This is a genomic window from uncultured Aquabacterium sp. (assembly GCF_913773725.1).
Classification (GTDB): Bacteria; Pseudomonadota; Gammaproteobacteria; order Burkholderiales; family Burkholderiaceae_C; genus Aquabacterium.
Genome location: NZ_CAJYGK010000094.1, coordinates 1 through 50,255, shown reverse-complemented (window position 1 = coordinate 50,255; position 50,255 = coordinate 1). Strand labels below are relative to the sequence as shown.

At 68.1% G+C, this 50,255-nt stretch carries 45 protein-coding genes, 1 tRNA gene and 1 riboswitch; of the genes, 23 read left to right on the top strand and 23 right to left on the bottom strand.

What is annotated here, in order from left to right:
- On the top strand, positions 1–1,643 hold a 1,643-nt coding region (acnA, locus tag QZ709_RS10900), incomplete at its 5' end, for an aconitate hydratase AcnA (RefSeq protein ID WP_294637318.1).
- Positions 1,644–1,648: 5 nt separating this feature from the next.
- Here the strand turns inward: acnA and QZ709_RS10895 are convergent.
- The 3 genes from QZ709_RS10895 to QZ709_RS10885 form a co-directional block, all read right to left on the bottom strand.
- Positions 1,649–2,008, bottom strand: a complete 360-nt coding sequence (locus QZ709_RS10895) for an ArsC family reductase (RefSeq protein WP_294637316.1) — start codon at positions 2,006–2,008, stop codon at positions 1,649–1,651.
- 77 nt (positions 2,009–2,085) lie between these two features.
- Positions 2,086–2,481 (bottom strand): DUF779 domain-containing protein, encoded by a 396-nt coding sequence (locus QZ709_RS10890; RefSeq protein ID WP_294637315.1) that lies wholly within the window; start codon positions 2,479–2,481, stop codon positions 2,086–2,088.
- Positions 2,482–2,607: 126 nt separating this feature from the next.
- Complete coding sequence (locus QZ709_RS10885) at positions 2,608–4,131, bottom strand: aldehyde dehydrogenase family protein (RefSeq protein ID WP_294637314.1); 1,524 nt, start codon at positions 4,129–4,131, stop codon at positions 2,608–2,610.
- A gap of 431 nt (positions 4,132–4,562) precedes the next feature.
- Between QZ709_RS10885 and QZ709_RS10880 the strand changes: the two genes are divergently transcribed.
- The 3 genes from QZ709_RS10880 to gph are packed head-to-tail and all read left to right on the top strand — an operon-like array spanning position 4,563 to position 8,061.
- A complete protein-coding gene (locus QZ709_RS10880; protein WP_294637313.1) occupies positions 4,563–6,599 on the top strand; it encodes a sigma-54-dependent Fis family transcriptional regulator in 2,037 nt (678 codons plus the stop codon).
- A gap of 44 nt (positions 6,600–6,643) precedes the next feature.
- Entirely contained in the window at positions 6,644–7,354 is a 711-nt protein-coding gene (ubiG, locus tag QZ709_RS10875) for a bifunctional 2-polyprenyl-6-hydroxyphenol methylase/3-demethylubiquinol 3-O-methyltransferase UbiG (protein ID WP_294637312.1), read from the top strand.
- A 5-nt stretch (positions 7,355–7,359) separates the two neighbouring features.
- Positions 7,360–8,061: a phosphoglycolate phosphatase gene (gph, locus tag QZ709_RS10870; protein ID WP_294637311.1), complete on the top strand. Its 702-nt coding sequence runs from the start codon at positions 7,360–7,362 to the stop codon at positions 8,059–8,061.
- Between the two features lie 156 nt (positions 8,062–8,217).
- Here gph and QZ709_RS10865 read toward each other — a convergent pair whose 3' ends face one another.
- Genes QZ709_RS10865 through QZ709_RS10850 form a run of 4 tightly spaced genes read right to left on the bottom strand, consistent with a single transcriptional unit; the run spans position 8,218 to position 13,480 of the window.
- The gene (locus QZ709_RS10865; RefSeq protein WP_294637310.1) at positions 8,218–9,675 is read right to left on the bottom strand and encodes a mannose-1-phosphate guanylyltransferase/mannose-6-phosphate isomerase; all 1,458 of its coding nucleotides are present in this window, start codon (positions 9,673–9,675) and stop codon (positions 8,218–8,220) included.
- 59 nt (positions 9,676–9,734) lie between these two features.
- Positions 9,735–10,769, bottom strand: a complete 1,035-nt coding sequence (gene galE, locus QZ709_RS10860) for a UDP-glucose 4-epimerase GalE (protein ID WP_294637309.1) — start codon at positions 10,767–10,769, stop codon at positions 9,735–9,737.
- Positions 10,770–10,784: 15 nt separating this feature from the next.
- Complete coding sequence (locus QZ709_RS10855) at positions 10,785–12,041, bottom strand: hypothetical protein (RefSeq protein WP_294637308.1); 1,257 nt, start codon at positions 12,039–12,041, stop codon at positions 10,785–10,787.
- A gap of 44 nt (positions 12,042–12,085) precedes the next feature.
- Positions 12,086–13,480: an undecaprenyl-phosphate glucose phosphotransferase gene (locus QZ709_RS10850; RefSeq protein WP_294637307.1), complete on the bottom strand. Its 1,395-nt coding sequence runs from the start codon at positions 13,478–13,480 to the stop codon at positions 12,086–12,088.
- Between the two features lie 204 nt (positions 13,481–13,684).
- Between QZ709_RS10850 and QZ709_RS10845 the strand changes: the two genes are divergently transcribed.
- From QZ709_RS10845 to QZ709_RS10775, 15 genes are all read left to right on the top strand, one after another.
- Complete coding sequence (locus QZ709_RS10845) at positions 13,685–14,224, top strand: hypothetical protein (RefSeq protein ID WP_294637306.1); 540 nt, start codon at positions 13,685–13,687, stop codon at positions 14,222–14,224.
- Between the two features lie 14 nt (positions 14,225–14,238).
- Complete coding sequence (gene ubiB, locus QZ709_RS10840) at positions 14,239–15,801, top strand: ubiquinone biosynthesis regulatory protein kinase UbiB (RefSeq protein WP_294637305.1); 1,563 nt, start codon at positions 14,239–14,241, stop codon at positions 15,799–15,801.
- A 160-nt stretch (positions 15,802–15,961) separates the two neighbouring features.
- A complete protein-coding gene (locus tag QZ709_RS10835; protein WP_294637304.1) occupies positions 15,962–17,410 on the top strand; it encodes a sodium:solute symporter family protein in 1,449 nt (482 codons plus the stop codon).
- Positions 17,411–17,491: 81 nt separating this feature from the next.
- Entirely contained in the window at positions 17,492–17,812 is a 321-nt protein-coding gene (locus QZ709_RS10830) for an FmdB family zinc ribbon protein (RefSeq protein WP_294637303.1), read from the top strand.
- Between the two features lie 78 nt (positions 17,813–17,890).
- Positions 17,891–18,601 carry a DUF502 domain-containing protein gene (locus QZ709_RS10825; RefSeq protein WP_294637302.1) on the top strand — a complete coding sequence of 237 codons (711 nt, stop codon included), beginning with the start codon at positions 17,891–17,893 and terminating at the stop codon, positions 18,599–18,601.
- A gap of 73 nt (positions 18,602–18,674) precedes the next feature.
- Positions 18,675–20,480, top strand: a complete 1,806-nt coding sequence (aspS, locus tag QZ709_RS10820) for an aspartate--tRNA ligase (protein WP_294637301.1) — start codon at positions 18,675–18,677, stop codon at positions 20,478–20,480.
- A gap of 216 nt (positions 20,481–20,696) precedes the next feature.
- Complete coding sequence (locus QZ709_RS10815) at positions 20,697–21,074, top strand: hypothetical protein (RefSeq protein ID WP_294637300.1); 378 nt, start codon at positions 20,697–20,699, stop codon at positions 21,072–21,074.
- Positions 21,075–21,199: 125 nt separating this feature from the next.
- The gene (locus QZ709_RS10810) at positions 21,200–22,549 is read left to right on the top strand and encodes a TolC family protein (protein WP_294637299.1); all 1,350 of its coding nucleotides are present in this window, start codon (positions 21,200–21,202) and stop codon (positions 22,547–22,549) included.
- Between the two features lie 12 nt (positions 22,550–22,561).
- A complete protein-coding gene (locus QZ709_RS10805; RefSeq protein ID WP_294637298.1) occupies positions 22,562–23,743 on the top strand; it encodes an efflux RND transporter periplasmic adaptor subunit in 1,182 nt (393 codons plus the stop codon).
- Positions 23,744–23,747: 4 nt separating this feature from the next.
- Positions 23,748–26,837, top strand: a complete 3,090-nt coding sequence (locus QZ709_RS10800; RefSeq protein WP_294637297.1) for a CusA/CzcA family heavy metal efflux RND transporter — start codon at positions 23,748–23,750, stop codon at positions 26,835–26,837.
- A gap of 13 nt (positions 26,838–26,850) precedes the next feature.
- Positions 26,851–27,177, top strand: coding sequence for a P-II family nitrogen regulator (locus QZ709_RS10795; protein WP_294637296.1), 327 nt, complete (start codon positions 26,851–26,853; stop codon positions 27,175–27,177).
- 12 nt (positions 27,178–27,189) lie between these two features.
- Positions 27,190–27,669 (top strand): dihydroneopterin triphosphate diphosphatase, encoded by a 480-nt coding sequence (nudB, locus tag QZ709_RS10790; protein ID WP_294637295.1) that lies wholly within the window; start codon positions 27,190–27,192, stop codon positions 27,667–27,669.
- Positions 27,670–27,690: 21 nt separating this feature from the next.
- Positions 27,691–28,500: an endonuclease/exonuclease/phosphatase family protein gene (locus tag QZ709_RS10785; RefSeq protein WP_294637320.1), complete on the top strand. Its 810-nt coding sequence runs from the start codon at positions 27,691–27,693 to the stop codon at positions 28,498–28,500.
- A 6-nt stretch (positions 28,501–28,506) separates the two neighbouring features.
- On the top strand, positions 28,507–29,811 hold the full coding sequence (clsB, locus tag QZ709_RS10780) for a cardiolipin synthase ClsB (RefSeq protein ID WP_294637294.1): 1,305 nt from the start codon (positions 28,507–28,509) through the stop codon (positions 29,809–29,811).
- A gap of 7 nt (positions 29,812–29,818) precedes the next feature.
- The gene (locus QZ709_RS10775; RefSeq protein WP_294637293.1) at positions 29,819–30,874 is read left to right on the top strand and encodes a ligase-associated DNA damage response exonuclease; all 1,056 of its coding nucleotides are present in this window, start codon (positions 29,819–29,821) and stop codon (positions 30,872–30,874) included.
- On the opposite strand, the gene QZ709_RS10770 is transcribed toward QZ709_RS10775, so the two are convergent.
- The 13 genes from QZ709_RS10770 to QZ709_RS10710 are packed head-to-tail and all read right to left on the bottom strand — an operon-like array spanning position 30,823 to position 44,079.
- Complete coding sequence (locus tag QZ709_RS10770; protein WP_294637292.1) at positions 30,823–31,452, bottom strand: histidine phosphatase family protein; 630 nt, start codon at positions 31,450–31,452, stop codon at positions 30,823–30,825. The genes QZ709_RS10775 and QZ709_RS10770 overlap by 52 nt on opposite strands.
- Positions 31,449–32,318: an adenosylcobinamide-GDP ribazoletransferase gene (locus tag QZ709_RS10765; RefSeq protein WP_294637291.1), complete on the bottom strand. Its 870-nt coding sequence runs from the start codon at positions 32,316–32,318 to the stop codon at positions 31,449–31,451. The genes QZ709_RS10770 and QZ709_RS10765 overlap by 4 nt, the downstream gene beginning before the upstream one ends.
- 45 nt (positions 32,319–32,363) lie before the next feature.
- Entirely contained in the window at positions 32,364–33,419 is a 1,056-nt protein-coding gene (gene cobT / locus QZ709_RS10760) for a nicotinate-nucleotide--dimethylbenzimidazole phosphoribosyltransferase (protein ID WP_294637290.1), read from the bottom strand.
- Between the two features lie 6 nt (positions 33,420–33,425).
- Positions 33,426–34,913, bottom strand: coding sequence for a cobyric acid synthase (locus QZ709_RS10755; protein WP_294637289.1), 1,488 nt, complete (start codon positions 34,911–34,913; stop codon positions 33,426–33,428).
- The gene (locus tag QZ709_RS10750; protein WP_294637288.1) at positions 34,910–36,067 is read right to left on the bottom strand and encodes an aminotransferase class I/II-fold pyridoxal phosphate-dependent enzyme; all 1,158 of its coding nucleotides are present in this window, start codon (positions 36,065–36,067) and stop codon (positions 34,910–34,912) included. Before QZ709_RS10750 ends, QZ709_RS10755 begins: the two co-directional genes overlap by 4 nt.
- Positions 36,060–37,034 carry an adenosylcobinamide-phosphate synthase CbiB gene (gene cbiB, locus QZ709_RS10745; protein WP_294637287.1) on the bottom strand — a complete coding sequence of 325 codons (975 nt, stop codon included), beginning with the start codon at positions 37,032–37,034 and terminating at the stop codon, positions 36,060–36,062. The genes QZ709_RS10750 and cbiB overlap by 8 nt, the downstream gene beginning before the upstream one ends.
- 7 nt (positions 37,035–37,041) lie before the next feature.
- Positions 37,042–37,611 (bottom strand): cob(I)yrinic acid a,c-diamide adenosyltransferase, encoded by a 570-nt coding sequence (gene cobO, locus QZ709_RS10740; protein WP_294637286.1) that lies wholly within the window; start codon positions 37,609–37,611, stop codon positions 37,042–37,044.
- A gap of 15 nt (positions 37,612–37,626) precedes the next feature.
- A complete protein-coding gene (locus QZ709_RS10735; protein WP_294637285.1) occupies positions 37,627–38,943 on the bottom strand; it encodes a cobyrinate a,c-diamide synthase in 1,317 nt (438 codons plus the stop codon).
- 1 nt (position 38,944) lies between these two features.
- Positions 38,945–39,727 carry an ABC transporter ATP-binding protein gene (locus tag QZ709_RS10730; protein ID WP_294637284.1) on the bottom strand — a complete coding sequence of 261 codons (783 nt, stop codon included), beginning with the start codon at positions 39,725–39,727 and terminating at the stop codon, positions 38,945–38,947.
- Positions 39,724–40,707 (bottom strand): iron ABC transporter permease, encoded by a 984-nt coding sequence (locus tag QZ709_RS10725; RefSeq protein ID WP_294637283.1) that lies wholly within the window; start codon positions 40,705–40,707, stop codon positions 39,724–39,726. Before QZ709_RS10725 ends, QZ709_RS10730 begins: the two co-directional genes overlap by 4 nt.
- Complete coding sequence (locus QZ709_RS10720; protein WP_294637319.1) at positions 40,704–41,633, bottom strand: ABC transporter substrate-binding protein; 930 nt, start codon at positions 41,631–41,633, stop codon at positions 40,704–40,706. Before QZ709_RS10720 ends, QZ709_RS10725 begins: the two co-directional genes overlap by 4 nt.
- Before the next feature lie 2 nt (positions 41,634–41,635).
- Entirely contained in the window at positions 41,636–42,199 is a 564-nt protein-coding gene (gene cobU, locus QZ709_RS10715) for a bifunctional adenosylcobinamide kinase/adenosylcobinamide-phosphate guanylyltransferase (protein WP_294637282.1), read from the bottom strand.
- 14 nt (positions 42,200–42,213) lie between these two features.
- Positions 42,214–44,079, bottom strand: a complete 1,866-nt coding sequence (locus QZ709_RS10710) for a TonB-dependent receptor (protein ID WP_294637281.1) — start codon at positions 44,077–44,079, stop codon at positions 42,214–42,216.
- Between the two features lie 77 nt (positions 44,080–44,156).
- A riboswitch (cobalamin riboswitch) is annotated at positions 44,157–44,402 on the bottom strand.
- A 66-nt stretch (positions 44,403–44,468) separates the two neighbouring features.
- On the opposite strand from QZ709_RS10710, the gene QZ709_RS10705 reads away from it, so the two are divergent.
- Together QZ709_RS10705 and QZ709_RS10700 are read left to right on the top strand one after the other, a co-directional pair.
- Entirely contained in the window at positions 44,469–44,687 is a 219-nt protein-coding gene (locus tag QZ709_RS10705) for a DUF904 domain-containing protein (RefSeq protein WP_294637280.1), read from the top strand.
- On the top strand, positions 44,684–45,019 hold the full coding sequence (locus QZ709_RS10700; protein WP_294637278.1) for a cell division protein ZapA: 336 nt from the start codon (positions 44,684–44,686) through the stop codon (positions 45,017–45,019). The genes QZ709_RS10705 and QZ709_RS10700 overlap by 4 nt, the downstream gene beginning before the upstream one ends.
- A 335-nt stretch (positions 45,020–45,354) precedes the next feature.
- Here QZ709_RS10700 and QZ709_RS10695 read toward each other — a convergent pair whose 3' ends face one another.
- Complete coding sequence (locus QZ709_RS10695) at positions 45,355–46,347, bottom strand: sensor domain-containing diguanylate cyclase (protein WP_294637277.1); 993 nt, start codon at positions 46,345–46,347, stop codon at positions 45,355–45,357.
- A gap of 268 nt (positions 46,348–46,615) precedes the next feature.
- Here QZ709_RS10695 and QZ709_RS10690 point away from each other — a divergent pair, with 268 nt between their 5' ends.
- Together QZ709_RS10690 and QZ709_RS10685 are read left to right on the top strand one after the other, a co-directional pair.
- On the top strand, positions 46,616–47,503 hold the full coding sequence (locus tag QZ709_RS10690) for an NAD(P)-dependent oxidoreductase (RefSeq protein WP_294637275.1): 888 nt from the start codon (positions 46,616–46,618) through the stop codon (positions 47,501–47,503).
- 39 nt (positions 47,504–47,542) lie between these two features.
- A tRNA-Ala gene (locus QZ709_RS10685) sits at positions 47,543–47,618 on the top strand.
- A 70-nt stretch (positions 47,619–47,688) separates the two neighbouring features.
- Here QZ709_RS10685 and QZ709_RS10680 read toward each other — a convergent pair.
- Both QZ709_RS10680 and QZ709_RS10675 read right to left on the bottom strand, forming a co-directional pair.
- Positions 47,689–48,189, bottom strand: a complete 501-nt coding sequence (locus QZ709_RS10680; RefSeq protein ID WP_294637273.1) for a hypothetical protein — start codon at positions 48,187–48,189, stop codon at positions 47,689–47,691.
- Between the two features lie 23 nt (positions 48,190–48,212).
- A partial coding sequence (locus QZ709_RS10675; protein ID WP_294637271.1) for an efflux RND transporter permease subunit occupies positions 48,213–50,255 on the bottom strand: 2,043 nt, incomplete at its 5' end.

Genomic DNA, 50,255 nt, shown 5'->3' with positions numbered 1-50,255 from the left:
TGAACTACTCGAGCGTGGTGCGGCTGGACCTCGGCACCGTGGTGCCCTCCCTGGCAGGCCCCAAGCGGCCGCAGGACCGCATCGACCTCGATCGACTGTCCACCACCTTCACCGACCTGTTTTCCCGTCCCACGGCCGAGAACGGCTTCAACCAGCCCGCAGCCCGGTTGAACGAGACCTACCCGACCCCGTCCGGCCTCAACCTTCGCCATGGCGATGTGCTGATCGCTGCCATCACCTCATGCACCAACACGTCCAACCCCGGCGTGCTGCTGGCGGCCGGTCTGCTGGCCAAGAAGGCGGTCGAGGCGGGCCTGCGGGTGTCGCCCCACATCAAGACCTCGCTGGCTCCCGGCTCCCGCATCGTCACCGAGTACCTGACAAAGGCCGGCCTCCTGCCTTACCTCGAGCAGCTCGGCTTCCACGTGGCGGCCTACGGGTGCACGACCTGCATCGGCAACGCCGGCGACCTGGCGCCCGAAATCAACGAGGCCATCATCGAACAGGACCTGGTTTGCGCGGCCGTGCTGTCCGGCAACCGCAACTTCGAAGCACGCATCCACCCCAACATCCGCGCCAATTTCCTCGCCAGTCCGCCGCTCGTGGTGGCCTATGCGATCGCCGGCAACGTGACACGCGATCTCATGAACGAGCCTGTCGGCCAGACCCCTGATGGCCGAGACGTCCACCTGCGCGACATCTGGCCTGCGGTTCACGAGGTGCAGGCCCTGATGCACCACGCCATGAACGGCGAGGCCTTCCGCGCCAACTACGCGCAAGTGCGCGACAACCCCGGCGCCCTGTGGGCCGAGGCCCGCGGCGTCAGCGGTCAGGTCTACACCTGGCCCGAGAGCACCTACATCGCCCGCCCGCCCTTCTTCGACCACTTCGAGCAGGCGCCCCCCGCCAGCGTGCCGCCGATCCGCGGCGCACGCGTCATGGCCTTGTTCGGCGACTCCATCACCACCGACCACATCTCGCCAGCCGGCACGATCAAGTCCTCCTCGCCGGCAGGACAGTACCTGCAGGCCCACGGCGTGAAGCAGGTCGACTTCAACAGCTACGGCTCACGCCGTGGCAACCACGAGGTCATGGTGCGCGGCACCTTTGCGAATGTGCGGATCAAGAACCTCATGCTTCCCCCTCGGGAAGATGGCAGCCGCGAGGAAGGGGGCTGGACGCTGCACCAGCCAAGTGGCGAACGCATGACCATCTACGACGCAGCCATGCGCTACGTCGCCGACGGCGTGCCGACCGTCATCTTCGGCGGCGAGGAATACGGCACCGGCTCCAGCCGCGACTGGGCTGCCAAAGGCACCCAGCTGCTCGGCATCCAGGCCGTGGTGGCGCGCAGTTTCGAGCGCATCCACCGCGCCAACCTCGTCGGCATGGGCGTGCTGCCCCTGCAGTTCCTGGGCAAGGATTCCTGGCAGACCCTGGAACTGACCGGCACCGAGGTGATCGACGTCGAGCTCGGCGAGGAGATCGAACCGCAGGCCGAGGTGCACCTGTGCATCACCCGCGCCAGCGGGCAAGTCGACCGGGTGGCCGTGCGCCTGCGCATCGACACCCCGATCGAGGTGAGCTACTACCAGCACGGGGGCATCCTGCCCTTTGTGCTCAGGCAGTTGCTGGCGCCCTGACCCCGTCAGACGCGGCTGGCAACCGCTGCTTCCGCCGCGGCGTCGAAGCCCACGGCCACCAGCTGGCCGTCCAGTTCGATGACCGGGCGCTTGATCACGCTCGCGTTTGCCACCATCAGGGCCTTCGCGCTGGCCGCGTCGACCACACCGGCCTTCGTCGCGTCGTCCAGCTTGCGCCACGTCGTGCCCTGGCGGTTCACCAGCTTCTCCCAGCCCGCCGCGGTCATCCACCCGTCCAGGCGCTCGGCCGGCACGCCCTGCTTCTTGTAGTCATGGAAGGTGTAGGACACGCCGCGGGATTCCAGCCAGGCACGGGCCTTCTTCACGGTGCTGCAGTTCGGGATGCCGTAGACGGTCAAGCTCATGATGAATTCAAAAAAGTCGATACACGCCTGCTCGGTGCGCAGCCCCGAACTGTCGCACACCTGACGGTGGCTGGTGATCAGCCCGCCGTGCCGACGGGACCGGGCGGCAACAGCCCTCGCGCCTCCTGCGCTTCCAGCGCTTGCCACTCCTCGTCGGTCCACAGCCGGGTGCGGCTCACGAAGTGAACCCCCTCCCCCTCCTCCAGCGAGAACGTGCCCCGGCTGCCCGGCGCCACATCCAGCGTCAACTGCGAGCCCACGAGGCGATCACCCTGCGCGCAGCTCACGTGAAAGGGCACACCGGCCATCACCTCGCCCAGACACACATCGTCCGGCAGCAGGGCCATGTCGCCCTCGGCGTAACACATCGGTGCGCCACCGTCTCCGCCGGCCCCGGCCTGGTAGAAAAAGACCGCGCCATGTCGGTCCTTGAGACGCTGCACAAGGGCCAGCGCCGCCTCGGTTGCGGTCACGCGGTGGATCATCGGCTTGCTGGAAACGCGAGAGAAAAAGGCCCGAAGGAAAGCCTGAACGAAAAAAGGGGCGACCGAAGCCGCCCCCAAACGCTGTCACTGAACGAACTCAAAAAACCCCTGGGATCAGAAGAAGCCCAGCTTGTTGGGGTTGTAGGACACCAGCAGGTTCTTGGTCTGCTGATAGTGGTCCAGCATCATCTTGTGGGTTTCACGGCCGATACCCGACTCCTTGTAGCCGCCGAAGGCAGCGTGCGCGGGGTAGGCGTGGTAGCAGTTGGTCCACACGCGGCCAGCCTGGATGGCGCGGCCCATGCGGAAGGCACGGTTGCCGTCGCGGCTCCACACGCCAGCGCCCAGACCGTAAACGGTGTCGTTGGCGATCTGCAGGGCTTCTTCTTCCGTCTTGAAGGTCGTCACGGCCAGCACCGGGCCGAAGATTTCTTCACGGAAGATGCGCATGTTGTTGTGGCCCTTGAACAGGGTCGGCTTCACGTAGTAGCCGTCGGCCAGGTCGCCGCCCAGCTGAGCGCGCTCGCCACCGATCAGCACTTCGGCGCCTTCCTGCTTGCCCACTTCCAGGTACGACAGGATCTTGTCCATCTGCATCTGCGAAGCCTGGGCACCCATCATGGTCTCGGTGTCCAGCGGGCTGCCCTGCTTGATGGCGGCCACGCGCTTGATGGCGCGCTCGATGAAGCGGTCGTAGATCGATTCCTGGATCAGGGCGCGCGACGGGCAGGTGCAGACCTCACCCTGGTTGAAGGCGAACAGCACCAGACCTTCGATGGCCTTGTCCAGGAAGGCATCGTCTTCGGCCATCACGTCTTCGAAGAACACGTTCGGGCTCTTGCCGCCGAGTTCCAGCGTGGCGGGGATCAGGTTGCCGGCAGCAGCCTGGGCAATGACCTTGCCGGTGGCGGTCGAACCGGTGAAGGCGATCTTGGCGATGCGCTTGCTCGAGGCCAGCGGCATGCCGGCTTCGCGGCCGAAACCGTTGACGATGTTCAGCACGCCCGGGGGCAGCAGGTCGGCGATCAGCTCGGCGAACACGAGGATCGAGATCGGGGTCGACTCGGCGGGCTTCAGGACCACGCAGTTGCCAGCGCCCAGGGCCGGGGCCAGCTTCCAGGCGGCCATCAGCAGCGGGAAGTTCCAGGGGATGATCTGGCCGACGACGCCCAGGGGCTCGTGGAAGTGGTAAGCAACGGTGTTGCCGTCGATTTCGGAGATGGCACCTTCCTGGGCGCGCAGGCAGCCAGCGAAGTAGCGGAAGTGGTCAGCCGACAGCGGGATGTCCGCGTTCAGCGTTTCGCGCATGGGCTTGCCGTTGTCGACGGTTTCGGCGTAGGCCAGCTTTTCCAGGTTCTGCTCGATGCGATCGGCGATCTTCAGCAGGATGTTCGAACGCTCGGTGGGCGAGGTGGCGGCCCACTTGTCCTTGGCGGCGTGGGCAGCGTCCAGCGCCAATTCCACATCGGCTTCGGTCGAGCGCGCAGCCTGGGTGTAGACCTTGCCGCTGATCGGGGTGATCACGTCGAAGTACTGGCCACCGACCGGGGCAACGAACTTGCCGTTGATGAAGTTGTCGTAACGGGGCTTGAACGCGACGGGTGCGCCAGCGGCGCCAGGTGCAGCGTAAACGGTCATGGGAGTCTCCTTCAGAGGTCTGCCGGGTATGTCAGCGGTTGAGCTTGTGAGTCGCCTCGGCCTGCGGGTGTCACAGGTATCGGCTTCCGGGGGGCTATAGGGCATGGCCCGTGCCAACGCGGGTTTTCACGGAGATTCAGGCCGGTTCACCAGCCGCTTTCCGAGCACTGCAAATCGCTGCAAATCCCTTTGTCTGCTGGGAAAAAGCCCGGTTTGCCCACTTGCCTTCCACCCTGCCCGCGGCGAAGCCCCTTGCCCCCCATCTGCTCCACGTCTTGCGTCCGTTTGGCACGATGTCCTCCGTTGACACAGGGGGAACCCGCATGTGACAGTCGCGAACAGGGACCATACTGCGCCCCGATCCCCGAAAATCGGCCAGGCCCCTTTCCTGCAGAGGAAAGCCCATCCGAATTCCCGTCACAGAGGCGCCCATGCAACTGACCCCGCAGGCCACAGCCGACCAATTGCGTCAGGCCCGTCGTTGCCTGCTCGAGACCGGGGAAGTGCCAGAAGGCGTTGTCAGCCTTCAGGTGTCGCTGTCCTGGCAACGCAGTCAGATGGCCGGTCTGTCGCCTGCCGAACCACCGGTCGCGCCGCCCATCAGCTCGGCGGCCGACCTGCGCCGCGCGCTGGCTTGCGAGTACGATCTGCTGGCTCACGCCCGCCCGGTGATGGAGTTTCTGTACGACCAGATGCGCGACAGCGGCAGCCTCGTCGTGCTGGCCGACTCCCAGGGCCTGCTGCTGCACAGCCTGGGTGACCCCGACTTCATCACGCGGGCCGAGCGCGTCTCGCTGGCGCCCGGCGCCCTGTGGCGAGAAGAGCACCGTGGTACGAATGCCATCGGCACCGCGATCGCCAACGGCTGCCCCACCGTCATCCATGGCGCCGAGCACTACCTCGAGCGCAACAGCTTCCTGACGTGCGCCGCTTCCCCCGTCATGGCGCCCGATGGCCGCCTGCGCGGCGTGCTCGACATCTCCGTCGACCAGAGCGGCTACCACCCGCACACCTTCGCGCTGGTGCGCTCGGCCGCCCGCATGATCGAAGACCGGCTCTTTCACGCTCGCCACATCAACGACCCCCTGCTGCGCCTGCATCCGCATGTCGAGGGCCTCGGTTCGGTGGGGGAAGGCTTGCTCGCCGTGTCGGAAGACGGCTGGATCATGGGCGCGAATGCCATTGCCCAGCAGTGGCTCAACCTGAGTGCCAGCCAGATCGGCGCGATCACGCTGGATCGGGTCTTCGGCCCCCAGGCCATGCGCCTGCAGTCGCTGCCGGCCACCGGCCAGCCTACGCGCGTCACCACCATGCAGGGTCATAACCTGTTCGTGCGCGACGAACCCGACCGCCGCCGCCGGGTGTGGGCAGCCACCCCGGTCAGCCCCAACCGGGCGCGCGCCGCGTCGGCGGCCAGTTCCGCAGCCGCTGCGGCGGCGCTGGCGGCCGCACGAGGCCGCCCGCCCCAGGCCCAGGATCGCCGCGACGACCGTCGCATGGCCCAGGCGCTCACGCGCGCGTTGCGCGTCCAGGCGCAGGGCATCCCCGTGCTGCTGCAGGGTGAAACGGGCACAGGCAAAGAAGTCTTTGCCCGCACCTTGCATGCCGAAGGCGACCGTGCCAGCAAGCCCTTTGTCACGGTGAACTGCGCCTCCCTGCCGGAAACGCTGCTTGAAGCCGAGCTGTTCGGCTATGCCGGGGGCGCCTTCCCGGGCGCCCGCCCGGAAGGATCGCCCGGCCGCATCCGCCAGGCCGATGGCGGCACCCTGTTCCTTGACGAGGTCGGCGAACTGCCGCTGACCCTGCAGGCCCGCCTGCTGCGAGTGATGCAGGACAAGCAGGTCGTCGCGGTCGGCGCCTGCCACGCCGAGCCGGTGGACTTCGTGCTGGCCTGCGCCACGCACCATCCTCTGCGGGATGCCGTGACGGCCGGCCGGTTCCGGGAGGACCTGTACTGGCGCATCAACGGCCTGACTGTCCAGATTCCGGCGCTGCGCGAACGCGGCGACACAGCGGATCTCATCGACGACATGCTGGCCTCGATCGCCCTGGACATGAAGCGTCCGGAGCCGCCCCGCATCACCACCGAGGTCGTCGAAGCCCTGTTGCAGCACCCCTGGCCCGGCAACCTGCGCCAACTGCACGCCGTGTTGCGGACCGCCTGCGCCCTGCTCGGCCCGCACGAAGATGAGCTCCACTGGGAGCACTTCAGCGAGGACCTCTGGTACGACGTGTTCTCGCGCCCCTATCGCGACGATCCCCCCGTGGCCCCGCGCATCGACCCGCACCTGCCGCCGCCGCCCAACGCCTCCCCGGAAGAGGCTGGCGAGGTCAACCTGCGACGGCTCTCGCACACCGCGATCGAACGCGCCATTCAGGCCTCGAACGGCAACATGTCCGAGGCCGCCCGCAAGCTCGGCATCAGCCGCAACACCCTGTACCGGCGTCTGAAACAGGTCAGCGAATGAGGGTTCGGGCCGGCGCGCTGCCGGCTCGGGTTAGCATCTCGTCCATGACGAATGCCGACCCCCAAGAACTCGCCAAATTCAGCGACCTGGCCCACAAGTGGTGGGACCCTGAGAGCGAATTCCGGCCGCTGCACCAGATCAACCCTCTGCGCCTGGACTGGATCGACCAGCTCGCGTCCATCAAGGGCAAGAAGGTGGTGGACGTGGGTTGTGGCGGCGGCATCCTGGCCGAATCCATGGCGCGCCGCGGCGCCGATGTACTCGGCATCGACCTGGCCGACCGGCCGCTGAAGGTCGCCATGCTGCACGCCATGGAAGCCAGCGTGGCCAACATCGAGTACCGGGCCGTGGCCGCCGAGGCCCTGGCCGCGGAACAGGCCGGCCAGTTCGACGTCGTCACCTGCATGGAAATGCTCGAACATGTGCCCGACCCGGCCTCGGTGGTGCGCGCCTGCGCCGACATGGCCAAGCCCGGCGGCTGGGTGTTTTTCTCGACGCTGAACCGCAACCCCAAGTCCTATCTGTTCGCCATCCTGGGCGCCGAGTACATCCTCAAGCTGCTGCCCAAGGGCACCCACGAGTTCTCTCGCTTCATCCGCCCGGCCGAGCTGGCCCGCTGGATCCGCGAAGCCGGTCTGTCGCACCATGCGTTCAAAGGCATGTCCTACAACCCGCTGACGCGCATCTACAGCCTGAACCAGGACACCAGCGTGAACTACCTCGTGGCCTGCCGCAAGCCGGCCATCAGCGCCTGATCGCGATGTCTGCCCTGCACCAGGCCCACCCGCCCAGCCGCATCCGCTGGTCTGCACCACCCCAGGCCGTGCTGTTCGACCTGGACGGCACGCTGGCCGACACGGCGGGCGACCTGGCCGGCGCACTGAACCACCTCCGTGTCCAGCGCGGTCTGCCGCCGCTGCCGCTGAACGAGCTGCGGCCGTATGCCTCGGCCGGTGCGCGCGGGCTCATCGGCGTGGGCCTCGACATTCACCCGGGACACGAGGAATTCGAGCCGCTGCGGCTGGCCTTCCTGGCGGCCTACGCCCGGTGCCTGAGCGACACCACTGCGCTGTTCGACGGCATGGCGTCCCTGCTCGACCAGCTCGAGGCGCGTGGCCTGAAATGGGGCGTGGTGACCAACAAGCCTCACCGGTTCACCGTACCGGTGATGGAGGGCCTGGGCCTGATGCAACGTGCCGGCACCGTCATCAGCGGCGACAGCACCGCCCACGCCAAACCCCACCCGCTGCCGCTGCTGACGGCGTGCGAGCAACTCGGCGTGCCGCCGGCCCTGGCGCTGTACGTTGGCGACGACCTGCGTGACATCCAGGCGGCCCAGGCGGCCGGCATGCCGAGCGCCGCGGCACGCTGGGGTTACATCGGCCACAACGGCGACATCGCCGACTGGGGCGCGGACGTCATTGCCAGCAGCCCGCTGGATCTGCTGCACTTCCTCGACTGAGCGTGGTGCACGGTGCCCGGCCGGGTCACGCGCCCGGCCGCCCGGCGGACGCAGCCATCGGACTGCTTTCACCCCCGCATGAAAAAAGCCACCTGACGCGGTGGCTTTTTCGTGAGCGGCGTGTGGGTCACGACGCTCGGGGTGCCCCCTCGCGCGTCAGGCCGGCGTGCGACCGTAGTTGTCCTGGAAGCGCACGATGTCGTCTTCGCCCAGGTAGCTGCCCGACTGCACCTCGATGATCTCCAGCGGGATCGCGCCGGGGTTGACCAGACGGTGCACCGTGCCCAGCGGGATGTAGGTCGACTGGTTCTCGCTCAGCAGCAGCACCTGCTCCCCATTGGTCACCTCGGCCGTGCCGCTCACCACGATCCAGTGCTCGGCGCGGTGGTGGTGCATCTGCAGGCTCAAGCTGGCCTTGGGCTTGACCATGATGCGCTTGACCTGGAAGCGCGGCCCCATGTCGATCGAGTCGTACCAGCCCCACGGGCGGTGCACACGGCGGTGCAGCGTGCCTTCGGTGCGCGACTGCTGCTCCAGCGTCGCGACGATCTTCTTGACGTCCTGGCTGCGGCTGCGGTCGGCCACCAGCACGGCGTCCGGCGTCTCGACCACCACGATGTTGTCCACGCCCACGGCGGCCACCAGGCGGCTGGTGGCGTGCACCAGCGTGTTGGTGCTGCCCTGGAAGATCGCATCGCCCTGCGCGGCATTGCCCTGCGCGTCGTGCTCACTGACCTGCCACACGGCATCCCAGGCACCCAGGTCAGACCAGCCCGCATCCAGCGGCACCATGCGCACCTTGAAGCCGGCTTGCGGCTGGCTCGGGCACTGCTCCATCACGGCGTAGTCCACCGACTCGGACGGCACGGCCGCGAACTCGGCCTTGCCCGGGCGCACGAACTGCGCGTCGGTGGTGCGCACGGCAAACGAGGCCTTGGTGGCTTCGAGGATGTCGGGGCGGAAATGGCCCAGCGCCGCCAGCCAGCGCGAGGCGCGCATCACGAACATGCCGCTGTTCCAGAAGTAGCCGCCATCGGCCACATAGGCCTTGGCCTTTTCCAGATCGGGCTTCTCGACGAAGGCTGCAACGCTGCGTACGCCCACCGCATCGGCGTCACCGGTGCGGATGTAGCCGAAGCCCGTCTCGGGGCGATCGGGCGTGATACCCAGGATGACGATGTCGCCCTCGGCCGCAGCACGCACGGCGGTCTGCACCGCGCGGGTGAAGGCGGCCTCGTTGGTGACGGTCTGATCGGCGGGGGTGACCACCAGAATCGGGTCCTGGCCGTCGGCCGTGGCCTGCAGCGCCGCCAGCGTCACGGCCGGTGCGGTGTTGCGGCCGGCCGGCTCGAGCAGCAGCGACGACGGCTCACCCTTCAGCTCGCGGAGCTGGTCGAGCACCAGAAACCGATGCTCTTCGTTACCAACGATACACGGCTTGCCCACCGTGATGTCTTCTGCAGCCAACGATTGCAGCCGCAGGTGGGCCTGCTGGAACAGGCTCTGTGTGCCCTGCAGCACGAGGAATTGCTTCGGATACAGCGCGCGCGACAGCGGCCACAGGCGGGTGCCGGAGCCGCCGGCCATGATGACGGGGAGCAGTGCGTGGGTCATGTTCGGAGGATAAGAGGAAGCGTTGGAGCACGATACCCGCAACGCGAGGGGTTCAAGATTCAGCCTTCAAAACCCAGGGGGTTCAACGACTGCCATCGCCAGGAATCGGCGCACATGTCAGCCAGGGTGCGGGTGGCCCGCCAGCCCATGGTCTGCTCGGCCGTGCTCGGGTCGGCATAACAGGCATCGACATCGCCCGGGCGGCGGGGAGCAAACACCACCGGGATCTCGCGGCCTGCGGCATCGCCATAAGCCCTGGCCAGTTCGAGCACGCTGTAGCCGCGCCCCGTCCCCAGGTTGACCGTCAGCGAGCGCTGCGCCTGCGCCAGATAGCGCAAGGCAGCCACATGCCCTTCGGCGAGGTCACAGACGTGGATGTAGTCGCGCACGCCAGTGCCATCGGGGGTGTCGTAGTCGTTGCCGAACACATTGAGGTGCGCGCGCTTGCCAACCGCCACTTGCGCCACGTATGGCATCAGGTTGTTGGGCACGCCGCGCGGGTCTTCGCCGATCAGGCCGCTCGGATGGGCTCCGACAGGGTTGAAATACCGCAGGTAGGCGATGTGCCAGGCGGCATCGCAGCGCTCGAGTTCCCGCAGCAGCTCTTCGCCCATCAGCTTGGTCTGCCCGTAGGGGTTGGTGGCGCGCAGCGGCGCATCCTCCCGGATGGGCAGCGCTTCCGGCTTGCCATAGACGGTGGCCGACGAGCTGAAGACCAGGTCGTGCACACCATGTCGCTTCATGGCCTGGCACACGGACAGCAAGCCGCCGAGGTTGTTCTCGAAATAGTCCAGCGGCTTCTCGGTGGACTCGCCGACGGCCTTGAGCGCCGCAAAGTGCACCACCGCCGAAATGCCACCGAACCGCTCCCGCCCCACTTCGAAGCAGCGGTCCAGCGCCGCCGCGTCGCGCACGTCGCCCTGCACGAAGACGGGCTCACAGCCCGACAACTGCTGCAATCGGGGCAGGACCCTCGCCGAGCTGTTGACCAGGTTGTCGATGCCGACCACATCGAAGCCCGCCTCTTGCAGCGCGAGCCAGGTGTGGGAGGCGATGTAGCCGGTGGCACCGGTGAGCAGGACAGCAGGCATCATCTGGGTCGGAGGGGTTCAGTCGAGCGTGAAATTGGCGCTGCAGCCATAGGAATGGCCTGAGAACGCGCGGCGGAGGTAATTGGCGGTCTGATCGTATCGGGCCACGTTGCAACCGACCTTCAGGGAGCGCAACACCTCGTAATCGGCGCCGAGCGACAACTGCGAGAAATGGCTGTTGGTGCGTCGGCTGCCTTCGTCGACCACCACGCCATCGTCGAAGCGGGACGTGGCTGCGCGGTTGACCTCGTAACGGGCGTAGGAGTAGGCCGTGGTCACACCGATCTTGGCGGTGGGCTGGTAGCGCGCCGAGAGGTTCAGGCTTGTCGTGATGGTGTTGTAGTCGTAGTTTGCATCGAAGAAGACCAACCCCAGCAGGGACTGCCGCTGCGAGAAGCGGTCGCTGCCCGTGGAACGCGACAGACCCACGTTGTAGCGGATCAGGCCACGGGGCGTGAACTCCCAGTTCAGCGCGCCGACCCAGCTGTTCAGGCGGCGGCCGCTCAGGGCATAGCGGCTGCTGCGCCGGCTCAAGGTCGCGTCCAGGCTGCTCAAGCCGGTGGCCTGCCAGCCCACCTGCAGGTCGATGTTGTTGTCCGTCACCTGCTCGCCATTGCGATTGGGGTAGTCGGTCTCGACGCGTCGCACCCCCACGCCCCACTGGAAGGTGTCGGTCAGGTTGTAGAGGATGCGCGCGCCGCGGCTGTCCTGGTCGATGTCGCGCGGCTTGTACTCGTCCACCGAAAAGCGCTGGCGGTTGGTGTCCACCGAGCCCACGAGGCTGAAGCGGCCACCCAGGCCGTACTGCAGGGAGGCCGCCTGTCCTTGCAGCGTGCGGATGTTGCGCACCACCGTGAGGCCGCCGGCGGTGTTGTTCTGGATCGGGTTGAGGCCCTGGTCGTAATTGCCCGACAGGGTGAGCCGGAAGTTGCGCCCGAACTCGGAGGTGAAGGCGCCGTTGACCGTCTTGCTGTCGTTCTTCAGGTATTCGAAGTTCCGGTAGCGCGAGGCGCCCAGCGTGCCGGAAAGACGGTAGGTCTGGCGGCCATAGGCCTTGTTCAGCCCCCCCCCGACAGACGTGACACTGACGGTGTCGGAGCGCGCCTGCTCGGTGCGGGAGAAGTTGGAGTCGTGGCGGACGGACTGACTCAGGGTCAGAAACAGCGGCAGTTCCTCGTCGGCATCGGCATGGGCAGCGGCGCAGGCCCCGAACGCGGCAACGACCAGGGCCGTGGTGCGGATCAGGGGGAAGGTCGGGCGGAACCGATCAGACATGGTCACCTCTGTGATGTGTTGTGTGGTGCGGTTGCGCTTACCGGTCAGTAAGCGTTGCGGTCGAACACCATCAGCCGGATGGTCCGGATGATGATCTGCAGGTCGAGGGCAAGCGACCAGTTGCGCAGGTATTCCAGGTCGTACTCGACACGGGCCTGCATCTTGTCGATGGTTTCGGTTTCGCCACGCAGGCCGTGCACCTGGGCCCATCCAGTGATGCCGGGCTTGACCTTGTGGCGCACCATGTAGGCCTTGATCAGCCGGCGGTACTCCTCGTTGTGGGCCACCGCGTGGGGGCGCGGGCCGACGATGCTCATGCGTCCTTGCAGCACATTGATGAACTGCGGCAGTTCATCGAGCGAGGTACGGCGAATGAAGGCCCCGAACGGGGTTATCCGCGGGTCGCCCTTGGTCGCCTGCTTCACCACGGCACCGTTGTCCTGGGTGCGCATCGAGCGGAACTTGTAGACGATGATTTCCTCGCCATCCAGCCCGTTGCGGCGCTGCTTGAAGATGACCGGCCCCGGCGAACTCAGTTTGACCCCGATGGCCAGCGCCGCGAGGATGGGGGAGATCAGCACGAGGATGATGCCGGCCAGGATGATGTCGGAGACGCGCTTGACGAGTTCGTTCGTGCCCGTGAAGGGAGTCTCGCAGATGCCGACGACAGGCACGCCATTCATGTCCTGCAGTCGCCCCTGGATGATGCTGATGCCGAAGACATCCGGCACGAAGTACAGAGAGGCCGTCGTACCCTGAACGGCCTCGAGCAGTTCCACGATGCGGGGCTGCGAGCCCAGCGGCAAGGTGATGTAGACCTCATGGATGCCGTGGGCGTACACGTAGTTGGCGACATCCCGCAGGCCACCCAGGCGCATGCTCACGGCCTCGGGCAGGACGCGGGTGTCGGTGCGGTCATCGAAGTAGCCGACGAACTCGGTACCCTGGTCGGGATGGCTCTGCAGTGCGCGCGCCACCTTGCCGCCCAGCGGGCCCGCGCCCACCACGATGGCACGCCGACGGGCGTGCGGTTGAGCGGCGCGGTGCTTGATGATGGCCTTGCCGATGAGGACGGCCACCCACTGCAGCACCGGCGTCACCACGGCCCAGGTCACCATGACCCTGAAATCGAAGAACATCAGGCTGTTGGTGGCGTACCCGCACAGCCAGAGGATGGCCAGCATCGCCACCCAGGACCCCACGATGTCGATGCCGGCCTCGAGGCGGGAATCGATGAATCGATTTCGTCCTGGGAAGGTCAAAGCGAAGACCAGCAGGCACAAGGCCATGGCGGCCCGCTGAACCGGCTCGTCGAACCACGCCATGGCTGCCAGCAGCGAGGCCACCGTGATCGAAGGCTCCAGAAACGCCGCCACAAAGGAAGTGACCGATTGCGGGGCGTTGAAGAAGGTGCGGTTGTAGTTGCGGTTGTTGAACATGTACGCCGGGGGACCAACACCGAGGTCGCACCAACTGAATCAAACCCGGCTGCCCCTTGCAGCAGAAACGCCGCGCAGGCCAGCCAGCTGGGTTGCGCCGGGGTCCAGGGCATTGTGGCGCAAATCCCCCGGACCGCCCGGTGCGACCACCTGACGTGGGGGCGAGTTCCGCGGGACTGTCGCCCCCCCCCTACAATCGGGGATATGTCTGCTCACCCCCTTTCGTGGATCGGCCCAGTGGCGCTGCCGCGCCTGGTCCTGCTGCTCAATCACATCGTGTCCAGCGAGCCGCAGGCGGTCGCCCGACTGCAGCCGCACGCCGGGCGCAGCCTTGAAATCGGCTGGCGAGCCGCGGCCGGGGTCGATGCGCCGGCCCTGCTGAGTCGCCTGATCCCGGCTGCCGAGGGCTGGCTGCCGCCTGCCGTGCGCCTGCTGATCACGCCCGCCGGCCTGTTCGAACTGCAGGAACAACCGGATCAGCCTGCCGGCCTGGTTCTGACCGTGTCCCTGCCGGATCCCTTCACCCTGGCACGCAAGGCCATCCGGGGCGAGCGCCCCGACGTGAGCATCGAGGGCGATGCGGCGCTGGCCGAGGCTGCATCGTGGCTGATGAACCACCTGCGCTGGGACGTCCAGGACGACGTGGCGCGCTGGATGGGCACGGTGCCGGCCGAAATGCTGCGCACCCTCGGTGAGTCGGTGCGCCAGGGCCTGGCCCGCTGGCGTCCGGGCGCGCCTCGCTGAGTCGGCCTGCGTCCATGCGCGCCCTGTTTCGCCCGATCTTCATCGGCCTGATCGTCCTGCGCTACGGCCTGGACGGGCTGATGCTCGACAGCCTGCGTCGCCCGGGGCTCAGCCTGCTGGGCCGCATCCTGGCGACCGGCCGGCGACTGGATGCACCGCGCGGTCAGCGCCTGCGCGAGGCGCTCGAACGCCTCGGCCCGATCTTCGTGAAGTTCGGGCAGATGCTGTCGACCCGCCGCGATCTGATCCCGGCCGACGTGGCCGACGAGCTGGCGCGCCTGCAGGATCGCGTGCCTCCATTTCCTGGCGAAGAGTCCGTCCGCCTGATCGAAAAGGCGCTGGGCCGCCCGATCTCGGCGGTGTTCCGGGATTTCGAGGTCACCCCGGTGGCGAGCGCCTCGATCGCCCAGGTGCACTTCGGTGTGCTGCACGATGGCCGCGAGGTGGCGGTGAAGGTGCTGCGTCCCGGCATGCTGGCCGTGATCGACGACGACCTGGCCCTGATGCGCACGTTGGCCGGCTGGGTCGAGAGGCTCTGGGCCGATGGCAAGCGCCTGAAGCCCCGCGAAGTGGTGGCCGAGTTCGACAAGTACCTGCACGACGAGCTGGATCTGGTGCGCGAGGCCGCCAACGCCGCGCAGTTGCGGCGCAACATGCAGGGGCTCGACCTGGTGCTGGTGCCCGAGATGATCTGGGATCTGTGCACCCCGACCGTGATGGTCATGGAACGCATGAAAGGCGTGCCCATCAGCCAGATGGCCCGCCTGCGCGAAGCCGGCGTCGACATCAAGAAGCTGGCCCGGGACGGCGTGACGATCTTCTTCACGCAGGTCTTTCGTGACGGTTTCTTCCACGCCGACATGCATCCGGGCAACATCCAGGTCAGCCTGGCGCCCGAGACCTTCGGCCGCTACATCGCCCTCGACTTTGGCATCATCGGCACGCTGACCGAGGTCGACAAGGACTACCTGGCCCAGAACTTCATCGCGTTCTTCCACCGTGACTACAAGCGTGTGGCCGAGCTGCACATCGAGAGCGGCTGGGTGCCGGCCGCCACCCGAGTGGACGAACTCGAAGCCGCGGTGCGCACCGTGTGCGAGCCCTATTTCGACCGTCCGCTCAAGGAAATCTCCCTGGGCCAGGTGCTGATGCGCCTGTTCCAGATCTCCCGGCGCTTCAACGTCGAGATCCAGCCCCAGCTGGTGCTGCTGCAGAAGACCTTGCTCAATGTGGAAGGCCTGGGTCGCGACCTGGACCCGGATCTGGACCTGTGGAGCACCGCCAAGCCCTTCCTGGAGCGCTGGATGCATGAACAGGTGGGCTGGCGCGGGTTGCTGCACCGCCTGAAACGCGAAGCACCGCGTTATGCCAAGCTGCTCCCGGAGCTGCCGCGACTGGTGCACCGCAATCTGGAACGCGCCGACGGGGCCATCCACCGCGACCTGCTGGCCATTCTCGCCGAGCAGCGCCGGACCAACCGCATCCTCTCGGCCGTCGTGTGGATGGGACTGGGCTTCCTGCTGGGCCTGTTCGTGGCGCGGCTCTTGCTGCAACTGCACGAATCCGGTGCGCTCTGAGCGTCCGGCTCGGGCGGGCAAACGCCCCCCGGTCCGAGGGCTGCCGCTCGGCACCCCATCCCAAGCCCCTCGGTGGCACTACACTGCGCCCCCAACGAATTCACCCGGCCGCGTGGCCGCCCTTGTTCTTCGGCCTGTCAGTTGAAAGGTTCTGCCGAACATGAACACCACCTTGCTCGCCTTCGTGATCCTCTATCTCGTGGGCACGATGGCCATCGGGATGTACGCGGGCACGCGCATCAAGAGCACAGCCGACTTCGCCGTCGCCGGGCACAGCCTGCCGCTGGCGATGGTGATCACCACCACCTTCGCCACCTGGTTCGGTGCGGAAACGGTGATGGGCATCCCGGCCAAGTTCGTCGAGGGCGGCCTCAACGCGGTGATCGAAGACCCGTTCGGCGCATCGATGTGTCTGGTGCTGGTGGGTGCGTTCTTCGCCAGCCGGCTCTACAAGATGAGCCTGCTGACCATCGGTGACTTCTATCGGCAGCGCTATGGCAAGGGCGTGGAGATCTTCTGCTCGGTGGCCATCATCCTGAGCTACCTGGGCTGGGTGGCGGCCCAGATCACGGCCCTCGGTCTGGTCTTTGCGGTGCTGTCTGGCGGAGCAATCGCACCCGCCACGGGCATGGTGATCGGCACGGCCCTGGTGCTGGCCTATGTGATGGTGGGCGGCATGCTTGCCGTGGCCTGGACCGACTTCGTGCAGATGATCGTGCTGGTGGTCGGGCTGTCCTTCATCGCCAACCTGGCGGCGGACCAGGCCGGCGGCGTCGACAAGGTGCTGGCCCTGGCGGACGCCAAGGACTGGTTCCGCATCCTGCCCGAGGCCACGCCCTATGGCTGGACATGGTTCGTGGCGGCGGCCATCACGATGATGTTCGGCTCCATTCCGCAGCAGGACGTGTTCCAGCGCGTGATGTCGGCCAAAGACAGCGATACGGCTCGCACCGGGGCCATCATCGGCGGGCTCAGCTATCTGGCCTTCGCCTTCGTACCCATGTTCATCGTGGCGTCGGCCCTGATCATCATGCCGGCGGAAACCCAGGACCTGCTGGCGAACGACCCGCAGAAGGTCTTGCCCACCCTCATTCTCAGCAAGATGCCACTGGTGGCCCAGATCTTCTTCTTCGGTGCGCTGGTGTCCGCGATCAAGTCCACTTCGTCGGCCACGCTCCTCGCTCCCTCGACGAGCTTCGTCGAGAACATCCTCAAGAACATCCGCCCGGGCATGAGCGACCGACAACTGCTGCTGGCCATGCGGATCACGCTGCTGGTCTTCACGGCCCTGGTGCTCACCTACGCCATCGTCATGGAGGGGACCGCCATCTACGACCTGGTCTCGGCGGCCTACCAGATTCCGCTGGTCGGGGCGTTCATCCCGCTGACGTGTGGGCTCTACTGGCGGCGCGCCACCACGCAGGGTGCGATCCTGTCCATCGTGCTGGGCATCGGCACACTGACCCTGTTCACGCTGCACGCCGGATTGGGCGAGGCCTTCCCGGGCCAGCTGGCCGGGCTGCTCATGGCGGCGCTGGGCATGCTCGTGGGCTCGCTTGCGCCCCAGTTCATTGCAGACCACCGCACACGTATGGCCTACCAGACCTGAGCGGCATCGCGGCCCTTGAAAGCGTCGGGCGATGTCCCCATTTAAAATGGTGTTTTCACGGGTGAGCCCGAGGTAGTTGACATGCCCATTTACGCTTATCGATGCGAGTCCTGCGGCCACGCCAAGGACGTCCTGCAGAAAATGTCCGATCCGGTCCTGACCACCTGCCCGTCGTGCGGGGCCGAAACGTTCCAGAAGCAGCTGACCGCGGCCGGTTTCCAGCTCAAGGGGTCGGGCTGGTACGTGACGGATTTCCGAGGTGGCTCGGGCGGCACCAGTGCCCCCGCCACGGCCGCTGCGACGGGCAGCAGCACAGCCGCCCCCGCGGCCGAGACCAGCTCAGCCGCCAGCAGCGACACGCCCGCTGCAGGCGGATGCGGCAGCGCCTGCGCCTGCCACTGACGCAGTCCGCTCTCGGTCAGCCTCTGATTCGGGCCGCCGCTGGCGGCCCGTGCCCGTTGACGCCCTGGTTTGTGGGGCATGATGCGGGACCCCCTCCACCTCACCGTCCTTCACGTGAAGAAATACATCCTCACCGGCCTGCTGGTCTGGTTGCCGCTGGCCATCACCGTCTGGGTGCTGATGAATGTCATCGGCACCCTGGACGGCATCTTCGCGTGGCTGGTGGTGGCCGCCCAGACGGTGCTGCCATCCAGCGTCAGCCCCTTTCTGCAGGAGCTGCGCGAGATCCCGGGGCTGAGCGTCATCATCGTGGTCGCGGCCTTGCTGCTGACCAGCATGGCGGTGTCGAACATGGCCGGACAGTGGCTGCTGAACCAGTCCAACCGGCTGTTCTCCAACATCCCGATCGTCAAGAGCATCTACACCTCGGTCAAGCAGGTTTCGGACACGCTGTTTTCCAGCAGCGGACAGGCCTTCCGCGAGGCCGTGCTGGTGCAGTACCCCCGCGCGGGCTCCTGGACCATCGCCTTCGTCACGGGCAAGCCGTCCGGGGAAGTAGCCAGCCAGCTGCCAGACGACATGCTGACGCTGTACGTCCCGACAACGCCCAACCCGACATCGGGCTTCATGCTGCTCGTTCCCCGGGCCGATGTGCGTGAGCTCGGCATGTCGGTGGACGAAGCCCTGAAATACATCATTTCGATGGGCGTTGTGGCACCGCCGACGGCGGGCACGCGACCCGTGGCCCCTGTCGCCACATCGGCCAGTGCGCCGACAGCCCAATCCTGAACGACAATCGAGGGTTCGGAGCGCGGCGACCACGCTGCGCCCACCTGATTCACCTCCGAAAGAGAACACGACAATGCGCACCACTTACTGTGGTCTGGTCAGCGAAGCGCTGATGGGCCAGACCGTGACGCTGATGGGCTGGGCCCACCGTCGCCGCGACCACGGCGGCGTGATCTTCATCGACCTGCGTGACCGCGAAGGCTTGGTGCAGGTGGTGTTCGACCCGGACCGCGCCGAGTCGTTCAAGACCGCCGAAGGCGTGCGCAACGAGTTCTGCCTGAAGGTGACTGGCGTCGTGCGCGCCCGCCCCGCAGGCACCGAAAACGCCGGCCTCACCAGCGGCAAGATCGAGGTGCTGGGCCACACGCTGGAAGTGCTGAACCCGTCGGTGACGCCCCCGTTCCAGCTGGACGACGAGAACCTGTCGGAAACCACCCGCCTGACGCACCGCGTGCTGGACCTGCGCCGCCCCTACATGCAGCGCAACCTGATGCTGCGCTACCGCGTGGCCATGGAAGCCCGCAAGTTCCTGGACGAGCACGGCTTTGTCGACATCGAGACCCCGATGCTGACCAAGTCGACACCGGAAGGCGCCCGGGACTACCTGGTGCCCTCGCGCGTGCACGACGGCCAGTTCTTCGCGCTGCCCCAGTCGCCCCAGCTGTTCAAGCAGCTGCTGATGGTGGCCGGCTTCGACCGCTACTACCAGATCACCAAGTGCTTCCGCGACGAAGACCTGCGCGCCGATCGCCAGCCCGAGTTCACCCAGATCGACATTGAAACGAGCTTCCTGACCGAGCAGGAAATCCGTGACATGTTCGAAGGCATGATCCGCCACGTCTTCATGAAGGCGCTGAACGTGGACCTGGGCGCCTACCCGGTCATGAAGTACGCCGACGCCATGCACCTGTATGGCTCGGACAAGCCCGACCTGCGCGTCAAGCTGCAGTTCACCGAGCTGACCGACGTCATGAAGGACGTGGACTTCAAGGTGTTCTCGACGCCGGCCACCACCAAGGGTGGCCGCGTGGTGGCCCTGCGCGTGCCGGGCGGCGGCGCCATGTCGCGCGGTGAAATCGACGCCTACACCGAGTTCGTGAAGATCTACGGTGCCAAGGGCCTCGCGTGGATCAAGGTCAACGACGTGGCCGCCGGCCGTGACGGCCTGCAGTCGCCCATCGTCAAGAACCTGCACGACGCGGCGCTGACCGAGATCCTGAAGCGCACGGAAGCCCAGAACGGCGACCTGATCTTCTTCGGCGCAGACAAGGCCAAGATCGTCAACGACGCCATCGGCGCACTGCGCCTCAAGGTGGGCCATTCGGAGTTCGGCAAGAAGGCCGGCCTGTTCGAGGACCGCTGGGCCCCGCTGTGGGTGGTCGACTTCCCGATGTTCGAGTACGACGAGGACGAGGACCGCTGGAACGCCGTGCACCACCCGTTCACGGCACCGAAGGACGGTCACGAAGACCTCATGGACACCGATCCGGGCGCCTGCGTGGCCAAGGCCTACGACATGGTGCTCAATGGCTGGGAACTGGGCGGCGGCTCGATCCGTATCCACCGCGCCGAGGTGCAGTCCAAGGTCTTCAGCGCCTTGAAGATCACGCCGGAAGACGCCCAGGTCAAGTTCGGCTTCCTGCTGGATGCCCTGCAGTACGGCGCACCGCCCCATGGCGGCCTGGCCTTCGGTCTGGATCGCCTGGTCACGCTGATGACCAAGGCGGACTCCATCCGCGACGTGATCGCCTTCCCCAAGACGCAACGCGCGCAGTGCCTGCTGACCGGCGCCCCGTCGCTGGTCGACGAGAAGCAGCTGCGTGAACTGCACATCCGCCTGCGCAACCCGCAGGCCGGCCAGCCGCCGGCGGCCACCTGATCGCCCTGGTTCCAGAACACGAAATCAAGCCACCCTCGGGTGGCTTTTTTCATGGCACGGGGCCCCGACACCCCAGGATTTGGTTGCGCAACGTAAAGCTGAGGGGCCGAAACACACCAAGACCCTGCAGGGATGTCCAAAATCGGCTACAACATCGTTTCCACCTTGTATCGGTGAAAGCGCAAGGGCGTTTTCCCTTAGCCTCCCCTCCCCTCGATGCAACCGGCGTACTCCTGGCTGAAACTTCTGCTGCTCGCAGGCCTGGCGGTCTGTGCGGTGCTGATGCACGCCCAGGCTCACGCGGTCATGGACAGCAACGAGGTCGAGGCCGTGGTGGAAGAGGTTCTGGTCGAGGAGGTGATCTCCGACATCGTCGAGGGCGACGCGGTCACCGAAGACCCCGATCTGGAGGCCCTGCCTCCCCGGGCCACAGCCCCGGTCTGGGAAGACCAATGGGACGAGCAGCACCCCCTGCCCCCTGCTGGCAGCCGCTGCGTCATCGCCCGCTCCATCCTGCCTGCCAGCACGTGTCACGCGGCCATCGGGCCCTGGCTGACGCTGCCCCTGCGACCGCCACAACCGCAGCGCGCCTGAACGCCCGCCCCTGAGGGTGCGGGCGAGGTGTGTCGTCCGGTTGATGCCGCCGTCGTCCGGCGCACGCTCCGCTTGCCAGTCAAGCTCCCAGCCACGCCACGGTCCGTTCCCGTGGTCCCCCGTTCATGCCCCGTTTTTCCCTGTCTTCCCTGACCGCAGCCGTGTCCGGGCTGTGTCTGGCGGTGTCCGCCACCGCCCCGCAGGCCCAGCCCGCAGCCTCCTCTTCAACCCCGACGAACGGCACGCCGAGCGCGACGCCAGCGTCTGCGGAACGGCCAGAGGCCGACAAGCCACAGGCCCTGTCGGTGGACGCCCTGCTCGACATCGTCCTCACCCACAATCCGGAGCTGATTGCCGCGCAGCAAGGCCGCATCGGCGCCTTGGCCGGCGTGCAGACAGCGAGCGCCTACGCCAACCCGCGCGTCGAGTGGCAAACGGGCCGCAACCAGGCGCGCATGCCCGGAACGCCCGCCGGCAGCGTTCAGGGTTGGGGGATTTCCCAGCTCATCGAAAACCCGGCCGCGCGCAGCGCCCGCATCGACGCGGCGCAGGCCTATGCACGTGGTTCAGGCCATGCCGTGGCACTGACACGCAACAGCGTGGCCAGCGAAACCCGCCTGCTGGCCAAGCAATACCTGTTGCGCCGGGCGGAAGCGACGGTCAGCGAGGAAAACCTCGCGCTGCTTGAGCAGGTCCGTGAGCGAGTGCAGCTGCGTGTGCGCAGCGGCGAAGCCGCCCGCTACGAGCTGATCAAGGCCGACGCCGAGATCGTGCATGCGCGTGAGCGCCTGCAGACGGCGCGCCTGCAGGCGGAGCAGGTGCTGGTGGCGCTCAATCGGCTGGCCGCGGGCAAACTGCCGGCCCGCTGGACCCTGAGTGGCGCACTGGATGACGCCCTGCCCCTGCCCGCCCTGACCGACTTGCAGCAGCTTGCCGAAACCGACAACCCCGAGCTGCGCGCACTGCAGACGGAGGTGGAACGCGCCGAGGCCCAGCTCCGAGGCGCGCGCGCGAGCCGGCTGCCTGGCGTGGAAGTGCGGGTGGGGCAGACGAACGAACCCGAAGTCAGGCAGTCGACGGTGGGGTTCAATGTCCAGATCCCCCTCTTCGACCAGCGCGAGGGGGCCATCGGTGAAGCCAGCGCCGATCTGGAGCGCTTGCGTGGCCGCCTGGCCGGGCGGCGCGCCGAGATGAGAGAACAGGTCCGACTGGCGTGGCAGGCACTCGAGATCGCGAGCCTGCGCGTGCAGGCCTTGCGCGAAGGCGTGGTCAAGGACGCCGAGGCGGCATTGAGGGTGGCGCAGGCCGCCTATCAGTTCGGAGAGCGCGGAATCCTGGATGTGCTGGACGCTCAGCGCGTGCTGCGCTCGGCGCGCGCCGATCTGCTGCAGGCCCGGTTCCAGGTGCAGGCTGCCCGCATCGAACTCGACACCCTGGCTGGCCGCCATGCCGTGCAGCCCGCCACCCAACCCTGATTCTTCCCCATCATGAAAACAACTCCTGCATTTCCCCTGACCTGGATCGCGGCCCTGGCGTCCGTGCTGGCCCTGGCTGGCTGTGGCGACAAGCCTGCCGACAAGGCCCCGGCTGCCGCCGCGTCTGCCGCATCCGACGCCGCAGCGACGACCGACCCGATGGAGGTGGTGATCCAGGCGGCGATGGCCGACCGCTTCAAGATCGACAAGGTGGCCCGCCATGCCGTGGCATCGACCCTGGAGGTCAGCGGCCGCATCGAAGCCAACGAACGCCAGGTGACGCGCATCGGTGCCGGCGTCACGGGCCGTGTGACGTCCGTGCTGGCCGAGGTGGGCGACCGGGTTCGCCCGGGCCAGGTGCTGGCTCACGTCGCGAGCCCCGAGCTGACCACCGCCCAGCTGACCTACCTGCGTGCCAATGCGTCGACCCAGCTGGCCGAGCGGGCGGTCGAGCGGGCTCGTCAGTTGATCCAGGCCGATGTGATCGGCTCGGCCGAACTGCAACGCCGTGAATCGGAGCTGGCCATCGCCCGCGCAGAACTGCGGGCAGCGGGCGATCAGCTGGCCCTGGTCGGCATGCCGCGCGAGGCGATTGCCAAGCTGCGGGATTCCGGCAGCCTGTACCCGCACACTGCCGTGGTGGCGACGCAGTCGGGCATCGTGATCGAGCGCAAGGTGAGCCAGGGCCAGGTCGCTCAGCCGGGTGACCCGCTCTTCACGGTAGCCGACCTGAGCAATGTCTGGGTGGTGGGTTCGCTTCCCGAACAGACCGCCCGCAACGCCAAGGCGGGCCAGTCGGTCGAGATCACGGTCCCGGCCATCGGCAAGGTCCTGTCCGGCCGCGTGATCCATGTAGCCGACACCGTGACACCGGAGACGCGCACGGTGCTGATCCGCACGCAGGTGGAAAACGTGGACCTCGCACTCAAACCACAGATGCTGGCCACGATGAGCATCGCCGGCTCGACCGTGGACACGCTGGCCGTGCCCGCCGTCGCGGTGGTGCGCGACAACGACCGCGACCACGTCTTCGTGCAGCGAGCCGCCAACCGCTTCCGCCTGACGCCGGTGGAACTGGGCCCGGCCAGCGATGGCATGCGCCCGGTGCTCAGCGGGCTGAATGAGGGCACGCCCATCGTCGTGGAAGGGGCTTTCCACCTGAACAACGAGCGCAAGCGCGCCGAACTGGAGTAAGCCCATGATTGCATCCATGATCCGGGCCGCGCTCAGTCAGCGGCTGGTGGTGGTCGTCCTGTCGCTGATCGTGTGCGGCTTCGGCCTGCGCGCAGCGATGAAGCTGTCGGTGGACGCCTTCCCCGATGTGACCAACGTGCAGGTGCAGATTGCGACCGAAGCCCCGGGCCGTTCGCCCGAGGAAATCGAGCGCTTTGTGACCGTGCCGCTCGAAATCGCGATGACCGGCCTGCCAGGGCTGGAGGAGATGCGTTCGCTCAACAAAAGCGGCCTGTCCATCATCACCCTGGTGTTCACCGACGCGACCGACGTGTACTTCGCGCGCCAGCTCGTGACCGAGCGGCTGATCGAGGTGGCGACCCGCATGCCCGAAGGCATCGTGCCGGTGCTGGGTCCGGTGTCCACCGGCCTGGGTGAGGTCTACCAGTACACGCTGGAAAAGGCCGACGATGGCCAGCGCGCTCTGACCCCGCAGGAGCTCGCCGATCGCCGTGCTGTGCAGGACTGGGTGGTGCGCCCCCTGCTGCGCTCAATCCCGGGCGTGGCGGAAATCAACTCGCAGGGCGGCTACGTCAAGCAGTACCAGGCGCTGGTGGACCCGAGCCGTCTGCGCCACTACGGGCTGTCGGTACAGCAGGTCGTGCAGGCGATCGCATCGAACAACGCCAACACCAGCGGAGGCATCCTGCCTCAGGTCACCGAGCAGTACCTGATCCGCGGCGTGGGCCTGATCCGCACCCTGGAAGACATCGGCAACATCGTGCTCAAGGAAGAAGGCGGTGTGCCGGTCTACGTCAAGGACGTGGCCGAGGTGAAGATCGGCAGCGAGGTGCGCCAGGGCGCCATCATCAAGGGTGGCTACACGGAAGGTGTGTCGGGCATCGTGCTGATGATGCGCGGCGGCAATGCCAAGGAAATCGTCGGCCGCGTGAAGGCGCGCGTCGAGGAGATCAACACCAAGGGGATGCTGCCAGACGGGCTGAAGATCGTGCCCTACTACGACCGCACCGACCTGGTGGACGCCGCCCTGTGGACCGTCGGCAAGGTGCTGATCGAGGGCATTTTCCTGGTGGTCGTGATCCTGTTCGTCTTCTTGGGCGACGTGCGTTCCAGCCTGATCGTGGTGGCCACGCTGATCATTGCGCCGCTGACCACCTTCATCCTGATGAACCGCTACGGCATCTCGGCCAACCTGATGTCGCTGGGGGGCCTGGCGATCGCCATCGGCCTGATGGTGGACGCGACCGTGGTGGTGGTGGAGAACGTGTACCACAAGCTCGGTCAGGCCGGCGACAGCATGGGCGCCCGTGTGCGCACCGTGCTGCAGGCCACGACCGAGGTGGCCACGCCGACCATCTTCGGCATCGCCATCATCATCCTGGTGTTCCTGCCACTGATGACGCTGCAGGGCATCGAAGGCAAGATGTTTGCGCCGCTGGCCTTGACGATTGCCATGGCGCTGGCGGTGTCGCTGGCGGTGTCGCTCTTCCTGTCGCCGGTGCTGTGCTCCTACTTCCTCAAGGGCGGCGCCGATCACGACACGCGGCTGATCGGCTTCCTGAAGCGCCACTACCTCGCGCTGCTGGACAACGCCACGCGCAAACATCGCGTGACGATGACGGCTGCAGTGGGACTGCTGCTGGGATCGCTCGCGCTGTTCCCGCTGCTGGGCAAGTCCTTCATGCCGACCATGAAGGAAGGCGCACTGACGCCGCAGATCAACCGGGTGCCGAGCATCTCGCTCGATGAGTCGATCCGCATGGAGATGGCGGCGATGAAGACCATCTCGGAGGTCCCGGGCGTGCGCATGGTGGTGTCCAAGCTGGGTCGCGGTGAATCGCCCGCCGACCCGGCCGGCCCGAACGAGTCCGATCCCATCGTCCTGCTCGACCCGAAGTCCGAGCGCACGCAGGACGAGATCGACGAGGACATCCGCCAGCGCCTCTCGACCATCCCGGGTGTGCAGATCGTGCTGTCGCAGCCGATCTCGGAACGGGTTGACGAGATGGTGACCGGCGTGCGTTCGCAGCTGGCGGTCAAGGTGTTCGGTGACGAGCTGGGCGAGCTGCGCCGGGTGTCGGAAGACGTGGCCCGCCTGCTCAAGAGCGTGGACGGCAGCCGCGACATCCGCATCGAGCGGCTTTCCGGCCAGCAGGCCCTGACCGTCGACATCGACCGCAAGGCCATCGCGCGCCACGGTATCAACGTGGCCGACGTGCAGTCGCTGATCGAGACCGCCATCGGTGGCAAGGACGTGACCACGCTGTACGAGGGCGAGCGGCGCTACAGCGTCGTGGTGCGCTTCCCCGAATCGGCGCGGGGCTCCCCCGGGTCCATCGGCCGCACGCTGCTGACGGCGCAGGACGGCGCCCTGGTGCCGTTGTCCTCGGTCGCATCCATCAAGCTGGTGGATGGCCCCGCGCAGATCAGCCGCGAAGGCGGCAAGCGCCGCGTGGTGGTGGGCGCCAACGTGGAAGGCCGCGACCTGGCCGGCTTCGTGGCCGAGGTGCAGCAGCGCATCAACCAGGACATCAAGCTGCCCGAGGGCTACTACTTCGAGTACGGCGGCCAGTTCGAGAACATGGAACGCGCAATGGCCACGCTGTCGGTCATCGTGCCGTTGACGATCGCGGCCATCTTCTTCCTGCTGTTCCTGCTGTTCAACTCCGTGAAGCTCGCCAGCCTGATCATCCTGGTGCTGCCGTTCGCTTCAGTGGGCGGCATCATCGGGTTGTTCCTGACGGGCGAGTACCTGAGCGTGCCGGCATCGGTGGGCTTCATCGCGCTGTGGGGCATCGCGGTGCTCAACGGCGTGGTGCTGGTGACGTGCATCCGTCGCCTGCGGGAGGACGGCATGGGCGTGATGGAGGCCGTGCGGGAAGGCTGCGTGCAGCGATTCCGCCCGGTGATGATGACCGCGACGGTGGCGCTGCTGGGCCTGGTGCCCTTCCTGTTCGCCACGGGCCCCGGCTCGGAGGTGCAACGCCCCCTGGCCATCGTGGTGATTGGTGGCCTGATTTCGTCGACCTTGCTCACACTGGTGGTGCTGCCCACGCTGTACCGCTGGTTCGACGAGAAGCCGGCCGAAGCCTGACAGGAGACATGACATGAAGGAAATCCGCGCCATCGTGCGCACCACCCGACTCGACCGTCTGCAGGAAGCGCTGCGGGCCATCCCCAACTTCCCGGGCGTGACGATCTTCAAGGCCGAGGGCTTCACGGCCCCGGCGGCGATCGACAAGCGCACGGTGAAAGAGGAGCTGACGGACTTCACGCCCAAGCTGATGGTCTGCGTGCTGGCGAGCGACGACATGGTCGAGCCCATCCGCAACGCCATCATGGACGCCTGCGGCACGGGAAGCATCGGCGACGGGCTGGTGTGGACGGTCGACATCGGCACCATCCACCGCATCCGGGACCGCTCGGAGCTGTGACAAACTAGGCGGATGCCCGTCTCCGCCGTCACCCCGAAGATCCCCCAGTCGGTGCTCGTGGTGATCCACGCACCGAACCTGGATGTGCTGCTCATCGAACGTGCCAAGCAGCCGGGCTTCTGGCAGAGCGTGACGGGCTCGCTCGACCGCCTGGACGAGCCCTGGCATGACACCGCGATCCGCGAGGTGCAGGAAGAAACCGGCATCGTCGTGGGCTCGCCCGAGGTGCCGCCATCGGCCCTGACCGACTGGGGCATCGAGAACATCTACGAGATCTACCCGGTGTGGCGCCACCGCTATGCGCCGGGTGTCACGCACAACACCGAACGCGTGTTCGGGCTGTGCGTGCCACGTGACATCGCCGTCACGCTGGCGCCGAGCGAACACACGGCCCACGTGTGGCTGCCCTGGCGCGAAGCGGCCGACCGCTGCTTTTCCCCCTCCAACGCCGAAGCCATCCTGCAATTGCCGCAGCGCATGGCCTCGCGCTGATCCGGCCGGAGACCGACCGTGCTGAATCCGCTGAATTCGACCTATCTGCCGCCGTCCAGCCTGGGTGAAGGCGGCCTGCGTGTCGCCACCTACAACATCCACAAGGGCGTGCGCGGCATGGGACCGGGCAAGCGCCTGGAAATCCACAACCTGACGCTGGCCGTCGAGGCCCTGGACGCCGACATCGTCTGCCTGCAAGAGGTGCGGCGTTTCAACCATGCCGAGGCGCGGCGGTTCTCGCACACGCGCTTCGGCCCGGGGGCCTGGCCGGAGCAGCCGCAGGCCGAGTACCTGGCGCCCGATGGCTACGAGGTGGCCTACCGCACCAATGCCATCACCCGGCAGGGTGAGCATGGCAACGCGCTGCTGGCGCGCTGGCCGATCGGCGACATCGGCCATCACGACGTGTCGGACCACCGCTTCGAGCAGCGCGGCCTGCTGCACGTGCCGGTGCAGTGGCAGGGCATCGAGGTGCACGTGGTGGTGGTGCACCTGGGGCTGATCCACGCGAGCCGGGTGCGCCAGGCCGAGCGCCTGGCGGCGCTGGTGGCCACGGAACTGCCCCCCGGGGCGCCGGTCATCGTCGCGGGCGACTTCAATGACTGGAACGAAAAGCTCGACCTGATTCTGGCGGGCGCCGGGCTGTCGCGAGCCGGCCGGGATGGGGAGCCCCGGGTGGCGACCTACCCCTCGATGGTGCCCGTGCTGGCGCTCGACCGGGTCTACACCCGGGGCCTGCGCTGTCTGTCGGTGATGGTGCCGCGGGGCCAGACCTGGGCCCGGCTGTCGGATCATCTGCCGCTGGTGGCCGAGTTCGAGCTGGCCACCTGACGCCCCATGCAGCACGTCGACGACCCCGACGCGCTGGAGCGGCTGTCCTGGTACGCGCAGCGCCGGCCGGTGTTCACCGGCGGCAATGCTGTGGCCCTGATGCGGGGCGGCGAGACGCTGTTCCCCGCCCTGCGCGAAGCCATCGACGCCGCACGTCACCAGGTGTGGGTGGCATGCTACCTAGTGTCCCCCCTGGGCCAGAGCGGGCAGGTGCTGGCCGCTCTGATGCGCGCCGCACGCAGAGGGGTGGCCGTGCACATGGTGGTCGATGCGGTGGGCTCCAACCTGGCGCCCACCAGCCTGTGGCAGGACATGAAGGCCGCGGGCGTGCAGATGGCTCACTTTCGGCCCCTGCACAAGGTGTGGGGCCTGACCGACCCCGGCGCCTGGCGGCGCATGCACATGAAGCTGTTCGTGGTCGACGACGCCCAGGCCTTCGTCGGCGGCATCAACCTGATCGACGACCGCTACGACGGCCACCATGGCTGGCAGAACGCGCCCCGGCTGGACTACGCACTGGCGGTGCAGGGGCCGGCGGTGATTCCGATGCAGCACACAGCCATGGCCATGTGGACGCGCGCGCGCTTCGGACGGGATTGGCGCGACGAACTGCTGCAGTGGGCACAGGGGCCGGGCCGTGTGGCGCGGCTGCGCCAGCTCTGGCAGGACGCGCGCCTGCGGCTGCGCCCGAGTGAGCAGGGGCGCCTGGCGCGCGCCGCACTGCGGCAGGAACCCGTGCGCTGCGCCTTCGTGATGCGGGACAACCTCCGCCAGCGCCGCACCATCGAACGGGCGGCCTTGCAGGCCATCCACCACGCCCGCGAGCGCGTCGACCTCGTCACGCCCTACTTCTACCCCCGCCGCGCCTTCCGGCTGGCCTTGCGCCAGGCTGCGGCCCGCGGCGTGCGGGTGCGGCTGCTGCTGCAGGGCCGCCCCGATTTCCGCATCGCGGCCGTCGCCGCGCAGGCCCTGTACGCCGAGTTGCAGGCGCACGGCGTGCACATCCATGAGTACCAGGCGGCCTTTCTGCATGCCAAGGTGCTGAGCGTGGACGACAGCTGGGCCACGATCGGCTCGTCCAACCTCGACCCGCTGTCCCTGGTGCTCAACCTCGAAGCCAACCTGATCGTGCGCGACCGGGCCTTCGTCAGCGAGCTCAACGCCTCGCTGGCCGAGGACTTTGCGCTCAGCAACGAGGTGCCCCCCTGGCCGGACCACGACCCCGGCTGGCGCGGCCGGCTGCGGCGGCGGGCGGTGGCCTGGCTCGCGCAGGCCTATCTGCGCCTGTCAGGTGTCACGGGGCGATACTGAGCGCGCCATGCCGACCCTGCCCGAGCCCTCCTCCGCCTCCGCGCAGGCCGATCTGGTCGTCCGCCGCCCGGAAGGGTTGTACTGCCCGCCCGGCGACTTCTACATCGACCCCTGGCGGCCCGTGCACCGCGCGATCATCACGCACGCCCACGCCGACCACGCCCGCGGCGGCCATGGCGCCTACCTGTGCGCGGCACCGGGCGAAGGGGTGCTGCGCGCGCGCCTGGGCGACATCGCGCTGCAGACGCTGGCCTATGGTCAGACGCTTCAGGTTCAGGGGGTGACGGTGTCGCTGCACCCTGCTGGCCACGTGCTGGGCTCGGCCCAGGTCAGGCTGGCCTGGCGCGGGCAGGTGTGGGTGGTCTCCGGCGACTACAAGACCGAGCCCGACCGCACCTGTGCCCCCTTCGAACCCGTGCGGTGTCACTGCTTCATCACCGAATCCACGTTCGGGTTGCCGATCTACCGCTGGCGCCCCTCGGCCGAGGTCTTCGCCGAGATCAACGCGTGGTGGCAAGGCAATGCCGCGGCAGGCCGACCGTCGCTGCTGCTGGGCTACAGCTTCGGCAAGGCCCAGCGGCTGCTGGCCGGCGTGGATCCGGCCATCGGCCCCATCGTCGTGCACAGCGCCGTCGAGCCCTTGAATGCGGCCTACCGTGCCGAAGGCGTGCCCCTGCCATCCACCCTGCGCTTCAGCGAGGTCAGGGACAAGACGCTGTGGCGACAGGCCCTGGTGCTGGCCCCGCCCAGCGCGGCACGCGGGCCGCTGGCCCGCACGCTGGCCGGCGCATCAGACGCCATGGCGTCGGGCTGGATGCAGCTGCGCGGTGCGCGTCGCCGAGCCGGGCTGGACCGCGGCTTCGTGCTGTCAGACCACGCCGACTGGCCCGGGCTGGTGGGCGCCATTGCGGCGACGGGGGCAGAGCGGGTGATCGTGACCCACGGGCAGGAAGCCGTGCTGGTGCGCTGGCTGCAGGAGCAGGGACTGGAAGCCGGTTCGATGGACACCGATTACGGCGACGAGGCCGCCAACGACGGGCCGAGCGACCAGCAGGTGCCGTAAGCCGGGGGTCGGGGCCAGTCGGCCGCCCGGGCCGGCAAGCCCGGGTGCGTCAGCAGCCAGCGGCGCGCGAGCATCCAGCCCGCGTGCGCCACCACCAGCCGGGGCGGAGCCGGCAACCCGGTGGGCGATGCCTCCGCCTCTGGCCACGCGGCCACCCGCGCCATCACGTCACGCAGGCACTCGCCACCACCGGGTGCGTGGCCTGCGAAATCGGCGCACCAGGCATCGACTTCGCCCCAGGGGATCTGCGCCCACGGCCGTCCGTCCCAGGCGCCGAAGCTGGCTTCGATCAAGTCGTCGTCCACGACATGCCGCCAGCCCCAGCGCCGCAGCTGCCGCCCGACAAGCGCACAGCGCTGCAGCGAGGAGGTGTGAACGACGCGGGGCCAGCCGTGCCGCCGGGCAGCCTGGCGGATGCGGTGCGCCAGACGGCGGGCCTTACGGCGGTCCACAGGCAGATCGGTCCGGCCGATGCAACGGCCTGCGGCGCCCATGGGCTGGGGATGCCGCCACGCCATGACCCAGGCGCTCAGGCCCTGAGCGAGAGACCGCGCCGACGGTTCGAACACTGGCGTCATGACACGGGGTGCACCACCGTGAGCCAGGCCAGCAGGCCGGCCACTTCGGCGAGCTGCTGGCTGGCCCCCAAGGTGTCGCCGGTGTAGCCGCCCAGGCGGCGCCGGAACCAGTGCCAGCACAGGCCCAGGGCCAATGCCATGGCCAGTGCGCTGCGGCCCAGCGCCACCTGCAGCGTGCCCGTCGGCCAGGCAGCCTGCCAGAAATGCAGCCACAGCATCAAGGCCACCACGGCGGTGGTCAGCACGGCGGACACCAGCGTGATGCGATCGACCCGCATGGCCAGCGGCTTGGCCTTGGCGTGGTCGATGTCACCGGCATACCGCAGCAGGCCGGTCAACAGAACAGGGACCAGGCGCGAGGCCGCGTGGCACCACACCAGCGCCATCATGGTCCACGCCAGCAACACCGCCCGAATGTGGCTGGCTTCGGCGCTCGCCTGCTCGTTGTGCAAGGGGGTGAGCAGGGCCGTCAGCACCGTGGCCTTCAGGCCCAGCATGCCAATCAGCCCGAGTGCACCGTAGCTGCCCAGGCGCGAGTCCTTCATGATGAGCAGGGCCTTGGCGCGGTCGACGGCACCACCCAGGCCGTCACAGGTGTCGGCCCAGCCATCTTCGTGAAAGCCGCCTGTCAGCCACACTGTGAAGGCCATGCTCAGCACGACGGCCACGGCGGGTGGCCACCACGCTGCCGCCGTGGCCAGCACCAGCGCCCCACTCAGGCCGATCAGCGCCCCCACGAGGGGAAAGTAGCGCAGACAGGTCTGCAGCCAGCCGGGCTCGAACCCCACCCACGCCGGCGTCGGCACGCGGGTCAGGAACTGCAGCGCCACGAAGAACAGGCGCAACTGGTGGAGCAAGGCGTTCATCGGATCTGGCAAACGGAACAATACGCCGTCATCATGCCTTGCCCATCATGCACCGGACGCATCCGCATCGCGCTGGCTGACGCCGGCCGACTCGAAGCTGGCCATCTCGCGCAGGATGCGGCAGGCCGATTCGAGCAGGGGCCAGGCCAGCGCTGCGCCCGAACCCTCGCCCAAGCGCAGGCCCAACTGCAGCAAGCCGCGCACACCCATGTGGGCCAGCATGCGCGCGTGGCCACTTTCGTCGGACTGGTGCGCGAAGATGCAGCGCTGCAGCACACGGGGTTGCAGCGCCTGCGCCACCAGCACGGCACTGCTGGCGATGAAGCCATCGACGACGATCACGCGGTTCTGCGCGGCCGCCTCCAGTACGGCGCCGCACATCATCGCCATCTCGAAACCGCCGAAGGCCGCCAGCACCGCCAGGGGCTCGCGGACCTCGGCGTGCCGGTGCAAGGCGGCGTCCAACACCGCCAGCTTGCGGGCGACACCAGCCTGATCCAGCCCCGTGCCTCGGCCCACGCACTGCACCAGCGGTATGCTGGTCAGGCGGCTCATGATGAGCGCGGCACTCGACGTGTTGCCGATGCCCATCTCGCCTATCAGCAAGGCGTTGCCGGGCAGCCCGCTCACCACCTCGGCCCCCGCCTGCAAGGCGGCCTCGCACTGAGCCCGCGTCATGGCCGGGGCCTGCGTGCAATCCACGGTGCCGGGGGCCACCTTGCGGATCTGGAGGCCGTCGCGCGGGGCGATGTCGCGGGCCACGCCGGCATCGACCACCGTCAAGGCCAGACCATGCTGTCGCGCCAGCACACTGACCGCGGCACCACCAGACAGGAAGTTCTCGACCATCTGCCAGGTCACGTCACTCGGGAACGCCGAAACGCCCCGTGCGGCCAGACCATGATCGCCCGCGAACACCACCATCTGGGGCTGCTGCAGCCGAGGTTCATCGGTCTGCAGGATCAAGCCGATCTGCAAGGCCAGCGTCTCCAGCTCACCCAATGAGCCTTGTGGCTTGGTCTTCTGATCCAGTCGGTGTTGCAGTCGGGCGGCCAGATCGGGCCGAGCAAGATCGGAGATGCGGTCGAGTGAGGTCATCATGCGGGGTCAACGGGACTCAAGAAGGCGTTGCAGCACGCCCGGGTTCATGTGGCGATCGACGAAGTCGGCCAGGCCGTCCATCACCTGATCCAGGACAGGCGCACGCTGCCCGAACAGGGCGCGCATGGCCGCTGCGTCTTCGAACAGGCCATGGAGGTAGACACCCAGCACCGGCCCTTGCGCCCAGCCAAGCGCCTGGCCAGCCGCGTTGTGCAGCACGGCCGCGGTGCGCGAACCGGCGCCCGCCAAGGCGGTGCGGCCATGGTGGATTTCATAGCCCTGGACCGAAACGCCGGCCAGCGCGGACCACGGTGTGGCCAGTTCACCTGGGCCACCGAACGAGGCCGAAGTGGTGCGCAATTGCTTGCGCCGATCGAAGGTCGTTGTCACATCGAGCAGGCCGAGTCCGGCCTCGGCCTGGGCTGGAGCCCCTTCGATGCCGTCCGGATCGCACACGGCCTTGCCCAGCATCTGCAGGCCGCCACACACGCCCAGCACGCCCCGCCCGGCCCGGGCATGGGCCACCACAGCATCAGCCAGCCCCTGCGTGCGTAACCAGCGCAGGTCGGCCCGCGTGTGCTTGGAGCCAGGCAGGATCACCCAGTCCGCGCCGTCCAGATCGCGAGGGTGACGCGCCCAGGTCAGGCGCACACCCGGCGCCGTGCGCAAAGGCTGGAACTCGTCCAGGTTGCTCAATCGCGGGTAGGCCACCACGGCCACGCGCAGCAGCCCGGGCTCTGTTCCTCGGCTCGGGGCGTCATCGAACACCCCATCTTCCTCGGGCAACCCATGCCCCCGCCACATGGGCAGCACGCCCACCGTGGGCACACCGGTCAACGCCGAAAGCTGGTCAGGCCCCGGCGCCAGCAGCGCGGCGTCGCCACGAAACCGGTTCAGCACGAAGCCGCGGATCAGGGCCCGCTCTTCAGCCGGGAGCAGCTGATGCGTCCCGTACAGGTGGGCAAACGCGCCCCCCCGATCGATGTCGGTCACCAGCAGGCAGGCTGCCGCTGCGTGGCGCGCCGTGCGCATGTTGACGAAGTCATTGCGATGCAGGTTGATCTCGGCCGGCGAGCCGGCCCCTTCGATCACGACCACATCGTGGCGGGCCTGCAGCTCATCGAGCGCCTGCCGGGCGTGCGGCCACAGCGCCTCGCTGCGCTCACGCCAGGGGATGGCGCGCAGGTCGTCCCGCACCTCGCCCATCACGATGACCTGGCTTCCCGTGTCATGCTCCGGCTTGAGCAGCACCGGGTTCATGCGCACGTCCGGCACCGTGCGCGCAGCGAGGGCCTGGAAGTACTGGGCGCTGCCGATCTCGCCCGGCACACCCCGCAAGCCGGGCACCACCCGGGCGTTGTTGCTCATGTTCTGCGCCTTGAACGGTGCCACCTTGAGCCCCTGGCGCGCATACCAGCGGCACAACGCCGTGGCCAGCCAGCTCTTGCCGGCACCGCTGGTGGTACCCAGCACCATGACGGCCTTGCCCTTCATGTGGAACGCTCCTGATCGTGATGGGGGAGGCCCTCCTGCGGGCCCGGGCGCCAGTGGCCGAGCGCATCCAGCAGCACACGCTGGGCCACGGGGGCCTGCGCGCTGAGCCGGAACACACCGGGCAGCCCGAAGCTCGTCGCCTCGCGCAGTCGGATGCCGCGCGCCCGCAGCCTGACATCGAGTTGCAAGGACCGATCGAGTCCGGTGGGCTCCGGGCCTCGGTGATGCAACCACGGCGGCGTAGCCATGAAGAACGGCGTATCGGACGGCGCACAGTGCCAGCCTCGCGCGGTCAGCATGGCCCGCTGCATGGCGGCCCATTCGGCCAGCGTCAGGCGCGCATCGGCAAGCCAGTTCTGGACCGGCTCGGTGTGCCAGGCCTGCAGCAGGGCCACGCCTTCGGCGGACAGCACCCAGCTGGGCGCCAGCAAGCCCACCGAGCGCGCGACCTCGGCGTGCCACGAGGCCGTCACCAGCCCCGCCGGCAGGCTGGGTGCCTGCATGGCCCCGGCCCGCACGCCCGTCACACCGAGTGCCTTGTTTGGCGACCACAGCTGCCAGAACCGAACGGCGCACCGCGAGACAACCGGGTCTTCGCCGCGCAGGCGCAGGGGCGAGTAGGCCCGATCCAGCGCCACGGTCAGCCTGGCGCCAGCGTCCAATGCGGCCACCAGGGCCTGCACGGTGTCAGTCGAGAGGCTGTCGCCGGTGGGGTTGTTCGGATCACACAGCCAGCACAGCACCGGTTCCGTGAGACTGCCATGCCGCTCCAGTGCCGCTCGCAGTTCGGCCTCTGTGCGCCATCCCCGGACGGTCATGCCCAGGGCCTCGGCCGCCGCCCGATAGTCGCCATAACCGGGCTCGGGCACCCACACCTGGTGCACGCCCTGCAACCGCGCCGCCAGCGTGAGCCGCCGGATGGCTTCTGCGCTGCCCGCCGTGACATGCACATCACCCGCGCGACATCCCCACCTGCCCGCGAGCTGCTCACGCAAGGCCGCATACCCGGGGTCGGGGTAGCGGCGCCGGTCTGCCGCATTGAGCGCCTGCACGAGTGCATCGGGCAACGGCAGCGGATTGGCATTGGTCGAAAAGTCCCAGTGGATGGCCGCTCCGCCATCTGGTCCGCCGTGCTGCACCATCCGGTCAGACATGCGCGAGGCCCTCGTACACGCCCTGTCCTGCCACCAGCAGGGCCGCAGACAACAACACCGCCCTGCCCGCCCACCGACAGGCTTGCCGGACATCCTCGCTGGACGGAGCTCGTCCCGCAGCATGAAGCGTGTACACGCCCGGCTTGCCGAGCCGCACGCCCAACAGCAGCGCCATGGTGCCCATGGGCCAACCCCCGTTGGGGGATGGGGTGTGTGCGGCCTCTGCACGCATGGCGCGCCAGTCAGGCCGGCGGCCGGCGGCCAGCCACAGCATCAGGGCGGTCGCACGGGCAGGCAGCCATGACAGCAGGTCATCGACCCGTGCCGCCCATTGCCCCATCCACAGGCGATGGTCACGGTAGCCCCACATCGCATCCGCCGTGTTGGCAAAGCGGTACAAGGCAGCGCCTGGCAAGCCCGCCACCAGAAACCAGCACAGCGGCGCGACCACGGAATCGTTGAGGTTCTCGGCCAGAGACTCGATGGCGCTCTCGCGCACCTGGGCTTCATCGAGCGCTGCCGTATCCCGGCTCACCAGCCAGCCCAACCGGCATCGCCCGGCATCCAGAGAGTGGCTCAGTGCCTGATCCACTGCCTCTACCTCATCGCACAACATGCGCCATGACAACAAGGGTTTGAGCAGCACGCCGAGCAGGACGCCGCGCAGCATCGACGGCATCGGCGCCACCTCAGTCGCGGCGGTCACTGCCGTCACCCCGATGTCGAGCACGAGCGCGGCTGCCAACACCAGCACGGCCCCCAAGTACCATGCGAGTGCGCCACCCAGGCGCGCTGTGACCGCGGGCAGACGCCACAAGCGCGGCCCGAACCAGTCCAGGTAACGCCCCATCGCCACCACCGGGTGAGCCCATGCCGGCGGCTCGCCGAACAGGCGGTCGATCACCAGGGCCACGCACACGGCAGTGGCCAGCGTCACAGTTGCCGGCAAGGTGGCAAGCCCCTCCATGTGCGGATCAGTCCTCGATGCCGCGCTGCGCGGGCACGCCGGCGTTGTAGTGGTGCTTGATCAGCTTCATCTCCGTCACGGTGTCGGCCACGTCCACCAGTTCCTGCGGGGCGCCGCGCCCCGTCAGCACGACGTTGACGTGCGAAGGGCGGCTCGTGAGCACGTCGATCACCGCCTGCAGATCCAGCCAGCCATAGCGGATCGGATAGGTGATCTCGTCGAGCACCACCATGAAGTGCTCGCCGCCCTGGATGGTGGCCGCCGCACGGGCCCACCCATCTCGCGCCAGCTGCGCCGAGTGCTCGAGGTCCTTGCTCTTCCAGCTGAAACCATCGCCCAGCCCTTCGATGGGCACGCCGAGCTGCTCGAACATGCGGTGTTCACCGAAGCGAGCCGACGGCACCTTCATGAACTGGTAGATCTTGACCGCCTTGCCACGGCCGTGGGCTCGCAGTGCCAGGCCGAACGCCGCGGTGCTCTTGCCCTTGCCGTCGCCGGTGTGGATCAGAACCAGACCGCGCCGCTCACCTTCGGGCTTCTCGACCTGCCGGTCGACCGGGGGTTTTTCAATCTGCATGAGGGACCTCGAGGATCAGGGTTGAAACAGGGCCGCGATGGCCTTCGGGTTGGAGGGGAAATAGAGGTGAAGAAAGGACGCGAACAGGCGCCCTTGCCGGTACACCGACTCCGGTCGCCCATGGTGGCGCTGTGCCGTGGTGTGCAGCGCGGCGGGCCCGTCGCCCGAGACCGCTGCATGGTGAAAGGTGTGCCCGCGCACCGTGCCTTCGGGCAACGCCACCGCATGCAGGCCCAGATTGACCAGGCGGGCCTGCATGGCGCCCTCGCCACGCAGCAGGCCCCACATGGGCGCGCGCTGCCCGCTGGCATCACACAGGCCATCGAGCAATGCGAGCATCCCACCGCATTCGGCCACGATGGGACGACCCTCGGCATGGTGACGTCCGATGGCCATGCGCATGGCCGTGTGGCTGGCCAGGCGGCTCAGATGCAGCTCAGGGTAGCCTCCAGGCAGATAGAGGGCGTCCACCGAGGGCAGGGCTTCGTCGTGCAGCGGCGAAAACACCACCAGCTCGGCACCCAGCGCCCGCAGCGTGGCCAGATTGGCCGGATAGAGGAAAGCGAAGGCTTCGTCCTGCGCCACACCGATACGCACGCCCAGCAAGGGGCGGTCCGCCGGCAAGCGCGCCTCGGGCGGCGCCTCTGGGGGCGGCGCGAACGTGACCGGTGCCGGCATCTCGGGCTCGAGCGCTCCGAGGGCCTGCGCGGCGCGGTCCAGCCGCGCCTCCAGATCGGCCACCTCATCGGCCTGCACCAGCCCCAGGTGGCGGGACGGCAGCCCGATCGCCTCGTCCCGCGGCAGTCCCCCGAACCACCGCATGCCCTCCGGCAGGCTCTCGCGCAGCATCTGCGCATGGCCGGCGCTCGCCACGCGGTTGGCCAGCACCCCAGCCATCCGCAGGCCCGGGCGATACGTGGCCAAGCCGAGGGCCAGTGCACCAAAGGTCTGCGCCATGGCCCCTGCGTCGATCACGGCCAGCACAGGCAGCCCCAGTCGCATCGCCACGTCGGCGGATGACGGGTTGCCGTCATGCAGGCCCATCACCCCTTCCACCAGGATCACGTCGGCGTCCTGCGCCGCTTCCCATAGCAGTTGCCGGCAGTGCGCTTCACCGCCCATCCACAGGTCGAGCTGCTGCACAGGCAGGCCGCATGCGCGCGACAGCACCATGGGATCGAGAAAGTCAGGCCCCGTCTTGAACACGCGGACTCGTCGCCCCTGCTGGACATGCCACCGAGCCAGAGCGGCCGTGGCCGTCGTCTTGCCCTGGCCGGAGGCCGGAGCACCGATGAGCAGCGCAGGGCACTGCACCGAGTTCTGCACGCTCACGTCATGATCCTGCATCAGCGCCGCTGACAGGCAAGGCCACCCAGTGGCCCTCCACCTGAACCAGCCGCACGCGGTGATCGAACACGGCGCACAGCGCCCGCTGGGATTCGGAGCTGCCCGCAGCGCCATGGTGCCGCACACGCCCGTCTGCCATCACGATGAGTTCGTCGGCCTGCAGCGCCATGTTGAGTTCATGCAGCACGCTCACCACGGTCACGCCCTGGGCGCACAGCCCTTGAACGGTGTCCAGCCAATCGGCCTGATGCGGCGGATCCAGATGGGCCAGGGGCTCGTCCATCAGCAGCAGGGGTGCCCCCACCGCCAGCGCGCGGGCCAGCAACACCCGCTGCCGCTCACCACCCGACAGGGCCCCCATGCGCCGGCCCCGCCATGCCCAGCATTGGGTCTGCCGCATGGCGGCCTCCACGGCCGCGTGGTCGGTGGCATCGGGCGCGGCCAGCCAGGCCTGGTAAGGCAGGCGTCCGAGCATCACCACATCCTGCGCGCGCAGGTCCTCCCCACCCACTTCCGCCTGGCCGAGCCATGCCAGCGTGCGCGCACGCTCGGCCGCAGGCCACGCCGACAGCGGTCGCTCCAGCAGAGTGACCTCGCCTGTCACGGGCAGGAGCCCGGCCAGGGCCCGCAGCAGCGTCGACTTGCCCGCACCGTTCGGCCCCACGACGGCAATCCATCGGCCAGCATGCAAGCTCACTTCGATGTCGTGCAGCACCGGGGTGCGGCCCAACCGCACACTGTGCAGGCAGGCCTGCAGAACAGGCTTCATGCTGCCGCCTCCATGCGGTGCATCCGCCACAACAGGTAGGCGCCACCCAGCACCGCGGTCAGCACACCGACTGGCAACTCCTGGGGGGCGATCACCAGCCTGGCCACGGTGTCGGCGGCCAGCAGCAGCAAGCCACCGGCCAGCGCCGACAGCATCAACACCGGCCCCTGCGTGCCCGGCACGCGGCCCCGCACCAGGTGAGGCGCGACCAGCCCCACAAACGAGATCAGCCCGGCCTGCGCCACCGCGGTGCCGGTGGCCAGGGCCATCGCGCCCACCAGCCACACACGGACTGCGCCCATGCGCACCCCCAGGCTGCGCGCCGTCGCATCCCCCAGACTCAGGGCGTCCAGCGCACGCGCCCCGCCCCAGGCCACACATGCGGTCAGCACACACACCGGGGCCATCACCTGGACGGCGGACCAGCCAAGGAAACCGGTGGTGCCCAGCATGAACGCCTGCATCGCCCGCATGATGTCGGGCACCAGCAGCATGGTGAGCGCACTGCATGCGCCCAGAACCACGCCCACCACCACCCCCGCCAGCAGCAGACGCAGGGTATGGTGCACACCGCGGGCCAGCACCAGGGTCAGCAACACGGCCAGCACCGAACCGGCAAACGCCGCCCCCGTCAGGCCCAGCCGGATCGCCCAGCCCGTGGCCGCCGGCCCCACGCCCAGGGCCGCCAGACAGGCGGCCACCCCCAGGGCCGCGCCAGAGGAGCTGCCCAGCAGATACGGATCGGCCAGCGGGTTGCGGAACAGCCCCTGCGCGACAGCCCCGGCCAGGCCCAGCAGGGCGCCGGCCAGCCAGGCCCCGAGGGCGCGTGGCGCGCGGATCTCCCACACGATCCGATGGGCGAGCGTTTCGTCCGGTGCACCGAAAGGCAAGGACCACCCGGTGCTGCCCACCAGCAGGCTGACGCCCAGCACCGCCACGGTCGCTCCGATCAGCATCCCCCCCCAGCGCCATGCCGTCATGAGGTGCCTCCCGCGGGCGGCGACAGGCGCTGCAGGCAGCCCGCCATGATCCGCGCGGCCTCACCCATGCGCGGCCCCGGACGCGACAGGACGTCCCCCTGCTCGGCCGAGAACGTGCAGATCCGCCCGTGCTGCACCGCCTGGATGCGCGCCCAGCCTGGGCGTGCGGGCAGGGCCGCTGCATTGCGCGCCGACACCATGATGACCTGGGGATCGCCCCGTACGACGAACTCCGGATTCAGTTTCGGAAAGGGCCCCAACGCCTCGGGCACGATGTTCTTCAGCCCCAGCCGCGCCAGCGTGTGCCCGATGAAGGACGAAGTGCCTGCCGCATAGGGCGCGCTGTCCACCTCGTAATACACACGCTGCCCGCGCCATCCCGCTGGCACCGCAAGGGCCGCCTGATGGATCTCGCCTTCGACGCGCGCCCACAGACGCTCTCCCGCAGCGGGCTGCCCCAGCAACTGGGCCAGCTTGCCTGCCACACGGCGAACGTCTTCATGCGTGCGTGGCTCCAGCGCGACCACCCGGATGCCGAGTGCTTCCAGGCGGTCCGTCACCCGGGCAGACAGCGCCAGCAACACCACGTCCGGCCGCAAAGCCATGATCTGCTCCAGGTTGGCGTCATCGAGTCCGCCGGTCTTGGGCAAGGCCTTCACCGAGGCGGGATGGTTGGAATACCGATCCGTGCCCACCAGCCGGCCACACTGCCCCAGTTCGCACACTGTCTCGGTCAAGGAGGGCAACAGGCTGACGATGCGTTGCGGTGGTGCAGGCCACACCGAGCGCACCCCCCGGTCGTCCACCACCGTGATGTCGGCCGCTTGCGCCGGCAACGCCGTGCAGCAGAAGGCGCACAGCAAAGCCGCAGACCCGCTCAGCCATTGAGCCAGGAGTTCGACCCTGCCACGGAGACGCCGGACCATCGTCATGGCGACAGGCTCACGGGCCGCGTCCAAGGCTGGCCGGCCACCATCAAGGTCACCTCGCCACAGCAGCGTGCCACGGCCTGATTCAGCCGCCCCAGTTCGTCCACAAAGGCCCGCACCTCCCGTGACAGGGGCACGATGCCCCAGCCCACCTCGTTGGACACAAACACCACCGGCGACGGCAGTCTGGGCAGCAGGGCCAGCAAGGCGTCGCACTCGGCCTGCCACGCGGCAAGGTCCGGCGCGCCGGCCCCCGGCATCAGCCAGTTGGTCAGCCACAGCGTCAGACAGTCCACCACGATGAGCCGGCCCGGCCGGGCTTCCACCTGGAGCGCAGCACACAGGTCGCGCGGCGCCTCCACGGTGTCGATGCCAGCAGGCCGCTCGGCCCGATGGCGCTCGATGCGCTCGCGCATCTCGTCATCCCAGGCCTCCGCCGTGGCCACCACGGTGACGCGGTGTGCCGGGTCGGCCGCCAGCCAGGCCTGAGCCAGCCGTTCGGCATGACGCGACTTGCCGCTGCGCTGGCCGCCGACGATCAGATGATGCGAAGACGCGTTCATGGCCTCGAACGCACTCACAGCCCCGGCGTCCAGCGCACTCCGACGAACACGGTGCGCGGTGCAGAGGCATAGTTGCGTGCTGTCTGGTAGTCCTTGTCGAACAGGTTGTCCGCACGGAGAACCAGCTTCCACTCGGGCGCCAGACGGGTCTGCGCATCGATGCCCCACAAGGCATAGCCGCCCAGCGGACGGGTGTTGGCCGCGTCGTCGAAACGGTGTCCCGAGGCCTTCACGTTCACGCCCACCAGCCAGTCCGACACCGCCTTCTCGGCGCGCAGCACCCCGTGCTGGCGTGCCCTGCGCGCCAGCAGCTTGTCGGTCTCCGCGTTCTTGGGCGACCCGATGTTCCACGAAGCGCTGAGGCGCACGCCGGCCCAGGTGGTCGCCCCGCTCAGTTCCACGCCTTTCAGCACGGCGGCATCCACGTTGCGGTAGCAACCGTACTCGCTTTCGCACACCCCGGCTGCACCGAACTGGATCAGGTTGGTGACGTGGCTGTCGAACATCGTGAGCGACAGGCGCGTGCTGCCATCCCGATACTGCAACCCGACCTCGCTGGTCCGCGACGACTCGGGCAACAGATCAGCCTGCCCGTACGGGCTGAATCGCTGGTACAGCGTGGGCGCCCGGAAGCCCGTTCCCCAGGAGCCGCGCACGCGCCAGGTACGGTCCAGATCCCATCCCGCGGCCACCGAGCCGGTCACACGGGTTCCGAATGCGCTGTCGTGGTCTTCGCGGATCGCGGACTGGATCGCCAGGCGATCCCGACGCCACTCATGCCCGATCCCGAACGCCCCATCGCGGCGCGTGCCCTCCCCTCCGCTGACCGACGAATTCAGCAGACGGTCACTGCGTCCCTCGAGCACGGCACGCACGACATGGTCGCCCAACTTGACTTCGTTCGTCCACGCTGCGTTCTGCACCTCCGTACGGGTCACGTAAGAGGAAGGGCGCGTCTCGTAGCGGTCGATGGACTGGCCGGCTCTGACGGTGCTGCGCCATGCGGGCAGCCACTGCGCCGTCCAATTCAGCGACGCGGCGTCCAGGTCATGGATGGACCGGTCCTCCGTCGTCGATCCCGCCGTCGCGTCGTACTCGCCGTTGATGTGCTGACTGGCCACACTGGCCTGCACACGGTGCCGCTCGTTGAGGGCGTAGCCCAGGCGCGCGCTGCCACTGGCGCTGCGATGGCCATCGCTGTCCGCAGCGCGGGTGCCGGCAACGGAATTCACCCGCGCATCAAAGCCCGACGAACGCTCGGATGCCAGGCCCACCGCGTAGTCCCACGCGCCCTGCTTGCCGGACACCTGGGCATCCGAGGACCACAGCCCCAGCGTGCCCACGCCGAAGCCCACCTCCACGCGCGCCGGGCCCTGACCCTGACGCGTGAAGATCTGCACCACACCCGCCATCGCATCCGAGCCGTAGACGGCACTGGCGGGGCCACGCACCACCTCGATGCGCTCGATCTGCGAGGCCGGCAGGGCTTCCCACGTCGCGCCCCCCGCGCCGGACTGCGTGTCCACCCGGACACCGTCGATCAGGACCAGAAGGTGCCGGCTCTCGGCGCCCCGCAGGAACACCCCGGTGATGGACGCGGGCCCACCTGTGCGGGAGATCTCGAAACCGGGCAAGGCCGCAATGAGGTCCACGGCACTGGCGCTGCCACGGCGCTCGATCTCGTCGCGGGTGATGACCGAGACATCGGCCAACACGCGGGAAATCGGTTGCGGTGCCCGGCTGGCCGTCACCACCACCTGGCCGACATCGTCTGAGTCGGCCGCCTGCGCCACGAACGGCATGACCAGAACCAAACCACACGCCACGGCCAAAACCGAGCGCACCCCGGGTGCCCGTGGCACCGAGTTCAGGAAAGACATGAAAAGATCAACAGGACATGAGCCCCAGCCAGCGTCCCCGCAGGCCCCGGGCGGAATGGCCAACCCCGCACAGCGTGCGCAGCAGACCCCCTGTTGGCCGGTATCCGGGCTGGGCGATGCAACCTGTGCGGCCTTCCCAGGCAAGCGCCCAGTGGCAGAGAACACAAGCGGGGTTCGCGGCAGTTGCCTGACGAACCCGATCGCCGACCGTTGCGGGGGCAGCGCAGGTCGGGCCGACATCGGGGACGTCTGAGCCTTCCTGCTTCCCGTTTAACTGCACCGGGGAGAACCCCGGCACGAGCACCAACGTGCCGGATTGTAAGGGTAAGGCCCCTACAATGGCAGATGGGCCGGGCAACCGCGCCCCCACCTACCCGCGGGCTCCCGCCATGTCCAGAATCGACGAACTCACGGAACGCATCGAGCGCCTTCTGCTGCGCCACGAGGAACTGCGCCGCACCAACGCGCTGCTCGAGCAGCAGCTGGCCGTCACCCTGCAGGAGCGCGACTCGCTGCGCGCCCGGCTGTCGGCCGCCCGCGCCCGCATCGATGCACTGATCGACCGCCTGCCCCAACCGACCTCGTCTTCGCCCGAGCCTGACGCATGAAGCAGATTGAAGTCTCCATCATGGGGCAGAGCTACCTTCTGGGCTGCCCCGAGGGTGGCGAGGAGCGCCTCAAACAGGCAGTCTCGCAGGTCGACCGCGAGATGTGCGCCATCCGCGACAGCGGCAAGCTGAAGGCCCGAGAGCGCATTGCCGTGCTGGCGGCGCTCAACCTAGCCTACATCCTGGCCGATCGCCCGGCCGCCTCGCCCGCTGCGCCCGCCCCTGCCGCCGCCTCCGATGCCCAGGGCGAAGGCCTGCCGCCGCCCGAGTACATCGACAACCTCATCCAGCGGCTGGACCACGCCCTCGACAACGACGGCCACTTGATCTGATCGCCCCGCGCTGTCAAGCATCGCCGAATGAAACCCTGGACCGTGGTGCTTTTGCACGGGCACACGGGGGTGGAACGCTTAGAATGAAATCGTTCGTCGCGTTCGTGGTTGTTTTTATTTCCTTGAACCGATGCTCTTGGAGCCAGGGCTTGGAACATTGCAGTGCAGGTGTGATCGTCTCGCGTCAGATGAACCCGAAGTGCTGCTGACCTCGCCCACCTGAATCCCCCCTGGGTTCAGGAATGCGGCAACCAGTCTGCGACGGACCCTTACACCACAACGGCCAGTCACCTCTCGGTGAACTGGCCGTTTCTTTTTGGGCGCTGTCAGCGAACTCAGTGTGCCGGCACGAACTGGATGCTGGCCAGCGCGATGCGGTTGCCGCCCTTCTCCCGTGCACTCGACAGCGCACGGTCCGCGCTGCGCATCAGTTCGTCGACGACGCCCGCGGTGTGGGGAAAGCTGGAAATCCCCATGCAGACCGTGAACGGGATCTGCTGACCGTTGTACGGCACGATGTGCTGAGCACATTGGCGGCGCAGCTGTTCCATGCGCGAATGCGCGGTGGCCAGACCCACACCCGACAGCAGCACGATGAAGCGGTCACCCCCCAGGCGGCACGGTGAGTCCATCGCACGGGTGTTGGCACGCAGCAGGCGGCCCAGGGCCTCGACCACGCGTTCGCAGGCCTCCGCGCCGTGTACCCGCAAGATCTCGTCAAGGTTGTCGATGGCGACCGCGACCAGAGCGAATTCCCGCTGCTCCCGGCTGGACAGGTCCGCCTCACGCCGCAACTGCTCCTCGAAGTGGGCACGGTGGTACAGGCCCGACACCGAATCGCGCACCTGGTTGTCCTGCACATCACGGCGCAGGGCATCGTTGGCCTTTTGCTGCTCTTCGAGTTGCGCCAGCGCGGTCTGCAGCTGTGCATCCTTCCGGCGCACTTCGGTCACGTCCTGCCACACCGACACCAGGCGCGCGCCATGCCCGGCGTCCACCACCTGGCGCCAGGTTACGAACTCGCGGCGCTCGCCGCCCAGCTCCAGCCGGTGTTCGGCACGCACGCCCACGGGCTGGGCCACCGCCTGCTGGTCTGCAGCACGAAGGGCAACGGCCTGGGCTGCATCGAACAGCTCGGCATCGGCCGCCCCCGACCAGGTCTGGCCGGGCTGCAACAGCAGACGCGCGGCCGCCTCGTTGGCACGCTCGTATCGACCCGAGGCCACCTCCTTGACGAGCACGCCATGCCCAAGCTGGTCCAGTGCACGGAACAGCGCATCCACGATGTCGCCTCCGGGTATCGAGCCCGGTGCAGGGGTGTCGGCCATGTCAGTCGCGGTAAGAATCGTTGTTGTAGGAGGGACGCGCGCGCCGACAGCCTGGCGCACAGTGAACCGGTCTGCGGCCGATGTTCGCCGAAAAGGACAACCGTGAACGCCCTTCAAACATGGGATGAAAGGCGACTTTACCCGCGATGTGCGAGATTTTTCACACTCGGTTGCGCGCCGGTGTCCGCAGATTACAACCGACACCGATCCCAGCCGGCAACAGGGTGTTGCGCCAGAATCCGGGGTCTCGCTCATCCGGATGGTTTACATGACGACCCAGATCACCCTGCTCGGCTGCGGCCTGATGGGCGCGCCCATGGCGCGCCGCCTGCTGGCCGCCGGTTTTCCCGTGACGGTGTGGAACCGCTCGCGGCACAAGGCGCTGGCGCTCGAAGCAGACGGCGCCAGCGTGGCCGACAGCCCCGCCCGGGCCGTGGCCCGTGCCGACATCGTGATCACGATGCTCGAACACGGCGGCGTGGTGCAGGAGGTGCTGTTCGACATGCCCGAGGCGGCCTGCCACGGCCTGCGAGGCGGCACCCTGGTGATCGACATGGGCTCGATCCTGCCCGAGCAGGCCCAGGACCATGCTCGCCGCTTGGCCGCCATCGAGGTGGCCGCGCTGGATGCCCCGGTATCAGGCGGCACATTGGGCGCCGAAGCCGGCACCCTGGCCATCATGGCGGGTGGCGACGAGGCGGCCTTCATGCGCGCATTGCCGGTGTTGAACGTGCTGGGACGGCCGGTGCACGTGGGGCCGGCCGGCGCTGGCCAGCTCACCAAGCTGGCTAACCAGATGATCGTGGGCATCACCATCGGTGCCGTGGCCGAAGCACTGCTGCTGGCCGAGCGTGGCGGTGCCGACCCGGCCAAGGTGCGCGAAGCCCTGCGCGGCGGATTTGCAGAAAGCCGCATCCTGGAAGTGCACGGGCTGCGCATGGTCGAAAGCGACTTCGCCAAGCGGGGATCGATGGCGATTCAGCTCAAGGACCTGCGCAACGCGCTTCACACGGGCGGGCAACTGGGGTTCAACGCCCCCATCACCGAGCTGCTGACCCGGCTCTACCAGGATGGCGTGGACCACGGACTGGCCGAGCTGGACCAGTCCGCCCTGTTCAAGACCTTGCAGGAGCGCCAGCCGCCGGGAACGCCCTGACGCGCGATCCGGCCGCTTTTTGCTAAACTTTTTGCTCAAGGGCCGATAGCTCAGCTGGGAGAGCGCTGCGTTCGCAATGCAGAGGTCGGGAGTTCGATCCTCCTTCGGTCCACCAGACGCCCCCTACGCCGCCGCGAGCCTGTCAGGCTTCAGCGGCGTTTTGCATGGGGCCGGTGTCGTGGCGCTCAGTGCCGGTGCCCGGTGTGGTCACCATGGTCATGCCCGGCATGCCCTTCCGCAGGCTTGGTGGCCGCGCTGGCATAGGGTGTGAAGCGGGCCTGCGCGGCGGCCTGGCCCTTCGGGGTCACCGACACGATGGCCTTGAGGGCCGGCGCCGGCACATAGGCGCCTTCACCCTTGAGCAGGTTGTCGCCGGCCGGCATGAGCTTGACCACCGTTTTCTGGCCTTGGCCCAGCAGGGTGACGGTGCCCGTGGCGCCCTCGCTGGGGAGCTTGTTGCCGCCGTGGTCCGTCAGGTACACGGCCACCGGCAGGCTCTTGCCGGTGGCTCCCACGGGCGCCAGCACCAGTTCATAGTGCAGCGCCCCCGCTGCCCGCAGCTGGCCACCGTGGGGCGCCTGCATCCGGTCCAGCGCGGCGTCGTCGTGGGCCAGGGCCGGCGGACTGCCGGCGCCCATCGACAGGGCAGACAGCATCAGGGCGGCGGTGCGAATCCATCGTTTCATGGTCGAGTCCTTTCTTGCGTGGTTCAGAAGCGTTCGCCCGTACGGGCATCGATCAGGCTGCGCGTCGGGGCCTCGCCCCAGCGCCGGTACATCACCGGGGTCAGCAGCGTGTCGAGCAGGGTCGAGCTCACCAGGCCGCCGAAAATCACCACCGCCACCGGATGCAGCACCTCCTTGCCCGGGGCATCGGCCGCCAGGAGCAGCGGCACCAGGGCAAAGGCGGCCACCAGCGCCGTCATCAGCACGGGGGTGAGGCGTTCCAGCGAGCCGCGCACGATCATCGCGTCTCCGAAGCGCTCGCCTTCATAGGCGCACAGGTTGATGTAGTGGCTGATCTTGAGGATGCCGTTGCGCGTGGCGATGCCAGCCAGTGTGATGAAGCCCACCAGCGCGGCCACCGACAGCGGCTGCCCGGACAAGGCCAGCGCGATCACGCTGCCCACCAGGGCCAACGGGATGTTGCCCATGATGATGAGCGCCAGCACCACCGAGCGATACCGGCTGTAGAGCACCATGAAGACCAGCGACAGCGCCACGGCTGCCAGCAACGCGATCAGCCGGGCCGCCTGCTCCTGCGCCTGAAACTGGCCTTCCAGCGCCGTGAAGTAGCCTGCGGGCAGCGGCGTGTCGGCCACGGTCTGCCGGATGTCGGCCACCACGGCCGACAGCGCACGCCCCTGTGCATTGGCCGACAGCACGATGCGGCGCCGGCCGTTCTCACGCCCGATCTGGTTCGGGCCATCGCCCTCCTCCACCGTGGCCAGCCTGGACAACGGAACCGGCCCGCGCGGCGTGGGCACCAACAGCTGGCGCAAGGCCTCGGGCTCGCGGGCAGCGTCCGACAGCCGCACCACCAGGTCGATGCGGCGGGGGCCGTCCACCACCTGCGTGATGCGCTCGCCTTCGATCAGCTGCTGCAGGCTGCGCAGCACGGCGCCCGGCGCCACGCCGTACTGGGCTGCTGCGTCGTAATCCAGCCGGATCTTGAGCTGCGGAATCAGCACCTGCTTTTCGATCTGCAGGTCGGCCACACCAGGCACTGCAGCCAGCCGCGTGCGCAGCTGCTCGGCTGCGGCCCGCAGCGTGTCCAGGTCATCGCCGTACACCTTCAGCGCGATCTGTGCGCGCACACCCGACAGCAGGTGATCCAGTCGATGCGAAATCGGCTGCCCGATGCTGACCGTCGCGGGCAACACGGCGAGCCGGGCCCGCAGGTCTTCAATGACGGCCTCGCGCGGGCGCCCCGACGCATGCAGATCCACGTCCATCTCGGTGTAATGCACCCCTTCGGCGTGCTCGTCGAGCTCGGCCCGACCGGTGCGGCGCCCCACCTGCGACACCTCCGGCACCTGACGGGCCAGCCGCTCGGCCAGCGTGGCGATGCGGGTCGACTCTTCCAGCGAGGTACCCGGATTCAGCAGGACGTTGACCGTCAGCGTGCCCTCGTTGAACGCGGGCAGGAAACTGCGCGGAAACTGGCTCACAGCCAACGCCGCCAGCGCCACTGCGGCGAGCGCCGTGCCCATCAGCGCGCCGCTGCGGCGGAACGACCAGCTCAACAAGTGAGCGTCCCAGGTCTTGAGCCGTTTCACCAGCGGGCTGTCGCCATGGTCGAGCCGCTTGAGGCGCGGCAGCAACCAGTAGCACAGCACGGGCGTGACGGTGGTGGCCACGAGCATGCTGGCCAGGATGGACACGATGTAGGCCACGCCCAGCGGTGTGAACAGCCGCCCCTCGATACCCGGCAAGGCGAACAGCGGGATGAACACCAGCACCACGATCAGGGTGGCGTACACCACGCCAGAGCGCACCTCGCGCGAGGCCGCGGCGACCACCTCGATCACCGGGCGCGGCTCGGGCAGCGCCCGGTTCTCCTTGAGCCGACGCAGCACGTTTTCCACGTCCACCACGGCGTCATCGACCAACTCACCGATCGCGATCGCCAGACCGCCCAGCGTCATGGTGTTGATCGACAGCCCGAAGTAACGGAACACCAGGCCGGTGATGAAGATCGACACCGGGATGGCGGTGAGCGCGATCACCGTCGGCCGCAGCGTGCCGAGGAA

Excerpts from the sequence above, each read along its gene's own strand:
- QZ709_RS10895 (WP_294637316.1), bottom strand. The coding sequence starts at position 2,008 with ATGAGCTTGACCGTCTACGGCATCCCGAACTGCAGCACCGTGAAGAAG.
- QZ709_RS10885 (WP_294637314.1), bottom strand. The coding sequence starts at position 4,131 with ATGACCGTTTACGCTGCACCTGGCGCCGCTGGCGCACCCGTCGCGTTC.
- QZ709_RS10880 (WP_294637313.1), top strand. The coding sequence starts at position 4,563 with ATGCAACTGACCCCGCAGGCCACAGCCGACCAATTGCGTCAGGCCCGT.
- ubiG (WP_294637312.1), top strand. The coding sequence starts at position 6,644 with ATGACGAATGCCGACCCCCAAGAACTCGCCAAATTCAGCGACCTGGCC.
- gph (WP_294637311.1), top strand. The coding sequence starts at position 7,360 with ATGTCTGCCCTGCACCAGGCCCACCCGCCCAGCCGCATCCGCTGGTCT.
- QZ709_RS10865 (WP_294637310.1), bottom strand. The coding sequence starts at position 9,675 with ATGACCCACGCACTGCTCCCCGTCATCATGGCCGGCGGCTCCGGCACC.
- galE (WP_294637309.1), bottom strand. The coding sequence starts at position 10,769 with ATGATGCCTGCTGTCCTGCTCACCGGTGCCACCGGCTACATCGCCTCC.
- QZ709_RS10855 (WP_294637308.1), bottom strand. The coding sequence starts at position 12,041 with ATGTCTGATCGGTTCCGCCCGACCTTCCCCCTGATCCGCACCACGGCC.
- QZ709_RS10850 (WP_294637307.1), bottom strand. The coding sequence starts at position 13,480 with ATGTTCAACAACCGCAACTACAACCGCACCTTCTTCAACGCCCCGCAA.
- QZ709_RS10845 (WP_294637306.1), top strand. The coding sequence starts at position 13,685 with ATGTCTGCTCACCCCCTTTCGTGGATCGGCCCAGTGGCGCTGCCGCGC.
- ubiB (WP_294637305.1), top strand. The coding sequence starts at position 14,239 with ATGCGCGCCCTGTTTCGCCCGATCTTCATCGGCCTGATCGTCCTGCGC.
- QZ709_RS10835 (WP_294637304.1), top strand. The coding sequence starts at position 15,962 with ATGAACACCACCTTGCTCGCCTTCGTGATCCTCTATCTCGTGGGCACG.
- QZ709_RS10830 (WP_294637303.1), top strand. The coding sequence starts at position 17,492 with ATGCCCATTTACGCTTATCGATGCGAGTCCTGCGGCCACGCCAAGGAC.
- QZ709_RS10825 (WP_294637302.1), top strand. The coding sequence starts at position 17,891 with ATGATGCGGGACCCCCTCCACCTCACCGTCCTTCACGTGAAGAAATAC.
- aspS (WP_294637301.1), top strand. The coding sequence starts at position 18,675 with ATGCGCACCACTTACTGTGGTCTGGTCAGCGAAGCGCTGATGGGCCAG.
- QZ709_RS10815 (WP_294637300.1), top strand. The coding sequence starts at position 20,697 with ATGCAACCGGCGTACTCCTGGCTGAAACTTCTGCTGCTCGCAGGCCTG.
- QZ709_RS10810 (WP_294637299.1), top strand. The coding sequence starts at position 21,200 with ATGCCCCGTTTTTCCCTGTCTTCCCTGACCGCAGCCGTGTCCGGGCTG.
- QZ709_RS10805 (WP_294637298.1), top strand. The coding sequence starts at position 22,562 with ATGAAAACAACTCCTGCATTTCCCCTGACCTGGATCGCGGCCCTGGCG.
- QZ709_RS10800 (WP_294637297.1), top strand. The coding sequence starts at position 23,748 with ATGATTGCATCCATGATCCGGGCCGCGCTCAGTCAGCGGCTGGTGGTG.
- QZ709_RS10795 (WP_294637296.1), top strand. The coding sequence starts at position 26,851 with ATGAAGGAAATCCGCGCCATCGTGCGCACCACCCGACTCGACCGTCTG.
- nudB (WP_294637295.1), top strand. The coding sequence starts at position 27,190 with ATGCCCGTCTCCGCCGTCACCCCGAAGATCCCCCAGTCGGTGCTCGTG.
- clsB (WP_294637294.1), top strand. The coding sequence starts at position 28,507 with ATGCAGCACGTCGACGACCCCGACGCGCTGGAGCGGCTGTCCTGGTAC.
- QZ709_RS10775 (WP_294637293.1), top strand. The coding sequence starts at position 29,819 with ATGCCGACCCTGCCCGAGCCCTCCTCCGCCTCCGCGCAGGCCGATCTG.
- QZ709_RS10770 (WP_294637292.1), bottom strand. The coding sequence starts at position 31,452 with ATGACGCCAGTGTTCGAACCGTCGGCGCGGTCTCTCGCTCAGGGCCTG.
- QZ709_RS10765 (WP_294637291.1), bottom strand. The coding sequence starts at position 32,318 with ATGAACGCCTTGCTCCACCAGTTGCGCCTGTTCTTCGTGGCGCTGCAG.
- cobT (WP_294637290.1), bottom strand. The coding sequence starts at position 33,419 with ATGATGACCTCACTCGACCGCATCTCCGATCTTGCTCGGCCCGATCTG.
- QZ709_RS10755 (WP_294637289.1), bottom strand. The coding sequence starts at position 34,913 with ATGAAGGGCAAGGCCGTCATGGTGCTGGGTACCACCAGCGGTGCCGGC.
- QZ709_RS10750 (WP_294637288.1), bottom strand. The coding sequence starts at position 36,067 with ATGTCTGACCGGATGGTGCAGCACGGCGGACCAGATGGCGGAGCGGCC.
- cbiB (WP_294637287.1), bottom strand. The coding sequence starts at position 37,034 with ATGGAGGGGCTTGCCACCTTGCCGGCAACTGTGACGCTGGCCACTGCC.
- cobO (WP_294637286.1), bottom strand. The coding sequence starts at position 37,611 with ATGCAGATTGAAAAACCCCCGGTCGACCGGCAGGTCGAGAAGCCCGAA.
- QZ709_RS10730 (WP_294637284.1), bottom strand. The coding sequence starts at position 39,727 with ATGAAGCCTGTTCTGCAGGCCTGCCTGCACAGTGTGCGGTTGGGCCGC.
- QZ709_RS10725 (WP_294637283.1), bottom strand. The coding sequence starts at position 40,707 with ATGACGGCATGGCGCTGGGGGGGGATGCTGATCGGAGCGACCGTGGCG.
- QZ709_RS10720 (WP_294637319.1), bottom strand. The coding sequence starts at position 41,633 with ATGGTCCGGCGTCTCCGTGGCAGGGTCGAACTCCTGGCTCAATGGCTG.
- cobU (WP_294637282.1), bottom strand. The coding sequence starts at position 42,199 with ATGAACGCGTCTTCGCATCATCTGATCGTCGGCGGCCAGCGCAGCGGC.
- QZ709_RS10710 (WP_294637281.1), bottom strand. The coding sequence starts at position 44,079 with ATGTCTTTCCTGAACTCGGTGCCACGGGCACCCGGGGTGCGCTCGGTT.
- QZ709_RS10705 (WP_294637280.1), top strand. The coding sequence starts at position 44,469 with ATGTCCAGAATCGACGAACTCACGGAACGCATCGAGCGCCTTCTGCTG.
- QZ709_RS10700 (WP_294637278.1), top strand. The coding sequence starts at position 44,684 with ATGAAGCAGATTGAAGTCTCCATCATGGGGCAGAGCTACCTTCTGGGC.
- QZ709_RS10695 (WP_294637277.1), bottom strand. The coding sequence starts at position 46,347 with ATGGCCGACACCCCTGCACCGGGCTCGATACCCGGAGGCGACATCGTG.
- QZ709_RS10690 (WP_294637275.1), top strand. The coding sequence starts at position 46,616 with ATGACGACCCAGATCACCCTGCTCGGCTGCGGCCTGATGGGCGCGCCC.
- QZ709_RS10680 (WP_294637273.1), bottom strand. The coding sequence starts at position 48,189 with ATGAAACGATGGATTCGCACCGCCGCCCTGATGCTGTCTGCCCTGTCG.